Genomic DNA, 51660 nt, shown 5'->3' with positions numbered 1-51660 from the left:
GTGCCGGAGCTGGCCTACGTGCCGCATGGATGCGGCTGCCAAGCCTACATGGACGTACTTGCGGCGTCCCCGCACTCCGACACCGCCCCGCCACAACACGGAAATCGCACTTTGGCAGTTGCTGTTGCCGTTGCTTGAAAGTTTCGGCGGGTGCAGGGCGCAGCCCTGCCGATACCCAACCTACTTGGCAGCAGCGATCTGCTTTTCGATGTCGGCGGCGGTCACCGGGCCAAGGAACGTGTGCGCCAGCTTGCCCTGCGGATCCAGCAGGTGCGTCAACGGCAAGCCGCGTGGCGTGGCGAAGTCCGCCGGCGGATCGAACGGGTCCACGATCACGATCGGATAGGTCACCGGATGCTTGGTCAGGAACGACTGCATCTCCGGCACCTCGATGTCTTCATAGGCCAGGCCGACCACTTCGATGTTGCTGCGCATCGCATGCAGCGCCGACAGCTCGGGCATCTCCTTGCGGCACGGGGCACACCAGGTCGCCCAGAAGTTCACCACCACCCACTTGCCGCGATGCGCGGCCAGGTCGTAGTCGCTGCCGTCCACCGCCTTCATCTTCAGCGTCGGGAACTCGGCGGTGGTACGTTCGGCCGGGGTCTCCTCCACCGCTGCGGGGGTGGCCGGGGTCGGTGCCTGTGCCGGTGGCTGGCTGCTGGCGGGGGTGGGCTCCTGGGCCGGCTTGCAGGCCGACAGCGCCAGCAACAGTGCCAGCGGCAGCAGCAACGGGGTCTTGCGGGTCATGGCATGTCTCCGGAATCGGTGTAGATATCGCTGACCTTGCGCTTCAGGCGTTCACGCAAGGGCAGTCGCAGATCGTCCAGCGCCGCCAATGCGGCACGTCCCAGGCTGTCATCACGATACGGCAGGTGCTGCTCGGCCACCGGGATGCGCAGCTGGGTGCATTCGTAAAGATCGGCCAGGCTGACCTGGTCCAGATCGCGCGACAGCAGCCACTCGCCGCGCTCATCGCGGCGCAGCAGGTCGATGTCCTGCAGATTGCAGATCAGGTCCTGCAGCAGTGAATCGGTCAGCATCGGCTCCAGCCGCAGGATCTCGTCATCGGCCAGGCCCTTGCCCTTCGCCCGTGCATGCTGGAAGCGGCCGAGCAGGCGAAGCAGTCCATAGAACTCATACCCCTGCGGCAGGCGCAGTTCCACCGGCTGGTAGCGGAAGGCCGCCATCGACGAAGACAATGATGCGCCCAGCAGCACCGCCACCCAGCACAGGTAGATCCACAGCAGCAGGATCGGCACGAAGGCCACCGTGCCATACAGCTTCTGGTAGGACTGGAAGCTGCCCAGATAGGCCCCGATGCCCCACTTCACCAGCTCCAGGATCACCGCCGCCAGAATCGCGCCGGGTATCGCGTGCCGCCACTTCACGGTGTGGTGCGGCACCACCCGGAACATCAGCGTGATGCAGACGAACTCGATCAGGATCGGCGCCAGCCGCAGGGCCAGTTCGGCCAGCCAACGGCCCTCCTGGGTACCGAACAACGGCAACGCGAACACCCGCGCCGACACCGCCAGCGACGCAGCGGCGAGCATCGCGCCCAGGGTCAGCACGGTCCAGTAGACCAGGAAGCGGGTCAGCTTGGGCCGGGTGGAGCCAACCCGCCAGATCTGGTTGAAGGTCTCTTCCACGCTGTTGAGGGTGATCAGCAGCGATACCACCAGCGCGATGAAGCCGGCGGCGGTGAGCTGGCCGGCGCTGGCCGAGAACTGCCGCAGGTAGCCCTCGGCCGCGCGCGCGGCGTTGGGCACGAAGTTGGAGAAGACGTAGTCGCTGAGCTGGTCGCTCCAGCGGTCGAAAACGGGGAAGGCCGAGAGCACACCGAACACCACGATGGCCAGCGGCACCAGCGCGAACACCGTGGTATAGGCCAGCGCCGCCGCTGCCTGGAACAGGCGGTCGTCGAGGAAGCGATGCCACAGGAAGCGGCCGAAACTGATGGCCCGTGCGCGATCCCGCGCGCGCTCCATCCACAGGTTGAGCGTATCCAAAGGTTCCATCGGCGAAAGGGTACCCGATGCGGAATGCTGGCAGGATAGCCATACTGGTGGCCACACGACGAGGAGAAGCGGGCACGATGGGCGAGATTCTGGTGCTGTACTACAGCCGGGGCGGTTCGGTGGCACGGCTGGCGCGCCAGATCGCGCGGGGCGTCGGCGAAGTGCCTGGCATGAGCGCGCGCCTGCGCACGGTGCCGCCGGTGGCCGCAGTGACCCAGACCGCGCAGCCGCCGGTGCCCGACGATGGCGCCCCCTACGTGAGCGTGCAGGACCTGGCCGAATGCCAAGGCCTGCTGCTCGGCAGCCCGACCCGCTTCGGCAACATGGCCGCGCCGGTGAAGCATTTCCTCGACGGGCTCGGCGCCGAATGGGTCAACGGCACCTTGTCGGGCAAGCCGGCCGGGGTGTTCACCTCGACTGCTTCGATGCATGGCGGCCAGGAATCGACCCTGCTGTCGATGCAGGTACCACTGCTGCACCATGGCTGCGTGATCGTCGGCATCCCGTTCACCGAGCCGGCGCTGAGCCACACCACCAGTGGCGGCACGCCGTATGGCGCCAGCCACGTGGCCGGTGCCGCCGACGACCCGCAGCCGACCGACGATGAAGCCGTGCTTGCGCGCGCGCTTGGCCGCCGGGTGGCCGACATCGCGCAGCGGTTGGCCCGATGAGCACCGGGCAGCGCACGGTCCTGCTGCTGGCCCTGATGGGGCTGGCTGCGCTGTTCGCCGGCTGGTTCATCAATGACAAGCACTGGCTGGCCACCCAGCTGGTGTTTACCGCGCCACCGCTCGCGCTGGCCATTGCGCTGCGCCTGGGATGGCGCAGGACGGGTTTCTGGGCCTCGGTACTGGCCCTGGGCTGGTTCAGCCACGGCGTGATGAGCGCCTGGAGCCACCCGCAGACGCGCTGGCTGGCGCTGATCGAAATCACACTGGCCCTGCTGGTGATCTTCAGCGCCAGCCTGCCAGGGCTGCGCGCCCGCTTCGGCAAGTGACGCTGACGCTGCGCCCGCCGGGCCGTATCATCTGTGCTCCCGGCCCCGCGCCGCTGCACCTGTCCTGGTTTCGCGCATGCACATGATGGAAGAGCTCCTGGTCGTCACCACCGGTGGCACGATCGACAAGATCTACTTCGACGACAAGTCGGACTACCAGATCGGCGATCCGCAGATCGGCATGATCCTGCGCGAGCTGGGCGTGACGTTCCGCTTCAACGTGATTCCGATCCTGCGCAAGGATTCGCTGCACATCAACGATGAGGACCGCGAGCTGATCCGCGCCACCATCGCCGCGCAGCCGACCCGGCACGTGCTGGTGACCCACGGCACCGACTCGATGGTGCAGACCGGCAAGGTGCTGGCGACGATTCCGGACAAGACCATCGTGATGACCGGTGCACTGAGCCCGGCACGCTTCCGCGGCTCGGATGCGGAGTTCAACATCGGCTGTGCGATCGGTGCGGTGCAGTCGCTGCCGAGCGGCGTGTACATCGCGATGAACGGGCGGATCTTCGACCCGCAGCACGTGCGCAAGAACGTGGCCGCGAACCGCTTCGAATCGGTCTGAGGAACAGCGTGCCGACCAAGGTCGGCACCCACCATGGCGCGGCGGCACGTACCACCGCCGGCCCCATGCAAGAACGCCCCGGCCTGGGCCGGGGCGTGCCCATGGAGAGGGACTTGGGCTCAGTACTGGGCGTTGAGGGTCACGCCCGAGAAAGTGCTGTACGCCTTCACCCGCACATACCAGGTACCGGCGGCCGGACTGTTCACCGTGCAGGTCTCGCTGTTGCCGCTCAGGTACGGACGGCAGGTGTACACCGTGTCGGTCGGCGCGCTGCCCTGGCGGATGTAGAGGTCGGCGTCACCGGTGCCGCCGCTGATCGCCACGCGCAGCTGGCTGCTGCCGGCCGGGACATTGACGGTGTAGCTGAGCGATGAGCCACTGCTGGCCGACAGGCCGGTGACCGGCACATTGTTCTGCAGGACGTTGCCGCCCGGATTCGGAGTGCCGCCCCCGTTGATGGCCGCGGACACCGCAGCGTTGGCGTCGATGATCCCGGCACCGCAGCCACCCGAGCATGACCCCGGCAGCGGGCGTGCGGTGCTCTTGATGATGCTCTCGACCTGCGCCGGGCTAAGCGGGCTTGGCGCGACCGATTGCATCAGCGCAACCACGCCGGCCACATGCGGCGCCGCCATCGAGGTGCCGTTGTACGACGCGTAGCTGGCGCTGCCCGGCGTGGTGGTGCCGGTGTTGAGCGTTGACAGGATGCTCTGGCCCGGTGCCGAGATGTCGATGCCGGTGCCGTAGTTGGAGAAGCTGGCACGCGCACCGGCCGAGGTTGTGGCCGCCACGGCAATCACGTTCGGGCAGTTGGCCGGCACCGACGAGGACACGTTGGTGTTGCTGTTGCCGGCGGCGACCACCACGGTGGTGCCACGGCCGACAGCGCCATTGATCGCATTCTGGTAGGTGGTGGAGCAACTGCCGCCACCACCCAGCGAGAGGTTGATGACTTCAGCCGGGTTGGCATTGGCCGGCACGCCACTGACGGTGCCGCCGGAAGCCCATACGATCGCGTCGGCGATGTCGGAGGTGTAACCGCCGCACTTGCCGAGCACGCGCACCGGCACAACCTTGGCGTTGAACGCGGTACCGGCCACGCCGGTGCTGTTGTTGGTCACTGCCGCCACGGTGCCGGCGACGTGGGTACCGTGCCAGCTGGAGTTGGAGGCCGGGATGCCCGAGCCGCACTCGTTGGCGCCGTACCAGTCGCCTTCATCGTTCGGGTTGTTGTCGCGACCGCCACCATCGCGCGCCATCGCGGCGTCGCTGATGAAGTCGTAGCCGGGCAGGATGTTGGCGTTGAGATCGGGGTGGTTGGTGATGCCGGTGTCGATCACCGCCACGACCACGCCGGTGCCGGTCGACTTGTCCCAGGCCGGCTGCACGTTGATCGACGCATTGGAGGTACCGAAGCCCCACTGTTCGCTGAAGCGGGTGTCGTTCGGGGTCAGCGTCGCGCGCATGATCTGGTCGACTTCGACGTACTCCACGTTCGGATCGGCGGCCAGCTTGCGCATCAGCAGCTCGGATTCAGCCTGGTCGAGCGGGCGATCGGTCCTGACCAGGGTCGGGCCGACGGCCAGCTTGCGGACCTGCTGCAGGCCCAGTGCGCGGCCCTGGCTGCTGGCCAGGCCGGCGGCGGCATTCTTCAGTGAAGAGGCCAGTGCGGTGGTGTTGGCCACCGGCGCGCTGCCGTCGCGGTACTTCACGATGAAACGCTGGTGGGTCGGCGCGGACTGCAGGCCGCTGAGCTGGACATCGCCGGCCAGCGCAGGCGTGGCCAGCAGCAGCGATGACAGAACGGACGCACCAAGGACCACCCACACTCGACGCACACGCGGTTGCGTTACCTGGGACATCGTATTTCCCTTTCTTGTGGTGTGAATGCCGGAATCGGCAGAAGCACCGGCCCGAACCCTGGGCTGGCTTGCATTGGCGAGGTTCGAAGTCCGGCGAGCCAGCGGATCCCCCTAACGATCCGCCGTGCAGATGACGCTAATGGCCGAAACCGGACACCACAAGATTTTCAGCGTCTTTTCAGCTAGATGAAATGTTCGTTCTGAGACTTTTCGGGTCAAGGGTTTGTGAAGGTGAAGGAACTTTCTCGCGTCCTGCACAGACCTGACTGGGCCCTCACATGTCCCGGAATGACTTTGCCGACATCGGCGTCCGCCGATCCGGGGTCAGATGCCTTTTCACGCGGAAAGGGATCTGACCCCTTGGCCTGAAATGCAGAAAGCCCGTCGCGGGGACGGGCTTTCCAGAAGCGCAGCCGGGCGCGGGCCCGGCTCTACGATTCGATGTGGGCGATCAGCCCAGCTTGACCAGCCAGTTGTGGCGGTCCGGCAGGCGGCCGTACTGGATGTCGGTCAGTTCCTTGCGCAGCGACATGGTCACTTCGCCGGCCGGGGCGTTGATGTCGCCCACCGAGAAGCCCTCGCCCTTCAGCTGGCCGATCGGGGTGACCACCGCGGCGGTGCCACAGGCAAACACTTCGCTGATCGCACCGGAGGCGACGCCGTCCTTCCACTCGTCGATGCTGACCTTGCGTTCTTCGACCTTCATGCCGCGGTCGCGGGCCAGCTGCAGGATGCTCTCGCGGGTGATGCCCTCGAGGATGCTGCCCGACAGTTCCGGGGTGACCAGCGTGCCGTCCTTGTAGACCAGGAACACGTTCATGCCGCCCAGTTCTTCCAGGTACTTGCCTTCGACCGGGTCGAGGAACAGCACCTGCGAGCAGCCCTGTGCCTGCGCCTTCTGCTGCGGCAGCAGCGAGGCGGCGTAGTTGCCACCGCACTTGGCAGCACCGGTGCCGCCCTTGGCCGCACGCGCGTATTCGGTGGACAGCCAGATCGACACCGGGGCAACGCCCTTGGCGAAGTACGGGCCGGCCGGGCTGGCGATGACGTAGTAGCCGGCCTTGTGCGCACCGCGCACGCCGAGGAAGGCTTCATCGCCGATCATGAACGGGCGGAAGTACAGGCTCGACTCGTCGGCCGACGGCACCCAGTCGCTGTCGACGGCGATCAGCTGCTTCAGCGATTCGACAAAGATCTCCACCGGTAGTTCCGGCAGCGCCAGGCGCTGCGCCGAACGCTGCAGGCGACGGCCGTTGGCATCCGGGCGGAAGGTCCAGATCGAGCCGTCAGCATGGCGGTAGGCCTTGATGCCTTCGAAGATCTCCTGGCCGTAGTGCAGCACGGCCGCGGCCGGGTCCAGCTGCAGCGGACCGTAGGCACGCACGTTGGCGTTGTGCCAGCCGGTGTCCTTGTCCCAGCGTACTTCCACCATGTGGTCGGTGAAGTGCAGGCCGAAGCCCGGCTTCTCCAGGATCTTGGCGCGCTCTTCAGCGCTGCGCGGGTGGTCCGAACGGGTGACGGCGAAGCTGGGAATGGACTGGGACACCGGAGATTTCCTGTTCTGGTTGCGGGTATTGCCGGGCCCGCGTCACTGCGGGCCGTGGGTCAAAGCATGCCGGTCTCGAGCCGGGCCGCCTCGGACATCATGTGCTGGTTCCACGGCGGGTCGAACACCAGGTCGACGTCGGCCTCGGCCACCGTCGGGATCATTTCGAGTTTGCTGCGCACGTCGTCGACCAGGATCTCGCCCATGCCGCAACCCGGTGCGGTCAGGGTCATCTTCACATCGATCTCGCGCTTGCCTTCGTCCAGGTGCTTGATCTCGACCTCGTAGACCAGGCCCAGTTCGACGATGTTCACCGGAATTTCGGGGTCGAAGCAGGTGCGCAGCTGCTGCCATACCAGCTGTTCCACCTGTTCATCGGTGGCGTCGGCCGGCAGTTCCAGCGGTGCCGGCGCTTCCTTGCCGATGGCGTCGCCGTCCTTGCCGGCGATGCGGAACAGGTTGCCCTCGACGAACACCGAATAACTGCCGCCCAGCGCCTGGGTGATGTACCCATAGCTGCCGGCGGGCAGGGTCACGGTGTCGCCCTGCGGGACCATCACGGCCTCGCAATCGCGTTCGAAGTGGACAGGTTCGCTGCTACGGGAATACATGGGGACCGATATGGGGCCGTGGCCGGGGCCACGCAAGACGGCATTCTAGCCCAGCCGCCCTGTCGCCGCCGGTGCACTGCGGCAAACCACAGTATCCTGTGGGTGATCTTCAGGGAGCTTCGATGTCCTCCAATGCCGCGCGTGCCAGGACCGTGACCTGGCTCTGGCCCATCATGCTGTTGCTGGGCCTGCTTGTTGCTCCCCTCGCCTGGATGGTGCTGGCGCTGATGACCGGCCGGCAGGTCGGCTGGATGGCGGTCGTGACCGCCCTGGAACTGGTGTTCATGCTGCGCATGGGTACGCTGGGCCCGGGCCGGCTGCGCATTGCACTGGTCGTGCTGGGCACCCTGCTGGTGACCGCCGTCGCCAACTGGACCATCGCCAGCGCCTGGATGGGCGGCTCGATCGGGCTGGACCTGTGGGACGCGACCCTGCGGATGGGCCCGCACCTGGCCTGGACCCTGATCGCCCTCGCCAATGGCGCGGTGGAATGGCTGTGGCTGGCGCTGGGCGTGGCCGTGGGCGCCTGGCTGGCGCGCTGAGCACGCCGGTTGCCACGTCCGCCGGGGATATGCAGGTAGATCCACGCCATGCGTGGATGGGATGGTAGTGCCGGCCGCTGGCCGGCAGAAGCGTGCGGACCAAGGTCCGCACCCACGGATGCAGCCGGGCCTCAATGCCCGCCGTCGAGCGCCTTCAACTCGCTGACCAGCGAGGCTGCCGCTTCGGCACCATCGCCGTACAGCATGCGGGCGTTGTCGGCGTAGAACAGCGCATTCTCGATGCCCGCAAAACCAGTGCCCTTGCCGCGCTTGATCACCACCACGTTGCGCGCATTGACCACGTCCAGCACGGGCATGCCGTAGATCGGGCTGGCCGGGTCGGTCCGTGCCACCGGATTGACCACGTCGTTGGCACCAATCACCAGCACCACGTCGGTGTTGGCGAACTCCGGGTTGATGTCGTCCATGTCGGCGATCAGGTCGTAGGGCACACCCGCTTCGGCCAGCAGCACGTTCATGTGCCCGGGCATGCGCCCGGCCACCGGATGGATGGCGAACTTCACCTTCACCCCGCGCTGGCCCAGCCGCTGCGCCAGCTCCCAGATCTTGTGCTGGGCCTGCGCCACGGCCATGCCGTAACCAGGCACGATCACCACGCGTTCTGCGTAGGCCATCATCGCCGCGACATCCGACGCTTCAATCGGCTTCTGCGCACCGCTGATCGCCTGCGCTTCCCCGCCGGCGCCACCACCGAAGTTGGAGAACAACACATTGCGGATCGGCCGGTTCATCGCCTTGGCCATCAGCCGGGTCAGCAGGATGCCGGCGGCGCCGACCATCATGCCCGCGATGATCAATGCCTCGTTGCCCAGCACGTAGCCTTCGAACGACACCGCCAGGCCGGTGAACGCGTTGTACAGCGAGATCACCACCGGCATGTCGGCGCCACCGATAGGCAGCGTCATCAGCACGCCCAGCGCCAGCGCCAGTACGAAGAAGGTGACGATCGCCCAGGTGCTGAGCGTGCTGGCGGCGATGATCGCCAGCACCACCACGGCCAGCGCCACCAGCAGGTTCATCACCTGCTGGCCGGGCCAGGTCACGCGCTTGTCCAGGCGCCCATCCAGCTTGGCCCAGGCAATCACCGAACCGGACAGCGACACGGCACCGATCGCCGCGCCGACCACCGCCAGCAGCAGCACCGTGCCCGACGGCTGGCGCGCGGCCAGGTCGGCCAGCGCCTGCGCGCTCCAGTGGCGGGTATCGCGATGGGCCAGGAAGGCGTAGCGCAGCAGTTCCACCGCACCGATCGCCGCCGCCGAGCCACCGCCCATGCCGTTGTACAGCGCCACCATCTGCGGCATGTCGGTGATGGCGACCTTGCCGGCCGACCACCAGGCAAGGCCGGCGCCGAGCAGCAGCGCCACCAGGATCAGCGGCACGTTGTGCAGTTCGGGGAGCAAGAAGGTCGCCACCGTGGCCAGCAGCATGCCCAGCCCGGCCCAGCGGATGCCGCTGCGCGCGGTCAGCGGCGAGGCCATGCGCTGAAGGCCCAGAAGGAACAGCGTGGCGGCAGCGAGGTAACTGGCCTTGACCAGCCAATCGAGCAGTTCGACGGTGCTGATGTTCAAGCCTGCGGCTCCTTCGGTTCGTCCTGGCCCCCCTTGGGCGCGCTCGGCTTGAACATTTCCAGCATGCGCGCGGTGACCACGTAGCCACCGGCGGCGTTGCCGGCACCGAGCACCACGGCGAGGAAGCCCAGGGCTTTCTCCAGCGGCGTCTGCGCATGCCCCAGCACCACCATCGCGCCGATCAGCACGATGCCGTGGATGAAGTTGGAGCCCGACATCAGCGGGGTATGCAGGATCACCGGCACCCGCGAAATGATCACGTGGCCGGCGATGGCCGCCAGCATGAAGATGTACAGCGCCACGAACCCGTCACTCACTGGCAACGCTCCTGCTCTGTCTTCGTCGTCCCATCATAACCATGGGCTGAACCCCGCGTGCACCCGGCGTCAACCGAAGCGGCGCTCACGCGTTGTCGATGGTGACCCCAAGCGAGGAACCGTACCCTGTGCTGGTGAGCAGCCCCGTCCCCCCGAGCGCCGAGACCGATGCCCCGCCGGCATCGCTGGAGGCGTTCCTGGCCAGCGTCGGCCCGCGTGCGTTCCGCTTCGCCGAGGCCGGCCTGCGCCAGCGCGAAGACGCCATGGATGCGGTGCAGGACGCGCTGATGCGCATGCTGGACTACGCCGACAAGCCGGCGGCCGAATGGGCACCGCTGTTCTGGAGCATCCTGCGCCGGCGCGTGATCGACGTGCAGCGCCGGCGCCGCTTCCGCCTGCCGTTCTGGCGCGACAACCAGGACGCGGAAGGCGGCGGGATCGACTGGGCCGATCCTGGCCCCGACCCGGCACAGGCGCATGAACAGCGCCAGCAGTACCAGCAGCTGGTGGACGCGTTGCGCCGCCTGCCCGCCCGCCAGCGCGAGGCCTTCACCCTGCGCGTGCTGCAGGACCTGGACGGGGCCACCACTGCCCGCGCCATGGGCTGCAGCGAAGGCGCGGTAAAAACCCATCTGGCACGCGCCCGGCAGGCGCTGCAGGATTATCTGGAGATCCACCCGTGAAACGCTCCCTGCCTTCCGACGACACCCTGCGCAGCCTGCATGCGCAGTCGCTGCAGGCGCTGTCGCCTGCAACGTTGGCCCGGCTGCGCCACGCTCGCCACGGCGCCACGGCCGCCCACCGGGGGCGCTGGCGCTGGTGGCTGGCCAGTGCGTGCTCGCTGGTGGTGGCGCTGGGGATAGGCCTGCAGTTCACCGGCCATGGCACGCTGACGGGCCCTGCGCCGGCACCTGTGCTTGCCGCGGTGGAAGACAACAGCGCGCTCTACGACGAAAATCCCGATCTGTACCTGTGGCTGGGCGATACCGACCTGGCGATGGAGTGAATCATGCCCCGACTGCACACCCTGCCCCTGCTCATGACCCTGTTGCTGCTGCCGGCCGTCCCGGCGGTGGCGCAGAGCGCCGCGCCCGCCCCTGCCGCACGCCCTGCGCCGGCCGCACCGCTGCCGGCCTGGGAACAGTTGAGTGAAGCGCAGCGGGAGTCCCTGCTGGCGCCGCTACGCGACCGCTGGAACAGCGCCGATGCCGGCCAGCGCCAGCGCATGCTCTCGCACGGCCAGCGCTGGCAATCGATGAGCCCGGAAGAGCGTGACAAGGCCCGCCGCGGCCTGCGCCGCTTCGAGCACATGAGCCCGGAACAGCGTGAGCAGGCACGGGCCCTGTTCGGGCAGATGCGGGATCTGCCGCCCGCGCAGCGCGACGCCCTGCGCGAGCGCTGGTCGCAGATGACGCCGGAGCAACGCAAGGACTGGGTGCGAGAGAATCCGCCGCCGGCGAAGCCGCGGTAAGGCCAGATTCAATCCTCTGTAGCGCCGAGCCCACGCCCAGCTGCTTCATCGCGTCTGCGCAAGCCGAGCATGGGCTCGGCTCTACAGCATGCAGGTCAGGTCACGCTTGCCAGCGCGTCTTGGCCAGCAACTCGTCTTCCCAGTCGAAACCGAGCTGCCCTTCGCGCACGAACAGCGCGACGAAGTTGAGCAGGTTGCGCGCATACATCTCGCTGGCCTGGGTCGCGCCGCGGCTGGCCAGGCCCAGTGGGCCATCAATGGTCACGCCCTGGTGTTCGATGCACTGCCCCGGCTGGGTCAGAGCGCAGTTGCCACCGCTCTCGGCAGCCAGATCCACGATCACGCTGCCAGCAGCCATGCCCTCCACCATTGCCGCAGTCACGATCGTCGGCGCCGGTCGCCCCGGCACCGCTGCGGTGCAGATCACCACATCCACGCTGCGCAGGTGGTCGGCCAGCCGGCGCTGCTGCTCGGCGCGCTCCTCATCACTCAGTGCGCGCGCATAACCGCCCTCGCCGGCCGCACTCACGCCAAGATCGAGGAAGCGTGCACCCAGTGACTGGATCTGCTCGCGGGTTTCCGGGCGCACGTCGAAGCCTTCCACCTGTGCACCGAGGCGGCGCGCGGTGGCAATGGCCTGCAGGCCCGCCACGCCGGCACCGATCACCAGCACCTTGGCCGGGCGCACAGTGCCGGCGGCGGTGGTCAGCATCGGGAAGAAACGCGGTGCACGTTCTGCAGCGATCAGCGCCGCCTTGTAGCCGGCCATGCCGGCCTGCGAACTGAGTACATCCATCGCCTGCGCGCGGGTGGTGCGCGGCAGCTGCTGCAGCGGGAACAGCTGCAGGCGACCATCGGTCGCCAGCGCGGCCAGCGCCGGATCGCTGGACGGGGCCAGCAGGCCGACCACGCTGGCGCCGGGCTTGAGCTGTTCCAGCACCGCCGCAGGGGGGGCCTGCACGCACAGCAGGATGTCGATCTCGGCCCAGCGGCCCGCGTCGAAGACGCGTGCACCGGCATCGTCATAGGCGGCGTCGGTGAAACCAGCGGCCAAACCCGCGCCCGCCTCATACCAGACGGCAATGCCCATGGCCCCGAGCTTGCGCGCGGTTTCCGGCGTCAGCGCCACGCGCCGTTCGCCCGGCGCGGTCTCCTTGATCCCCAGCAACGCCACGGCCATGCAGGTCCCCGCTGATCGGTGAGTTTTCCCGATCCTAGCAGGCGGCCACGGCTCAGTGCAGCGTTGCGCTGCCCGGGTCCAGCCGATCGATCACACCCTGCATCGCGCTGTCGAAGGCGCCGTCATCCACGTGGGCACGCAGGCGGCCCAGCCGCACCATCACCGCCAGTTCTTCCGGCGAGGCCACGCAGAAGCGCACGCCACGACGGTTGACGAACAACAGGCGCGAGGAAATCGGGCTGACCCAGGACAGCTTGCCGGCCTGGACCTTGCCGTCCTTGTCGACGAAATCCAGCCAGTTGCCGATTTCCATGCGGCGGAAGCGGTCGGCATCGGCGTTGTCGAAATCGTCGGCGTCGATCTGCCCGCCGAGCTCGACCGCTGGCGATTCAGCCACCGGCGGTACCGGCAACGCGACCTGCGGCAGCTCCGGCAGCGCGCGCTGCAGCTCCGGCCGCGATTCGGCAATGCCCTGCAAGGTGTCATGCAGGGCATCAATGGCGCCGGTGGCGGCATCACCGTGCACGCCAACGCTGCCGAACACCTTGGCCAGCGCCGGCTGCCAGGCCTGCAGCCATGGCTTGCCGACGATCTGGCGGCGCGCCTCGGCCACTTCCTCCAGCAGGCCGTCGGCCAGGCTCAGTGCCTCGGCCACCGACGCGCCCTCCTCGCCCTCGCGCAGCAGGGCCAGGGTCAGATGGTGCTGCCACGGCTGGCGCAGGAACTCGGCGATGGCCGGCGGCAGGGAGGCATCGCCGATGCGACGGTCCAGTTCGGCACCTGCCCGGCTGCGGGCCATTTCCAGCTTTTCCTGGCCACGCTGCGTTTCGGCGGCGCGCCGCTCGGCGATTTCCACGCGGCGGCGGTGCTGCACGAGGAACTCGCGGAATTCCTCTTCCAGGGTCAGGAAGATCGCCAGGTTCTCGTTGAACTCGGCCACCAGCCGTTCGATGATCTCCTCTACCTTGGCCATCAGCATGCGCTCGGCCTGGCTCTCGCCGGTGTTGCCCTCGCAGGCCTCCGCCAGCGAGTTGAGCAGCTTGCGCGCCGGATGGGTCTTCTGCACGAACATCCGGCGGTCGAGCATCGCCACCTTGACGAAGGGCACCACCAGGCGGCCGATCAGCTCGCGCGAGCGGCCTTCCAGTTCGCGCTCGTCCAGCATCACGTCGAACAGCATGCCCACCAGGTCGATCGCATCCTCGTCCTGCGGGTCCAGCCGGGTCTGGCCCGGATCGACGCCCAGCCGGGTCGCGCTGGACAGTACTTCACTCTTCAACCGCTGCGCCAGGGATTCGCCGTCCTCGCCGATGGCCGCGCGCAGGGTGGCGCTGGGCGTGGCCTGCAGCAGTGACAGCACCGACATCATCTCGCGCTGGCTCAACGGGCGATGCTGGCCGACCGCGACCTGCGCGGCCGAGGTGGCATCCTCGCGAACGTGACGGGTTTGCTGCAGCAGCTCATGCAGGGCCTCCAGCAGCATGCCCTGCTGGCCGGCATACGCCTCGCCGTTGCCGGCATCGTCGCCCCCGAGATGCTGCTGCATGTGGCCACGGCGCTCGGACCAGCGCGCGGCGAAGCGCTGCGCCCAGGCCGGCGCGGCCTGCTCATCATCGCTGAACTCGGATTCCAAGCCCGCCGCGTGGCGCGGCTCGACCAGATCATCCGCCCCCGCCGCCATGCGCGGGTCGGGCGCGGCCGACAATGGACGCCGCGGGGCCCCCACCTGCGACATCACGCCAGCGGCGGCCAGCTGCTCGTCCAGCTTCTCGTAGATGCGGCCCACCGGCGCGCGCAGGTCGCGCTCGCACAGCTTGATCAGCACCAGGTGCACTTCCGGCGCCAGCTCGCAGCCGGCAAAGGCCTCGTGGATGGCCACGCCCAGGTGCTCGGGGCTGACCGGGTTGTGGTCGGCATCCAGCTCGGCGCCGCCGATCAGGCGGCCCAGGCGCCGGTCCAGCCGCGCCAGCACCGGCTTGAAGTCGCGCAGCAGCACGGTGGCGAAATTGCGCACCGCCAGCCGCGATTCCAGTACATGTTCGGCCAGCAGGCTCAGGCCATCTTCGGCAGGACCGGACAGGGTCGCCTCGGCCGACAGCGGCTCGCCGCTGGCGAGCGCGTCCCAAGCCCGCTGCAGATGGCCGGCGAAGGCACCGGCGATGTCCTCGCGGCGGCGGCGCAGTTCACGCATCGCATCCAGGAACAGCAGCTGCGACGAACCGGCATTGCCGGCGCGGTCGAACAGTGCGTCGTCGAAACGCGCCAGTGCGGCCCCGAAAACCTGGCACAGCGCGGGCAGGACCATGTCCCGGGCACGCTGCAACTGGACCGGGTCACGACCCGGCGATCCCATCGGTGTGGGCGCGCTCATCATTCGGGAAGGCTCCCCACCTTCTCTGGTACGACAGTCAGCATGGACATCGCGGCGGCCGGCACACCCCATGTACCGGTACGTCGATGGTAGGCCGGCCAGCCCGTCACGGACAGTGAAACAGTCCTCACTTCAAACCTCATGACCGGCGGCCCGGCAAGATGGATATCGTAAGCCGTGCAAGGCCCACGAGGCGAGAGCACGCGGCCGTCCCTTTCCCGCCAGTGGCATGATGTTCATCACAGTTTGGTATTCAGGGGCTGGACGCGACCCAGACGGCGTCTTCGACCACCCCGACTATAATCAAATGCCCGTGATGACCGGTTCAGACTCCATGCCCGACCCCACTGCCCTGCTTGCCCTGGATGCCCGCCGCTCGGTGCCCTCGCGGCAATTGGGCGAGCCCGGCCCGGACCCGGCAACCCTGCAGCGCATGCTGGCCTCGGCCGTACGCGTGCCCGACCACGGCAAGCGGGTACCGTTCCGCTTCCTGAAGATCGCCGGCGATGCACGTCACACTCTGGGCAACTTCCTGGCCGAGCGCAGCCGCCAGCGCGACCCGCATGCCGGCGAGGCGGTATTCGAGAAGGACCGCCAGCGTTTCAGTCATGCCCCGCTGGTGATCGTGGTGGTGGCCAGCCCGCGCCCGGACCCGAAGGTCCCCGAACAGGAGCAGCTGATGACCGCCGGCTGCGTCTGCTTCGCCCTGCTGCAGGCCGCACAGGCGCTGGGCTTCGGCGCGCAGTGGCTGACCGCCTGGATGGCCTTCGACCCCGCCGTGCACGCCTACCTGGGCCTGGCCGAGGGCGAGAGCGTCGCCGGTTTCATCCATATCGGTACGCCGAAGGCCGCCGTACCCGAGCGCGAGCGTCCGGACCCGGCCGCGCTGCTGCGCGACTGGACGCCGCCGGCATGAGCCTGCCGGCACCGCCGCCTTCGCTGTACCTGGTCGATGCCAGCATCTACGTGTTCCGCGCCTGGCACTCGCTGCCGGACCAGTTTCAGGACGCGCAGGGCTGGCCGACCAATGCCGTGCACGGTTTCGCCCGCTTCCTGCTGGACCTGCTCGAGCGCGAGCGCCCGCAGCACATCGCCATCGCCTTCGATGAAGCGCTCGACAGCGGCTTCCGCCACCGCCTGTACCCGGCCTACAAGGCCAACCGTGATCCGGCACCGGAAGCACTCAAGCGGCAGTTCGTGCACTGCAAGGCGTTATGCGCGGCGCTGGGCCTGGCGGTGCTGGCGCACCACGAATACGAGGCCGACGACCTGATCGGCAGCGCCCTGCACGTTCACCGCAGCAGCCATCGCGGCGTGATCATCTCCGCCGACAAGGACCTGTCGCAGCTGCTGGCCGACCATGACGAGCAGTGGGACTATGCGCGCAACCAGCGCTGGAACGTGGCCGGGGTGAAGGCGCGGCACGGCGTGCACGCGCACCAGATTGCCGACTACCTGGCGCTGTGCGGCGATGCGGTGGACAACATTCCCGGTATCAGTGGCGTGGGCAGCAAGTCCGCCGCCGTGCTGCTGGCCCATTTCGGCAGCATGGATGCACTGTACGAACGCCTGGACGAAGTGCCGTTCCTGCGCCTGCGCGGCGCGGCCCAGATGGCGGTGCGCCTGCGCGAGCAGCGCGAGCATGCCCGGCTCTGGCGCCAGCTGACCACCATCGCGCTGGACGCGCCGCTGGAAGGCAGCCAACCCGGCCTGCTGCGCCAGGCGGCCGACCCGGAACTGCTCGGTGGCCTGTGCCAGACCCTTCGATTCGGCCCGATGACCCGCCGCCGGCTGTTCGATGCCGCTGGCGTGGCCGACCCTCTTCCCACCCACAGCGAGCCCGCATGAGCCAGCGCAATACCGAAGCCCCGCGTGTCGTCTATGAAGGCAAGTACCAGCGCATGGTCGTGCGCGGTACCTGGGAATACAGCGAACGCACCCACGCCGGCGGCCTGGCGGCGATCATCATCGCCGTCACCCCGGAGGACAAGGTGCTGTTCGTCGAACAGTTCCGTGTACCGCTGCAGGCCCCCACCATCGAGATGCCGGCCGGCCTGGTCGGCGACATCCACGCCGGCGAATCGATTGAAGTCTCGGCCGTGCGCGAGCTCGAGGAAGAAACCGGCTGGACCGCCGATCACGCCGAAGTGCTGCTGATCGGCCCGACCTCTTCCGGCGCCAGCAGCGAGAAGATCGCCTTCGTGCGCGCCACCGGCCTGCGCCGGATCGGCGAAGGGGGTGGCGACGACAGCGAGGACATCATCGTCCACGAGATTCCGCGCAGTGAGGCAGCGGCCTGGCTGGTGCAGAAGATGGGCGAAGGCTACGAGCTGGACGCCAAGCTCTGGGCCGGGCTGTGGATGATCGAGCATCACCTGGACGGACGCCCGCGTGGCTGACGCCGACCTGCATGCGCTGCCGGCGCTGCTCGGCGCCGACGACCCGACGATCTACACCCTCCACCGGCCGCAGGGCGCGTCGCCGTACCTGCTGCTGGCCGACCACGCCGGCCAGCAGGTGCCGCGTGCGCTCGCAGGCCTGGGCTTGCCGCAGGCCGAACTGGACCGCCATATCGGCTGGGACATCGGCATTGCCGGCACCACTCGTGCACTGGCCGAACGGCTGGATGCCTGGGCGATCGAACAGACCTATTCGCGGCTGCTGATCGACTGCAACCGCCCACTGGCCTCGCCCACGCTGATTCCGGAGGTGAGCGACCACACCGTGGTGCCCGGCAATGCCGCGCTGTCGGCGGCGCAGCGGCAGCAGCGCATCGATGCGATCCACGCACCGTACCACGCCCGCATCGATGCGGAACTGGACGCGCGCCGCGCTGCCGGCCGCCCCACCCTGCTGGTGATGATGCACAGCTTCACCCCTGTGATGAACGGCGCGCAGCGACCGTGGCACGCCGGCGTGCTGTACCACCAGGACACGCGCTTTGCGCATGCCCTGCTGCAGGCACTGCGCGATGAAGGCGACCTGGTGGTGGGTGACAACGAACCGTATTCGGTCAGCAGTACCAGCGACTACGCGGTACCGGTGCATGGCGAAGGGCGCGGCCTGGTGCACGTGGAGCTGGAGATCCGCCAGGACCTGATTGCCGATGCCGCCGGGCAGCAGGCGTGGGCAGAGCGGCTGGCGCGGATCTTCAGCGCGTTGCAGCCGCAGTTGCTGGCGCTGGGTTGAATGCGCGTGGATCCATTCCGGATCGGTAGTGCCGGCCGCTGGCCGGAAACCTCAGGGTAGTTGGATCAATGTGTTTGCCGGCCAGCGGCCGGCACTGCCCAGGCGCGGCACATCCACCCACGGCAGCGCCTTCAATCATGCCTCGTTGGCCGGGCAGACGGTGGCGGCCGATTCGGCCGGCGCCGGGCGCAGGCCCAGCGCGATCACCACGCCGAACAGTGAAAACAAGGCGGCACCGTATTCGGCGCGCACCAGCCCGGCCAGTGCACTCGGCGAACCGGCTGCACCCGCATGGGCATTGGCCACCATCACCAGCACCGCCAGGCCCAGCGCACCACCGATCTGCTGCGCGGTCGCCGCCATGCCAGATGCAACACCCTGCTGTGCGGACGGCACGCCCTGCCCGGCCACGATCCACATCGAGGTCCAGGTCATGCCCTGGCCGATGCTCAGCACTACCACGCCGGGCAGCAGCGGCCAGAAGTTCGAGGCGTGCGGGAGTGTTGCTGCGGCCCAGGCGATGCCAACGGCACCGGCCAGCTGGCCGAGCACCAGCACCTTGCGTGCACTCCAGCGCTTCAGCGCCCACTCCGCCAGCTGGATGCCGACCGTGCACACCGCCGTCGCCGGCAGGAAAGCCAGGCCGGCCTGCAGCGGGCTCCAGCCGTAGCCGTCCTGGAAGTACAGCGCCATGAAGTAGTACTGCACTCCATAGCTGCTCATGAAGGCGAAGGTCAGGCCCAGTGCCGCGCGCAGTCCGGGCAGCCGCAGCAACGCGAACTGCATCAGCGGATCGCGGCTGCGCTGTTCGATCTGCACGAACGCCACCAGCAGCAGCACCGACAGCAGCAGGCAGCCCAGCGTGGCCGGCGCAGTCCAGCCCCACTCCGGCCCTTGCACGAGGGTAGTGACCAGCAGACTGCCGCCGGCAGTGACGGTGAGGCAACCGGCCAGATCGAAGGAACGGCCCTGCAGACGCGGGCCATCGGCCGGCAACCACGCGCCCGCAGCGACCGCGCAGGTGGTGGCCAGTGGCACGATCACTGCCAGCACTGCCGGCCAGCCGAACGCCTGGGTCAGCACGCCACCGAGCAGCGTGCCCAGCGCCAGGCCCACCGCGCTGGCCATGCTCCAGATCGCAAGTGCGCGGTTGCGCACCGGACCTTCCGCATACAACGTGTTGATCAGCGCCAGCGTGGCCGGGAACAGCAGTGCCGCGCCGATGCCCTGCGCCGCACGCGCGATGATCAGCAGGGTGGCGTTCGGCGCCAGCGCGCCGAGCAGCGACGCCAGTGCGAACAGCAGCATGCCCAGCCGGTAGAAGCGGCGACGGCCGATCAGGTCGGCGGCACGGCCCCCCAGCAGCAGGCTGCCGCCAAAGGCCACGGTGTAGGCACTGACCACCCATTGCAGCTGCTGTGCGTTGATCTGCAGCGCGCGACCCATGTCGTGCAGGGCGACGAAGATGATGGTGGCATCCAGGGCGATGATCAGCTGGGCGGTGGCCAGCAGGGCCAGCGCCCAGCGCGGGTACTTGAGGGGAGGCATCGACGGTCCGGTGCTGTGGGGGAGCGCAGTCTCATTGATGCAGAGCTATCAATAAACCCCTTTCCAGCCATATCTGTCATGATTTTCAGCATGAATGGAACCTCGATGGACCTCAATGCCGTGCGCATGCTGGTGCAGGTGGCTGAAGCACGCAGTTTCACCGTCGCCGCCGGGCAGCTGGGCCTGAGCCAGTCAGGCCTGTCGCGCGCGATCAGTCGGCTGGAGGCCACGCTGGGGGTGAAGCTGCTGCAGCGAAACACCCGCAACGTGGCACTGACCCCGGATGGTCGCCAGTTCGTCGATCAGGTCGCGCCCCTGCTGTGCGGTCTCGAAGACGCCGAACGCCAGTTGGCCGACCGTCCGTGCACGCCCTCGGGCACCCTGAAGATCAGTGCGCCCTCGATGTTCGGGCGCAAGGTGCTGGTACCGCTGCTGGGGCCGATGCTGCAGCAGCACCCGCAACTGCAGGTGGAAGCCGTGCTCAACGACCGCCTGGTCGATCTGGTCGAGGAAGGTTTCGATGCCGCGCTGCGCACCGGCGTCATCGCCGACCAGCGCATCGTCGCGCGGCCACTGCGGCCGCTGCGCTGGGTGACGGTGGCCAGCCCCGGCTACCTGGCCCGCTGTGGCGCACCGGACGATGTGGCGGCGTTGCAGGGCCACGCGTGCCTGGCGGTGCGCAACCTGCGCAGTGGCCGGCTGGTGGACTGGCAGTTCCTGCAGGACGGCCAGCTTCACGACTTCACGCCACCGACGCGGATGGTGTTCGACAGCGGCGATCCGCTGGTGGAAGCGGCGATCGCCGGCATCGGCATCGTGCAGGTGATGGATTTCGCGGTGGCCGACGCGCTGGCCGACGGCCGGTTGCAACGCGTGCTGCAGCCGTTCGAGGGCCGCAGCCGTGCGCTGTCGCTGATCTACCCGCCGTCGCGCCAGCACTCGCCGAAGCTGCAGGTGCTGGCCGACGCGTTGCTGGCCGGGGACTGGTAAATCCACGCCATGCGTGGATGAGGCCGGTAGCGCCGGGCGATGCCCGGCGCTGATGGTGAAGCATTGCCGGCCAGCGGCCGGCACTACCGATCAGGCGAAGCTATCGGTGGCGCGCACCAGCGCATCCACGTTCTCGGCCTCGAACGCCGAATGGCCCGAGGCCGGGGTGATTTCCAGCTTCGCCTTCGGCCACACCTTGGTCAGGTCCCAGGCGTTGGCCAGCGGGCAGACCACGTCGTAGCGGCCGTGCACGATCACGCCCGGGATGTCGGCGATGCGGTGCGCGTCGCGCAGCAGCTGGTCTTCCACCTCGAAGAAACCACCGTTGACGAAGTAGTGGTTCTCGATGCGGGCAAACGCCAGCGCGAAATGCGGGTCTTCGTGGCTGTTGATGAAGTCATCATCGACATGCAGGAAGCTGGTCGCGCCTTCCCACACCGCCCAGGCCTTGGCCGCTTCCAGGCGGGTGGTTTCGTCGTCGCTGGTCAGGCGGCGGTGGAAGGCCGAGATCAGGTCATGGCGCTCCACCGGCGGAATCGGCTTGAGGTAATGCTCCCACGCATCCGGGAACAGGCGGTTGGCGCCTTCCTGGTAGAACCACTCCAGTTCCCAGCGACGCAGCATGAAGATGCCGCGCAGGACCAGTTCGGTCACGCGCTGCGGATGGGTTTCGGCATAGGCCAGCGCCAGGGTCGAACCCCAGCTGCCACCGAACACCTGCCAGCGATCGACCTTCAGGTGTTCGCGCAGCTTCTCGATATCAGCAACAAGGTCCCAGGTGGTGTTGTCCACCAGGTCGGCGTGCGGGGTGGAACGGCCGGCACCGCGCTGGTCGAACAGGATGATCCGGTACTTGGACGGGTCGTGGAACTGGCGCATCTTGTCGCTGCAGCCGCCGCCCGGGCCACCGTGCAGCATCACCACCGGCTTGCCGTCCGGGTTGCCGCACTGTTCGAAGTACAGCGTGTGGCGGTCGTCGACCTTCAGGGTGCCGACGTCGTAGGGGGTGATGGCGGGGTACAGCGTACGCATGCTTGCAGCTCCAGGGTGATGCCCTGCCGGGGCAGGAGAACCTCCATTCTAGGCCGGACGCCGGCCCAGGGTGATGCGGTCGCGCTGCTCCAGGTCCTGTGCGGTCTGCACCTCGACAAATCCCGCCGCGTCGAACAGCGCACGGATCGCCGCGCCCTGGTCCCAACCGTGCTCGATCAACAGCCAGCCCTCGGGCCGCAGGTGGGCCTGGCCACCGTCGACGATACGGCGGATGTCATCCAGGCCATCCGGACCCGAGGCCAGTGCGGTGGCCGGCTCGAAGCGCAGGTCACCCTGCTCCAGATGCGGATCGTCGCTGGCGATGTACGGCGGGTTGCTGGCAATCAGATCAAAACGCGCGCCCTGCAGCGGCGCATACCAGTCGTGCCCGCCTTCGGCGAAGCGGACGTTGCGCAGATCATGGCGGGCGGCATTGCGCGCGGCCACGGCCAGCGCGCCCGGGCTGGCGTCGGTGGCCAGCACCTGCGCCTGCGGCCGTTCGCTGGCCAGTGCCAGTGCAATCGCACCACTGCCGGTGCCCAGGTCAGCCAGCTGCAGCGACTGGTCTGGCGGCAGGCGCTCCAGCGCCAGCTCGACCAGCAGCTCGGTTTCCGGACGCGGGATCAGCGTGGCCGGGTCGACCTCCAGGTCCAGCGTCCAGAATCCGCGACGGCCGGTCAGGTAGGCCACCGGCTCACCGGCCACGCGGCGGGCCAGCAACGCCTCGAAGGCGGCCTGGTCATTGGCGGCCAGCGGATCGGTGGCGTGCGCGAACAGCCAGCTGCGCGGGCGGTCCAGTACATGCAGCAGCAGCAGTTCCGCCTCGTGGCGGGCGTCGATGCTGCCCAAGCGAGCACTGGCGTCGGCTACGACCTGACGCAGGGTGGGTTGGGCTTGAAAGGACATGCTGCAATTGTAGAGCCGAGCCTGTGCTCGGCTGCTTCTGGAGCAGCCGAGCACAGGCTCGGCTCTACAAAACCAGAATCGGTTCAGGTTCCGCAGGGCGGGATAAGGACGGACTATCGGCCCCAAGCAGCGGTCTGCCGAGATTTCCCTTGTCACACAGGCAATTGCAGGATGGCGATGGCCAGGTTCAGTGCCTGCTAAGGGTTCTTCGATAGACTCCATCTATCGAATGGATGCAATCAATGGATTGTTCTTATCGCGAGCGAATGGGTAACCTAGCTCCTGTCGATTCACCCACTCCCCTTCACCAAGAGGAAAAATGATGTCCCTCATCAATACCCAGATCCAGCCGTTCGAAGCCAACGCCTACCACAACGGCGAGTTCATCAAGGTTTCCGACGCCAGCCTGAAGGGCCAGTGGTCCGTCCTGATCTTCATGCCGGCCGCCTTCACCTTCAACTGCCCGACCGAGATCGAAGACGCAGCTGACCATTACGCCGAGTTCAAGAAGGCCGGTGCCGAGGTTTACATCGTCACCACCGATACCCACTTCTCGCACAAGGTGTGGCATGAGACCTCGCCGGCCGTCGGCAAGGCCCAGTTCCCGCTGGTCGGCGACCCGACCCACCAGCTGACCAACGCCTTCGGCGTGCACATTCCGGAAGAAGGCCTGGCCCTGCGCGGCACCTTCATCATCAATCCGGAAGGCGTGATCAAGACCCTGGAGATCCACTCCAACGAGATCGCCCGTGACGTTTCCGAAACCCTGCGCAAGCTGAAGGCTGCCCAGTTCACCGCCGCCAACCCGAACCAGGTGTGCCCGGCCAAGTGGAAGGAAGGCGAGAAGACCCTGACCCCGTCGCTGGACCTGGTCGGCAAGATCTAAGCCCTACCGCCCTGCCGTGTCCCCACGCCACGGCGCGCCCTTCATCCCCGTGCCGGCCCCCCCGCCGGCGTGGGGGTGAACCCAAGACAGCCAACGCTCGCCCGCCTTGGCCAGCCAGCCCCTTCCACGGTCGCTGTCTTGGGTTCACCCCTACCCCCAGCTGGTCCGCTACCTTCTATAGCGGTGCCACGCCCCCTGTTTGCCTGAAGCCAGGAGATGACCCGATGTTGGACGCCAACCTGCAGTCGCAGCTGAAGACCTATCTGGAACGCGTGACCCGCCCGATCCAGATCACCGCGCACGCCGACGATGGCGCCAAGTCGCAGGAAATGCTGGACCTGCTGCAGACCCTGGAGAGCCTGTCGGACAAGATCTCGCTGCAGGTGCTGCGCGATGGGCAGGGCCGCGTGCCGTCCTTCGACCTGGGCACCCCGGGCCAGGACATCCACCTGACCTTCGCCGGCCTGCCGATGGGCCACGAGTTCACCTCGCTGGTGCTGGCGCTGCTCCAGGTGGGCGGTCATCCGTCCAAGGCCACCGCCGAGCTGATCGAGCAGGTGCAGAACCTGGAAGGTGAATACAAGTTCGAAACCTACTTCTCGCTGTCCTGCCAGAACTGCCCGGACGTGGTGCAGGCGCTGAACCTGGCCGCAGTGCTCAACCCGCGCATCCAGCACGTGGCCATCGATGGCGCCCTGTTCCAGGACGAAGTCGAGAAGCGTGAGATCATGTCGGTGCCGACCGTGTATCTCAACGGTGAAGTGTTCGACCAGGGCCGCATGACCCTGGAGCAGATCGTGGCCAAGCTGGACACCAATGCCGGCAAGCGCGATGCCGAGAAGATTGCCGCCAAGGACGCGTTCGACGTGCTGGTGGTGGGCGGTGGCCCGGCCGGTGCGGCAGCGGCGATCTACGCCGCGCGCAAGGGCATCCGCACCGGCATCGCCGCCGAGCGCTTTGGTGGACAGGTGCTGGACACCATGGCCATCGAGAACTTCATTTCGGTGAAGGAGACCGAGGGTCCGAAGCTGGCCACGGCGCTGGAACAGCACGTGCGCGAGTACGACGTGGACATCATGAACCTGCAGCGTGCCAGCGCGCTGGTGCCGGCCGGCGAAGACGGCCTGGTGCAGGTGCAGCTGGAGAACGGTGCGGTGCTCAAGTCCCGTTCGGTGATCCTGTCCACCGGCGCACGCTGGCGGCAGATGAACGTGCCGGGCGAAGACCAGTACCGCAACAAGGGCGTGGCTTACTGCCCGCACTGCGATGGCCCACTGTTCAAGGGCAAGCGCGTGGCGGTGATCGGCGGCGGCAATTCCGGCGTGGAAGCGGCCATCGATCTGGCCGGCATCGTGTCGCATGTAACCCTTCTGGAGTTCGATTCCAGCCTGCGTGCCGACGAAGTGCTGCAGAAGAAGCTGCGCAGCCTGGCCAACGTGACGGTGCTGACCAGCGCACAGACCACCGAAGTGCTGGGCGACGGCAGCAAGGTCACCGGCCTGGTGTACAAGGACCGCATCGGCGGCGATGCCCACCGCGTCGAGCTGGAAGGCATCTTCGTGCAGATCGGCCTGCTGCCCAACACCGAGTGGCTGAAGGATGTGGTGGCGCTGTCGCCGCGCGGCGAGATCGTCATCGATGAGCGCGGCCAGACCAACCTGCCGGGCGTGTTCGCCGCTGGCGATTGCACGACGGTGCCCTACAAGCAGATCATCATCGCCATGGGCGCCGGCTCGACCGCCGCACTGAGTGCGTTCGACCACCTGATCCGCTCGTCGGTGAGCAACAGCAGCGGTGCCGTTGCTGAAGCAGCCTGATCCACCGTTCCCAGATCACCGGGAACATTGTCTGCCTGTCGGGTAACCACGCCGTCAGCCGGTCCGTTACCCCTGGGGTGTAAGGATGAACCTACGTGATCTGAAGTACCTGGTAGCCCTGGCCGACCACAAGCATTTCGGCCGGGCTGCCGCCGCCTGCTTCGTCAGCCAGCCCACGCTGTCGACGCAGATCCGCAAGCTGGAAGAAGAGCTGGGCCTGCCGCTGGTGGAACGCGCACCGCGCAAGGTGATGCTGACCCCGGCCGGTCAGGAAGCGGCGGCACGGGCGCGGGTGATCGTGTCCGAAGTGGAACAGCTGAAGGAAGCGGCGCGACGCAGCCGCGATCCGGAAGCCGGCACGGTGCGCCTGGGCATCTTCCCGACCCTCGGCCCGTACCTGCTGCCGCATGTGATCCCGCGCATCCGCGAGCGCTTCCCGGAGCTGGAACTGCTGCTGGTCGAGGAAAAGAGCGACGTGCTGCTGGACCGCCTGCGCGAAGGCAAGCTGGATGCTGCGTTGCTGGCGCTGCCGGTGGTGGACGACCAGCTGCATGCCGAGTTCCTGTTCGAGGAGCCGTTCCTGCTGGCCGTCTCCGGGCGCCACCCGTTGGCCCGTCGCGAACATCTGGACGTGCAGGAACTGGCGACGCAGAAGCTGCTGCTGCTGGAAGACGGGCATTGCCTGCGCGACCAGGCGCTGGAAGTGTGCCGCCTGTTCGGCGCCAATGAGAAGTCCGAATTCCGCGCCACCAGCCTGGAAACCCTGCGGCAGATGGTCGCCGCCGACGTCGGCATCACCCTGCTGCCAAGTCTGTCGGTGCAGCCGCCGGTGCCGCGCTCGAACAACATCCGCCTGCTCGATTTCACCGGCGAGGGCCGTCCCAGCCGCCGCATCGCCATGATCTGGCGTCGCAGCTCGGCCATGAACGACTTCCTGATGGAGCTGGCCGACCAGTTCAAGCGCCTGCCGCAGGCGCTGTTCACCTTGGATGCGCTGAACGCCACGTCCGATGCGGCATCCCTGCCCGGCCCGGCGCTGAACGGCTGAACCCCTGCAGCATCGGCCCGGAATCGGCAGGAGTCGATTCCGGCCGCATTTGTCCCCACAATACAGACAGGCGGCGCCAGCAGGTGCCGCCTTTTGCATGGCTTTCAACCAAGGAGCTTCACCATGAGTACCGCCAGCGGCCTGCCGCCGTCGATCACCGTTTCTACTTTCGACATGGACCGCCTGGACGCCATGCTCGAATCCCCCGCGCTGAGCCAGACGCCTGCCGCGCTCGCGCTTGCTGAAGAACTCAACCGGGCCACCGTGATGGCACCGGACCAGATTCCCGAAGGCATCGTCATGATGCATTCGCGCGTGGAATGCGAAGATGAAGTGTCGGGCGAAAAGCACGTCCTGACCCTGGTCTTCCCCCGCGAAGCCAACGTCGATGAAGGCAAGGTCTCCGTGCTGGCCCCGGTCGGCAGTGCCCTGCTCGGCCTTTCGATCGGCCAGAGCATCGACTGGAACGCGCCCGGTGGCCGGAAGCTGCGCCTGCGCGTGACCGCGGTCCATAACGACCGCCCCTGATTACCGCTGCGCACCGCGCGCGATTCGATTCCCTTGCACCAGGAGCCGCAATGAGTACCCCGTCCAAACTGTCCCAGCTGCGTGAACTGTCCGTGGTCGTCGCCGATACCGGTGACTACGAGGCGATCAAGCGCCTGCAGCCGGTGGACTGCACCACCAACCCGACCCTGGTGAAGAAGGCGCTGGACCTGCCGGTCTACGCCGAGCTGATCGAACGCGAACTGGCCTGGGGCCGCCAGCAGGGTGGCGACCGCGAAGCCGTGGTGCACGCGGTGGCCGACCGCCTGACCATCGGCGTCGGCGCGCTGCTGAGCACGCTGGTGCCGGGCCGGGTATCCACCGAGGTGGATGCCGACCTGGCTCACGACACCGCGGCCACCGTGGCCAAGGCCCGCCAGTTCATCCAGATGTACGCCGACGCCGGCGTGCCGCGCGAGAAGATCCTGATCAAGATCGCCGCGACCTGGGAAGGCGTGGAAGCCGCGCGCATCCTGCAGGCCGAAGGCATCGACTGCAACCTGACGCTGATCTTCAACCCGACCCAGGCGCTGGCCTGCAGCGAAGCCGGCGCGTTCCTGATCTCGCCGTTCGTCGGCCGCATCCTCGACTGGTACGTGGCCAACGGCCAGACCCCGGCCACCATCGACGAAGACCCGGGCGTGAAGTTCGTGCGCGGCGTGTACGCCGAATTCAAGCGTCGCGGTTCGCCGACGGTGGTGATGGGCGCCTCGTTCCGTTCGACCGCGCAGATCGAAGCACTGGCCGGCTGCGACCGCCTGACGATCTCGCCGGACCTGCTGGAGAAGCTGGACGCCGACCACGGCGAGCTGCCGCGCAAGCTGGTGGCCGGTGCAGCGGACGGCGCGGCGGTGACCCCGATCGACGCGGCGAAGTTCGCGGCGGACCTGGCGGCCGATCCGATGGCCACCGAGAAGCTGGCGACCGGCATCGAGGCGTTTGCCAAGGATCTGGAAGCACTGCGCGATCGGATCCGCGCGGCACTGTGAGGATTCCGGCCAACGGCTGAGCCCCTCGTGGCGGGGGGCTTGGTCGCGAAGAGCGGGTCATGTGGTTGGCAGGGTGGGTAGGCCGTGCAGGGGACGCTGCAAGTACGTCCCTGTAAGCTCTGTCGCCCCATCCATGCGGCTCACGCCCCTGCACGGCCTACCCACCCTGCCTTCGACAGTTTCCTGCGGCCGCCCGCCACGGAAGAAAGAAAGAAGAGCAACAGCGGGTCGCGCGCTTCGCTTGCTCGGAGCCGAGCATGGCTCGGCTCTACAAGGGCAATGCAGAACCAAACAAAAAGGACGCGGCGAACGCCGCGTCCTTTTTGTTTTCCATCAGTTCGTCAGTAACCAATGCTCTCGCCCACCGTCACCGGGAAACTGTCGAAGGTGGGACGGGCGCAGATGGCGGGACCGTCCACGGCATGGATGCCGTGGCCGAGCCCCCAAGGACGGGTTTACGGCGTGTCCCGCCATCTGTACCCGTCCCGCCAAACTCACAGCAAACCAGAGCCGCTTTGGCTTTGGCTTTGGCTTCTGCCCGCCGCAGGCGGACCACCGCGCGTCAGCGCGGCGCCTCCACATCCAATCCGATCGGGCAGCTCACGCCGGTGCCGCCGATGCCGCAATAGCCGTTCGGATTCTTCGCCAGGTACTGCTGGTGGTAGTCCTCGGCGTAGTAGTACGCCGGTGCCGGGTACACGATCTCGGTGGTGATCGGGCCGTAGCCGGCCGCATCCAGCTGCGCCTGGTAGGCCTCGCGACTGGCCAGCGCGGCCTTGTACTGGCCCTCGTCGGTGGCATGGATCGCCGAACGGTACTGGGTGCCGGTGTCGTTTCCCTGGCGCATGCCCTGCGTCGGGTCATGGCTTTCCCAGAACAGCTGCAGCAGCCGTTCCAGGCTCACCACCGCCGGGTCGAACACCACCTGCACCACTTCGGTGTGGCCGGTCAGGCCCGAGCAGACCTCTTCATAGGTCGGGTTCGGGGTGATGCCGCCGGCATAGCCCACCGAGGTGCTGTACACGCCCGGTTCGGTCCAGAACTTGCGCTCGGCGCCCCAGAAACAGCCCAGCGCGAAGCGGATCTGCTGCAGGCCGGCGAAGCGGTCCTTCAGCGGATGGCTGTTCACGAAGTGCTGGTTGCTGTGCAGCGGCAACGGCTGCTCGCGTCCCGGCAGCGCCTCTTCCGGGCGCGGCAGGCGCTGCTTGAAGGCCCCGATGCCGAGGATGCCCTGGCCAATTCCCAACATGATGCGCTCCTACGCCGGAAGGCCGGCTATGTCGTCTGCATCTGAAATGGGGGCGTCCGGCGCGTGGCCCAAGTCCAGCGCGGCCACGATGTCCTCGGCCTGCGGGCGTGCCGCATCGGGGATGCCGACCCGCAACACGCCAAACAGCGGCAGCTCGCCCATCCCGCCCAGCAACTGCTCTCCGAACACAAACGCGGGGATACCGGCGTCTTCCAGGGCGTGCTTGACCAGATGGGCGTCGAACAGATTGTCGGCCTTGTACACGATGTGCATGCGGCGGCTCCGTGGGACAGGGTTCCAGCATACGCCCGCCCCGTCCCGGTAGCGCCGGGCAATGCCCGGCGGGTTGCCGCCGCGCTCGCCGGGCGTGGCCCGGCGCTACCGATCCGGACCGGGCAACCCCGCCCGGTACGCGCTAGACTGTTGGTCTTTCTGCCCTTTTTCGCCCCAGACTCATGTCCGAGCACACCCCCGCCAGCCCCGAGACCCCCGCCGACAGCCACGAAAAGCGCGATTTCATCCGCCAGATCGTGCGCGAGGACCTGGCCAGCGGAAAGCACCAGGCGATCAAGACCCGCTTCCCGCCGGAACCGAACGGCTACCTGCACATCGGCCATGCCAAGTCGATCTGCCTGAACTTCGGCATCGCCGGCGAATTCAGCGGCGTCTGCAACCTGCGCTTCGACGACACCAACCCGGCCAAGGAAGATCCGGAGTACGTGGCCGCGATCCAGGACGACGTGCGCTGGCTGGGCTTCGAGTGGAACGAGCTGCGCCATGCTTCGGACTACTTCCAGGCCTATTACCTGGCCGCCGAGAAGCTGATCGAACAGGGCAAGGCCTATGTCTGCGACCTGTCGGCCGAGGAAGTGCGCGCCTACCGCGGCACTCTCACCGAGCCGGGCCGCCCGTCGCCGTGGCGCGACCGCAGCGTCGAGGAGAACCTCGACCTGTTCCGCCGCATGCGCGCCGGTGAATTCCCGGATGGCGCACGCACCCTGCGCGCGAAGATCGACATGGCCAGCGGCAACATCAACCTGCGCGATCCGGCGCTGTACCGCATCAAGCACGTCGAGCACCAGAACACCGGCAGCGCGTGGCCGATCTACCCGATGTACGACTTCGCCCACGCGCTGGGTGATTCGATCGAGGGCATCACCCACTCGCTGTGCACGCTGGAGTTCGAAGACCACCGCCCGCTGTACGACTGGTGCGTGGACAACGTCGATTTCGCCCATGACGATGCGCTGACCCAGCCGCTGGTCGATGCCGGCCTGCCGCGCGAAGCGGCCAAGCCGCGCCAGATCGAATTCTCGCGCCTGAACATCAACTACACGGTGATGAGCAAGCGCAAGCTGATGGCGCTGGTCACCGAACAGCTGGTGGACGGCTGGGACGACCCGCGCATGCCGACCTTGCAGGGCCTGCGCCGCCGTGGTTATACCCCGTCTGCGATGCGCCTGTTTGCCGAGCGCGTAGGCATCAGCAAGCAGAATTCGCTGATCGACTTCAGCGTGCTGGAAGGCGCGTTGCGCGAAGACCTGGACAGCGCCGCCCCACGCCGCATGGCGGTGGTCGATCCGGTCAAGCTGGTGCTGACCAACCTGCCGGAAGGCCACGAAGAGCTGCTGACCTTCAGCAACCACCCGAAGGACGAGAGCTTCGGCAGCCGCGAAGTGCCGTTCGCCCGCGAAGTGTGGATCGATCGCGAGGACTTCGCCGAAGTGCCGCCGAAGGGCTGGAAGCGCCTGGTGCCGGGTGGCGAAGTGCGCCTGCGCGGCGCCGGCATCATCCGCTGCGACGAAGTGATCAAGGATGCCGATGGCACCATCACCGAGCTGCGCGGCTGGCTGGATCCGGAATCGCGCCCGGGCATGGAAGGCGCCAACCGCAAGGTCAAGGGCACCATCCACTGGGTCAGCGCCGTGCATGGCGTGCCGGCCGAGATCCGCCTGTACGACCGCCTGTTCTCGGTGCCGAACCCGGACGACGAATCGGAAGGCAAGACCTACCGCGACTACCTCAATCCGGAATCGCGCCGCACCGTCACCGGCTATGTCGAGCCGGCCGCGGCCAGCGCCGCGCCGGAGCAGTCGTTCCAGTTCGAACGTACCGGCTACTTCGTTGCCGACCGCCGCGATCACAGCGAGGCCAAGCCGGTGTTCAACCGCAGCGTGACCCTGCGCGACACCTGGTCGGCCTGAGGACCTGCGCGGGCGCCTGGATGGCGCCCGCACGACCGCGACGATGATCACCGCCCTTTCCGTCCTGCTCTGGTTCATCTCGCAGCATCCGCTGCTGACGTTCTTTGCAGCGATGGTGCTGGCCGGGCTGGTCTCGTGGTGGCGGCGTTTTCCGGGCTACGCCATCGTGGTGTTCCCGCTGGCGATGCTCAACATGTTCCTCGGCCATTTCCTCAACGCCACCTTCCTCAACATGGTGGGCGAGCGCGGTGAAGCGGTGATCGTCAAGGCCGAGCGGACCAGCTCCACGCTCAACGAACAGTACATCTGGCGCTACGAGGGGGTGCTGCGTACCGCCGAGGGCCGCGATGTGGACGTGGTGTTCCACACCAACACCGCCTCGCTGTGGCCGCTGGAAAACGCCATCCGCATCCCGGCGCGCGACCAGCCGTTCGTGGTCAAGTACACGCCGGGTTTCCCGCGCAACTTCGTCATCCTCACCAACGAATCCCCGCACGGGCTGGCCCAGGCCCGGGCCAGCGCGCGCGAGCGGGTGGAGGTGGCGGCACGCAAGCTGCACTTCAGCCCGGGCAATGCCGAGTTCCGCGCCGACTATCGCCGCGAGCTGGAAAGCTGGCTGCGCGACCACGGCAACGATCCGCAGCAGCAACCCGACGCGCAGCGATATCGCGCCGAGCTCGACGCGCTCGACCATTAGATTTTCCAGGCCCTGCCTGGATGTTCCACCCCATCCACCGACAGGCCTGACATGACCACGACCTCCGCTGCCCTCCTCCCGCTGCTGCAGCAGGTCCTTCAGGACGCCGGCACCGCCAGCCGCGTCGACGGCAACGCGCTGCTGCTGGACAGCGGCCTGCGCCTGACCCCGCATGCAATGGCCGCACACGCGCGCGACAACGGTGGTTGGCAGACCTCCACCGTCATTGAAAGCCAGCATCCGCAGTTGTTCGCCGATGGCCTGTTCGAGTACCAGCACGCAAATGGTGCCGATGAGCAGGCATCGCTGTTGTCCGGCTTCCAGGCCTGGGCCCGGGTGGACCTGGTGACCCTGCAGACCGCGATCGGCGCCCAAGACGCGCAGGGCCTGCCGATGATGGGCCTGACCTATCCGGCCGGTGCTGACGGCCAGGAACTCGAACGCACCGTGGTGCTCGGTCCACTGGCGCATTACCGCGAGCATGAGATGGACACCGGCCCCCGCAGCGAAGACGATCATGGCTCCTGCCCCTGCTGCCTGTTCACGCGCAGCATTGATGCATTCGATGCGCTGCTGAAGACGCGTTCTTTCCTGGCCATCCGCCTGTTCGCCTCGCGCGATGCCGATGGCCTGTGCGAGGCCGATTGCCGGGTCAACGGCCACGACTTCGCCGCCGCCCTGCCCCTGCTGCGCGCCTACGCGGCCAGCTGGCCGCAGGCAGGGCTGGAATTCCGCAAGCAGTACGTGGTGGTCCGCACCGGCTCGCCAGGCTGACCCACGCCCACACCCGATACAGGCCGGTGCGGCTACACTGCGCGCCGGTTCCCCAAGCAACCGCACTTTTTTCCATCCCACACGAGGCACCCCCGCGATGCTGTACGCGCAAGTCCACCTGACCCTTCCCGCCTGGATCCACGACCAGATCGACCTGGATCGTCGATATCCGGGCGACGAGGCCAAGGTCGCGCTGGCGATCGAGCTGTCGCGGCTGAACGTCGAGCACGCCAGCGGCGGCCCGTTCGGTGCGGTGGTGTTCGGCCCGGACGACAAGGTCATCGCCGCTGGCGTGAACCGGGTGATGCCGCACGCGACTTCGCTGGCGCACGCCGAGAACATGGCCTACATGCTGGCCCAGCAGCGCCTGCAGACCCCGCGCCTGAACGCGGTGCTGTCGCCGGTCACCCTGGCCACCAGTTCGCAGCCATGCTGCCAGTGCTATGGCGCTACCGTGTGGGCCGGCATCGACCGCCTGCTGATCGGTGCCAGTGCGGCCGACGTCGAGGAACTGACCCCGTTCGATGAAGGCCCGCTGCCGGCCGACTGGGTCGGCGAGCTCAACAAGCGTGGCATCGAAGTGGTGCAGGGCCTGGACCGCGACGCCGCGCGCAGCGTGCTGCGAACCTATGGGGAAAGCGATGGCGCCCGTTACTGAGACCGGCATCGGCCTGCTGTGCCTGTGCCGGCAGGGCTTTGAACCCGAGCTGGCCGGCGAGCTGCAGTTCCGCGCCGGTGAAGCCGGTTTCGCTGGCTATGCGCGCACCCAGCGCAATGACGGCTATGTGCTTTTCATGTGCGACGACGCTGCAGCACTGGCGCCACGCCTGCGCTGGCGAGAACTGATCTTCGCGCGGCAGAAGCTGGTCGTGCTGGCCGAGCTGCCGCAGCTGGACCCGAGCGATCGCATCACCCCGATGCTGGAGGTGCTGGCCGATGCGCCGCGCTTCGGCGACCTGTGGGTGGAGCACCCCGATTCGGACGCTGGCAAGCCACTGTCCGGGCTGGCCCGTGCCTTCGGCAATGCACTGCGCCCGGCGCTGCGCAAGGCCGGCAAGCTCACTGATAAGCCAAACACCCGCCTGCCGCGCCTGCATGTGGTGTTCGTCGACGGTACCCATGCCTTCGTCTGCGTGGCCGACCCGGCCGACAGCGCGCCGTGGGCACTGGGCATCCCGCGCCTGAAGCTGCTGCCCGAGGCGCCTTCGCGTTCGGCACTGAAGCTGGACGAAGCACTGCTGACCCTGCTGGCGCCGGAAGAACGCGAAGCACTGGCCAAGCCCGGCATGCGTGCGGCCGACCTGGGCGCCGCCCCCGGCGGCTGGACCTGGGTACTGACCCGCCAGCACATGCACGTGCTGAGCATCGACAACGGCCCGCTGCGCCAGCACGTGCTGGACACCGGTCTGGTCGAGCACCTGCGCGCCGATGGTTTCCACTGGCACCCCGAACAGCCGCTGGACTGGATGGTCTGCGACATGGTCGAGCAGCCGCGCCGCGTGGCCGAACGCATGGCCACCTGGTTCCGCGAAGGCTGGTGCAGGCACGCCATCTTCAATCTGAAGCTGCCGATGAAGAAGCGCTGGGACGAAACCCGCCTGTGCCTGGACCTGTTCCAGGACCAGGCCGGCAAGCCGCTGGTGGTACGCGCCAAGCAGCTCTATCACGACCGTGAGGAGATCACGGTATTGGCCTCGCCGCTGCGCTGAGGAACATGCCCGCCGGGCATGGGCCCGGCGCTACCGAGGAAGGGAACCATGCGATACCACTCGCTCGCCATGTTGATCACCCTGCTGGCCGCCGCACCAGCGGTGGCCCAGCAATTGCCGCACACTCCTGCGCAGAGCCAGCCGCTGGGCCCCACCGGCGGCGCGATCCGCCAGCAACCGCTGGATGCGGGCCGGGTCAGCGGCAGCGTCGAGATTCCGCAGCAGGCCGGCGAGGCACAGGTGACCGTGCGTTCGCTGGAACCGAGCAGCGTGGTCGGCCAGTACCGCATCCACTTCGCCGCGCTGGATGTGAACGGCGACGGTTTCATCAGCCGCGAGGAAGCGCAGGCCAACCCGGCGCTGGCCGACGAATTCAATTCGCTGGACCGCAGGCATCGCGGCAAGCTGGACCGCACCGACCTGGCCGGCTGGCTGGTGGATTGAAAAAGGGGACGGAGGGGATTAAGTCGTATGTGCACAAACGACTTAATCCCCTCCGTCCCCTTTTTGCTTCAGACGCCGGCGGCGCGCTTCCAGAACGCCTGCACCAGCGGCGGCCATCGGCCGACGCAGCCCAGCGCACGGCCCCGGGCCAGGGTCAGGTGCATTTCGTCGTTGGAGAACAGGCGGTTGATCGCATCGAAGCTGTAGGCGGCGATGTGGTTGTCGCTGCGCCGTTCGCGTGCCCAGCGCTGCAGGCGCTGCGGCGACAGCCGCGGCTGGCCGCGGCGCTCGGCCGACGGCGCCAGCCACTGCTGCAGGGCAGCGACATCGCGCAACCCCAGGTTCACGCCCTGCCCGGCCAGCGGGTGCACCACATGCGCGGCATCGCCCAGCGCCAGCACGCGGCCGGCCACATAGTGACGGGCCAGCTGGCGGCGCAGCGGGAACGCCGCACGCGGCGAGGCCAGACGCAGTTCGCCCAGGCGCGCCGCGAAGGCGCGGGTCAGTTCGCGGTTGAAGCTGTCCTCGTCCAACGCCAGCACGCGAGCCGCTTCATCCTCGGGCAGGGTCCAGACGATCGAGCTGCGGCGCTCGGCCACCGGCAGCAGCGCCAGCGGCCCGCCCGGCAGGAAACGCTGCCAGGCCGTGGCCTGGTTGGGAAGATCGCTGTCCACGTAGGCCACCACGCCACGCTGGTGGTAGTCATGCTTTTCAACCTCGATCCCGGCCATCTGGCGCAGGGTCGACTCGGCACCGTCGGCGGCCACCGCCAACGCCGCTTCCAGGCGGCGACCGTCATCCAGGCGCAGGCGCACGCCATCCTCGTCCTGCTCCAGCGCGTCCACCCGTGCCGGGCAGTGCAGCTGCACGCCCGCCGCCGGCAGCGCCGCCCACAGGCGGTCCTGCAGCAGGCCGTTCTCGACGATGTAGCCCAGTTCGCGACGGCCGAAGCGATCGGCATCGAACAGCAGATCTTCGCCACCGGCCGCATCCCACACCTGCATGCGCCGGTAGGGCCAGGCACGGGCCTGGGCGATCGCCGGCCACACGCCGAGGCGGTTCAACAGCTGCACGTTGTCGGCGGCAAAGGCGAACACGCGCAGGTCAGGCTGTGCGGCCTGCCACGGCGCCGGTTCACGGCCTTCCACCAACGCCACCGACAGGCCGGCATCGGCCAGCGCCAGCGCGCACGCGGCACCGACCACGCCACCACCGACGATGGCCACATCAAGACGCGTGCGGCGGCTCATGCGGTTTCTCCACGGCACAGCCGCGGTACTTCGCCACGGAAGCCCATCGCACCACCGACCAGCATCGACTGCACCGAGGCGCGTTGTGCGGCCACCAGACCGAGGCTGCGCAGCGGCCGCATCAGTGGCGCCGGGTTGCTGGTCAGCCGTGCCAGGCCGCCGGAGAACGCCACCGTCTGCCGGCGGTCTTCCTCGCGGCGTGCAACATAGGCCTGCAGCAATGCATCACTGCCGGCATCCTCATGCGCATTCTCCAGCAGTTCGGCCAGGGTCAGCGCATCGCGCAGGCCCAGGTTGAAGCCCTGCGCACCCAGCGGATGGATGGTCTGCGCGGCATTGCCCAGCAGCACCGTGCGTTCACCGGCCAATGCGCGCGCCAGCACCTGGATGAGCGGATAAGCGCTGCGTGGACCGGATTCGAGCAGGCGGCCGGCACGCCAGCCGATCGCGTCCTGCAGGCGCTGCAGCCAGGCCGCATCGTCCAGCGCCATCACCGCATCGGCCTGATCGCGGGCCACGCCATGCACGGTGCCGAAGTGGCGGTCACCGCGCGGCAGCAGGGCGGTCGGGCCGGTATCGGTGAAGCGCTCCCAGGCCGTGCCATCCGGCGCACGCTGGCTGCGCACGCGGGCGACGAACAGGGTCTGCTGGAAATCATGGCGGTCGACCTCGATGCCCAGCGCGCCACGCACGCCGCTGGTGGTGCCATCGGCCCCCACCACCAGACGTGCCAGCAGCACGCGTTCACCCGCCTCGTCAGCCACCCGCACCTGGCGGTAGCCGTCCACCACCTCGCCCAGTCCCAGGAACCGCATCGGCCGATAACGGCGCAGGCGCGGCAGCTCCTGAAGCCGCGCTTCCAGCGCCTGGCCGAAATCGCGCGCGACCACCACCTGGCCGAACCACGGCCGGTCGTAATCGGCCGCTTCGAGCTGCACACGGCCGAAATCGCCGGCACGACTGACATGGATGCGCCGGATCGGGCCCGGTGCCATCGCCAGCTTCTGCATCACCCCCAGCGCGGTCAGCGCATTGACGGTGGCAGCGGCGAAACTGAGATTGCGCTGGTCGAACACCGCAGGCAGCTCGCCGGCCGGGCTGGCCTCGAGCAGGCCCACGTCGCGGCCCAGCCGGTCCAAGGCGATGGCCAGGCTGGCACCCACCAGGCCACCACCGACAATCAGCACGTCATGTCGTTCACTCATGTGTTCATGATACGCGCTCGCCCCGACTGTACGCCGAACAAGCGGCGCCTGCGCCAACCGGCGCGGCGGGCTAGAATGAAACCTGAATCCGCTCCGGGCCCGCTGCCATGTCCGCCACCGCCAACCGCGCCTTCGTCCTGTCCGTCCTCGTGCTGTTGCTGGCGGCGACCCGGGTCAACCACTTCGCGGCCATTCCGGATGCCTCCTGGGCGGTGTTCTTCATCGGTGGCTTCTATCTGGCCACGTGGACACGCTGGGCGTTTCCGCTGCTGATGGTGTTCGCCGTGCTGGTGGACTGGATCGTGATCCGCAGCAGCGGCCTGGATTTCTGGCAGCACTACTGCGTGTCACCGGGTTACTGGCTGCTGCTGCCGGCGTACTTCTCGCTGTGGGCCGGCGGCATGCTGCTGGGCCGCAACTACCAGGGCGCGCGCTGGCCGGTGCTGGCCAAGGGTGCGCTGCTGCTGGTCGCGTCGGTGGCGATCTGCCACCTGCTGGCGCAGGGTGGCTTCTACTGGACCAGCCGTAACGTGGCCGAGCCGACGCTGGCCGGCTGGGCACAGAACTACGCGCAGTGGTTCGGGCCCTACCTGCGCACTACGGCGATCTATGTGGCGCTGGCCGCTGCCCTGCAGCTGGCCGTGGAGCAGGTGTTGAAGCTCCAGCAGGCCCGCCGCGACATCCGCCACTGAGCCGCGCGCCATGGGTCATCGCCTCTCGCGCATTTACACCCGCACCGGCGACGACGGCAGTACCGGCCTTGGCGACGGCCAACGCGTGGCCAAGGATGACGCCCGCGTGGCGTCCTTCGGTACCGTCGACGAGGCCAACGCCGCGCTCGGCCTGCTGCTGGCCGCGCCCCTGCCCGAGGATGTACGCGCGCTGGTGGTGCATCTGCAGCACCAGCTGTTCGATCTGGGCGCCGAGCTGTGCATTCCCGGCCACGCCGCGATCCATGCCGCCGACGTCTCGGCCCTGGAGCAGCAGCTGGACCATTACAACGCCAACCTCCCGATGCTGAAGGAATTCATCCTGCCGGCCGGCGGCGAAGCTGCCGCGCGCTGCCATCTGGCCCGCACCATCGTCCGCCGCGCCGAGCGCGAGACGGTCACCCTGGCCCGCCACGAGGCCGTCCGCAGCGAGGCGCTGCAATACCTCAACCGGCTGTCGGACCTGCTGTTCGTGCTGGCCCGGGTGCTGGCCCGCGCCGACGGCCATGGCGAAGCGCTGTGGCAGCCACAGCAGCGCCAGCGCTGAGTCGGCACGATGCTGGTCTATTCCCACCCGTCCTGCCTGCTGCATGACCCCGGTCCCGGCCATCCCGAATGCCCGCAACGGCTGCAGCAGGTGCTGGACGCACTGCACACCGCCTTCCCCGGCCAGCTGGACTGGCGCGAGGCGCCGCCGGCGAAGTTCGGCGAACTGACCCGGGTCCACGACAGCGCCCTGCTCGACTTCGTGCTGCAGCCGCAGACCGCACCGCTGCGCCAGCTGGACATGGACACCTGGACCTCGCCGGGCTCGGCCAGCGCCGCCGTGCACGCCGCCGGTGCCGGTGTGGCCGCAGTCGATGCGGTGATGCTGGGCGAGGACCCGCTGGCCTTCTGCGCGGTACGCCCACCGGGCCACCACGCCACCAGCAGCACCGCGATGGGCTTCTGCCTGCTGAACAACATCGCCATCGCCGCCGCCCATGCCCGCGACCGCCATGGCCTGGAACGGATCGCGGTGGTCGATTTCGACGTGCACCACGGCAATGGCACCCAGGACATCTTCCAGCATGACGCCCGGGTTTCGTACTACAGCACCCACCAGGCCGGGCTGTTCCCCAATTCCGGCCTGCGCCGCGACCGCGGTGCCGGCAACCTGATGAACATCCTGCTGCCGCCGGGAAGCGGCGGCTTCCGCTTCCGCAACGTCTGGGCCGACGAGATGCTGCCGGCCATCGACGACTTCCGCCCGCAGCTGCTGCTGATCTCGGCCGGCTTCGATGCCCACCTGCGTGATCCACAGGCGGATCTGATGCTGGAGACCGACGATTTCGCCTGGATCACCGGTGAGCTGCACGCGCTGGCACGCCGCCACGCGGCTGGCCGGGTGGTGTCGATGCTGGAGGGCGGCTATGACCTGCAGGCCCTGGCCGAGTGCAGCGTGGCCCATGTCCAGGCCCTGCTTGCGCCATCCGCCGGCACCTCCGCCGGATGAACCCGAACCGGCAGGCTCCGGCGTCCTTCATTGCCCCTATGCAAGGGATGGGGCAAGCTACCGTCCGTTTTCGCCCGAATCCGAACCGCGTGCGCCGAGCCCTCCGCCTGCTTCCCCTGCCTCTGAGCATCGCCATCAGCCTTCCGGCAATGGCTGATGATAAGCCGCTCAACTGGGGCCTGTGCCCGGCCACCGACGTCATTCCCGCGTTCACCGACGCCCCCACGCCGGTCCCGGGCCAGGACAAGGCTGCCGCTGCGGCCGCCCGCGAGAACCAGCCGACCGACATCGAAGGCGACCAGCTGCTGGGTACCACCACCGTGCCGCAGTACGAGGGCAACGTGGCGCTGCGCCGCGGCGACCAGTTCGTCGGTACCGACAAGCTCAGTTTCGACACCGAGACCGGCAACTACATCGCCGACGGCAATGTCCGCTACCAGGACGGGTCGATCCGGATGGTCGCCAAGCGCGCCGAAGGCAACCAGGAAAGCGACACCCACAAGATCACCGACATCAAGTACCAGCTGGTGTCGCGCCGCGGCAACGGCGATGCCGAGTCGGTCGACCTGCAGGGCGCGGTCGGCCAGATGCACCGCTCCACCTACACCACCTGCGACCCGTCACAGCCGGTGTGGAAGCTGTCGGCGCCGCAGATCGAAGTGGACAACGACGAAGGCTTCGGCACGGCCCGCAACGCCGTACTGCGCATCGGCAAGGTGCCGGTGCTGTGGGCGCCGTACTTCAAGTTCCCGATCGATGACCGCCGCAAGACCGGCCTGCTGTTCCCGCAGCTGGGCATGTCCGGCCGCAACGGTTTCGACTACGCGCAGCCGATCTACTTCAACCTGGCGCCGAACTACGACGACACGTTGACCCCGCGCTACATGAGCCGGCGCGGCCTGCTGCTCGACAACGAGTTCCGCTACCTCTACAACGGCGGCCGTGGCGAGGTGCTGACCAGCTACATGCCCAACGACAGGCTGCGCGACCGCGACCGCGGCCGGGTGATGTTCGACGGCTACCACAACGTGAACAGCCACTGGCAGGCCCGCGCCAACCTGGCCTGGGTGAGCGACGAGCGCTATGTCGAGGACTTCGCCAACCGCCTGGTGGGCGTGACCGCCTCCAACCTGCAGAGCACCATTGGCCTGTACGGCACCGGCCAGAACTGGACGGCCGGGATCATGGCCGACCGCTGGCAACTGACCGACTACACCCTCAACGAGAGCGCGCTGCCCTACAACCGCCAGCCGCGCCTGTATTTCAACTGGGACAAGCCGATCCTGCCGTGGCTGGAAACCGGCATTTACGCCGAGGCCGTGCGCTTCACCCACGACGACATCAACTTCAAGTACGGCGCCGATGCCGGTCCGGACCTGCAGTACACGCGCAATGGCGTCCAACAGAAATCCGGAATCGGTGTGAGCGGTGGTTCGCGCTTGGACGTGAAGCCGTACGTGTCGTTCCCCATCAGCGGCGCGGCCTGGTACATCACGCCGACCCTGGCGTATCGGTATACGGCCTACCAGCTCGATCGCGGCCTGGTCGACGGCGTGAATGGCATCCGTGGCCAGATTCTGCGCTCGCAGGGCATCGACCCGACCACCGCCACCCCGGAACAGCTGCGCGGCAACACCTCGCCCAGCCGCAGCCTGCCGATCGGCAGCATCGACGCCGGCCTGTTCTTCGACCGCGAGACCAGCATCCGCGGCAAGTCCTTCCTGCAGACGCTGGAGCCGCGCCTGTTCTACCTGCGCACGCCGTACCGCAACCAGGACGAACTGCCGATCTTCGACACCCGTGACTTCACCTTCAGCTGGGGCCAGCTGTTCCGCGATTCGCGCTACACCGGCGCCGACCGCCAGAACGATGCCAACCAGCTGACCCTGGCACTGAGTACCCGTTTCATCGACCAGACCACCGGCAAGGAGCGGTTCTCGGCCTCGATCGGCCAGATCCAGTACTTCGACGAGTCGCGAGTGACCGTCACGCCGGGCGGCGCGCCGGTAGAGAAGGGCAAGTCGGCGTGGATCGCCGACGGCAACTACATGATCAACGACCGCTGGACCCTGGGCGCCACCTACCAGTGGGACCCGAAGTACAAGCGCGAGGATCTGGCCAGCGTCCGCGCCCGCTACCTGATGCCCAACGATGGCGTGATCAACCTGAGCTACCGCTACCGCATCAACGCCGGCGCCCCGGCGACGGCCAACAAGCATGACCGCACCCTGCTGGAGCAGGCTGACCTGTCGTTCCTGTACCCGCTGAATGCGCGCTGGAGCCTGGTCGGTCGCTATTACTACTCGCTGCAGGACAAGGAGCCGCTGGAAATCATCGGCGGCGTGCAGTGGGACAGCTGCTGCCTGGCCGTGCGCGTGGTCGGCCGCCGCTACGTCCGCAATCGCGAGGGCGAGATGAACAATTCCATCCAGGTGGAGTTCGTCCTGAAGGGCCTGAGCTCCATCGGCCAGGACACGGACCGCACCCTGCGCCGTGCTATCCTCGGCTACAACCGCGACGACCTCTATCTCGTGCCGCCCAGCAACACCGGGGTGACCCGCGATGACTACGATCCGAATCAGATCCCATGACCAAGCGCTTCCCCGTTCTTCTCGCCTCCCTGCTGGCGGTGTCCAGCGTGTCCGCCCCCCTGCAGGTGCTCGCGCAGGAGGCGCAGCCGTTGGACCGCATCGCCGCCGTCGTCGACGAGGACGTGATCCTGCAGAGCGAGCTCCAGCGTGCGATCGCCAACATCAAGGCGCAGTACGCCGGCCGTGAAAACCAGCTGCCGCCGGAAGACGTGCTCAGCCGCCAGGTGCTCGAGCGACTGGTGCTGGTCAAGCTGCAGGTCGCCCGCGCCCAGGGCAGCGGCATCCGCGTCAGCGACCAGGAGCTGAACCAGGCGATGAATGCCATCGCCCAGCAGAACGGCTCGGACCTGGATGCACTGCGCCAGCGCCTGGCCCACGACGGCATCGATTTCAACGATTTCCGTGCTTCGGTGCGCGATGAAATCACTGTGCAGCGCCTGCGCCAGAGCTTCGCGCAGAGCCGCATCAGCGTCAGCGAGGGTGAAGTGGACGCCGCGCTGAAGCAGCAGGCCACGGTGGGCAACCAGTACCACCTGGCACACATCCTGATCGCCCTGCCCGACGGCTCCAACGCCGACCAGATCGCCACCGGCCAGAAGAAGGCCGAGGGCGTGAAGGCCCTGCTGGACAAGGGTGAGCTGGACTTCAACGCTGCCGCCGTGCGTTATTCGGACAGCCCGAACGCGCTGGAAGGCGGCGATCTGGGCTGGCGCAGCCTGGATGAAATCCCGCAGGCCTTTGCCCAGCTGATGGAAAAGATGAAGCCCGGCGAAGTGGTCGGCCCGATCCGCGGCCCCAGCGGCTTCCAGTTGCTGAAGCTGGTGGAAGTGCGTGATGCCAGCGCCGCCAGCGGTGGCGCGCACACGGTCACCGAATACCACGGCCGCCACATCCTGGTGCGCGTGGACGATCACCAGACCGACGCTGCCGCCAAGGCCAAGATCGATACCCTGCGCGCCCGCATCGCCGGCGGCGCGGATTTCGAAACCGTGGCCAAGGAATCCTCCGAGGACAACAACAGCAAGGGCCAGGGCGGCGATCTGGGCTGGTTCCCGGTCGACGCGTTCGGTCCGGCGTTTGGTCAGCAGGTGGCCGGCATCCAGGACGGCGGCGTCAGCCAGCCGTTCCGCACCGATGCCGGTTGGCACATCGTGCAGCGCGTGGCCACCCGCCAGACCGACGTGACCAACGACAACCAGCGCGCCCAGATCCGCGAGACCATCGGCCGCCGCAAGCTGGAAGACGAGTACAACCGCTTCCTGCAGGAACTGCGTGGCGAAGCCTATGTCAGCTTCCGCAGCGGGGACCGCGCGGAAAATACCGCCACGCCGCCGCAGTCCTGACCGATGCGCCCCGAGCTCGCTCTGGTACCGGGCGAGCCCGCCGGGATCGGCCCGGAGCTGTGTGTCCGCCTCGTCCAGCAGCCGCGTGAAGATTGCCGGCTGCTGGCCTTCGCCGACCCGGATACCCTGCGCGCGGCCGCCGTCGCGCTGAACCTGCCCCTGCAGCTGCTGCCCGAGGACGCCGAAGCCCGCGCCCCGGGCGACCTGCGTGTGCGCGCGGTGGCCAATGCCATGCCCAGCCACTTCGGCCAGGCCGACCCGGCCAATGCCGGGGCCGTCATCGGCGCCCTGCTCGCTGCCGGCCAGGCCTGCCTGTCCGGCGAACTGCACGGCGTGGTCACCGGCCCGGTGCACAAGGCAGTCATCAACGAAGGCGGCATCGCCTACAGTGGCACCACCGAACTGCTGGCCGACCAGGCCGGGGTGAAGGTGGTGATGATGCTGGCCAACCCCATCGTGCGCGTGGCCCTGGCCACCACCCACCTGCCGCTGCGCGAGGTGGCCGATGCGATCACCGCGCCCAGCCTGGAACACACCCTTCGCACCGTGCACGCCGCGCTGTGCCGCGAGTTCGGCCTGCCCGCGCCACGCATCGCCGTGCTCGGCCTGAACCCGCACGCCGGCGAAGACGGCCATCTGGGCCGCGAGGAACTGGACCTGGTCATCCCGCTGCTGCAGCGCCTGCGCGCGGAGGGCATGGACCTGGTCGGGCCGCTGCCGGCCGATACCGCGTTCCTGCCGGCCAAGCTGGCCGGTTTCGACACCGTGCTGGCGATGTACCACGACCAGGGGCTGCCGGTGCTGAAGTACTCCGGTTTCGAGCAGGCGGTGAACCTGACCCTGGGCCTGCCCTACCCGCGCGTGGCGGTCGACCATGGCACCGCGCTGGACCTGGCCGGCCGCGGCATTGCCGATCCTTCCAGCCTGCAGGCGGCAACGACGCTGTGTGCGCAGCTTGCGCGGCAACGTACACTGAGCGCATGAATTCCCCGCATTCCCCCTCCGGCCCGGTGTTCACCGCACCGGCCAAGAAGCAGCTTGGCCAGCATTTCCTGGCCGATCGCCACTACATCGACAAGATCGTGATGGCGGTCAACCCGAAAGAAGGCGATCGCCTGGTCGAGATCGGTCCCGGCCAGGGCGCGATCACCCTGCCGCTGCTGCGCGTGCATCCGAAACTGACGGTGATCGAGTTCGACCGCGACCTGATCGCGCCGCTGACCGCCGCCGCCGAGCCGCTGGGCGAGCTGACCATCGTCCACCGCGACGTGCTGCGCGTGGACTTCACCGAGCTGGCTGCCGGCCAGCCGATCCGCCTGGTCGGCAACCTGCCCTACAACATCTCCTCGCCGATCCTGTTCCATGCACTGGAACATGCCGCGGTGATCCGCGACATGCACTTCATGCTGCAGAAGGAAGTGGTCGACCGCATGGCCGCCGGCCCCGGCAGCAAGGTGTACGGCCGCCTCAGCGTGATGCTGCAGGCCTATTGCCAGGTGACCTCGCTGTTCGTGGTGCCGCCGGGCGCGTTCCGGCCGCCGCCGAAGGTCGATTCGGCCGTGGTACGGCTGGTGCCGCGTGACCCGGCCTCGATCAACATCAACGACCACGCCCGTTTCGCCGAGGTGGTCAAGGCCGCCTTCGGGCAGCGCCGCAAGACCCTGCGCAATGCGCTCAACAACGTCGTGACGGCCGAGCAGTTCGTCGCCGCCGGCGTGCGCCCCGATGCCCGCGCCGAACAGCTGGATGTGGCTGAATTCATCGCTTTGGCCAATGCCTCCTGATTACACTGCCGGTATGGAAGACGCTGACGTTTACGCCATTTCCGTCGAAGTCGCACCGCGCTTCCTCGACGACCAATCCGCGCCGGAAGACGGGCGCTATGCGTTCGCCTACACGATCCGCATCCACAACCAGGGCCGTGTTGCCGCGCGCCTGGTTGCACGCCACTGGCGCATCACCGATGCCAATGGCCGCGTCGAGCATGTCGATGGCGACGGGGTGATCGGCGAGCAGCCGCGCCTGCGTCCCGGTGAAGACTTCCATTACACGTCCGGTGTCATGCTGGGGACCGATCACGGGACCATGCAGGGCCACTACGACATGGTCGCCGACGACGGCACCGAATTCGCCGCGCCGGTCGCACCTTTCGTGCTGGCCATCCCGCGTACCCTGCACTGACACGGAGGCCGGACGATGAGTGTGTGGGCGATCGGCGACCTGCAGGGCTGCTACGACGTCACCCAGCGCCTGCTGGAGAAGATCCGCTTCGACCCGGCGCAGGACACCCTGTGGTTCTGCGGCGACCTGGTCAACCGCGGTGGCCAGTCGCTGGAAACGCTGCGGCTGGTGCATTCGCTGCGCGGGCACAGCGTGGTGGTGCTGGGCAACCATGACCTTTCGCTGCTGGCCGTCGGTGCACGCACCGAAGAGGAACAGCGCAAGGTCAATCCGGACCTGCTGCGCATCGTGCAGGCCGAGGACCGCGACGAACTGCTGGACTGGCTGCGCCTGCAGAAGCTGGTGCACGTGGATCGCGAGCTGGGCTGGATGATGGTGCACGCCGGCCTGGCACCGAAGTGGACCACGCAGATGGCCGAAAAGCATGCCGCCGAGGTCGAGGCGCAACTGCACGGTGCCGGCTACCGCAAGCTGTTCCGCAACATGTACGGCGACAAGCCGAGCTGGGCGCCGAACCTGTCCGGCTACGACCGTTCACGGGCGATCATCAATGTGCTCACCCGCATGCGCTACTGCACCCCGCGCGGGCGCATCGGCATCGAGGACAAGGGCACGCCGGGCACGCAGGAACAGGGACTGTACCCTTGGTTCGAAGTGCCAGGCCGGGTCGAGCGCGACCTGAAGATCGTCTGCGGCCACTGGTCGGCGCTGGGCCTGACCATCACCCAGGGCGTGCATGCCATCGACACCGGCGCAGTCTGGGGCGGCAAGCTGACCGCGATCCAGCTCGATACCGATGAACTGCGCGTGGTGCAGGTGCCGGGCCGCGATGTCCCCGCACCCGTGCCCAACGCACGCACGCCAGCGCGACCAGCACGCGAGCGCCCGGCTGCATCGGCGCAGGGCAGGGATCCGGGCGGGGCCAACGCCGCGGCCCCCAACCCGGGCAACCGTGGCCCGCGCCGCCGTCGTCGCCGTGGCGGCGGTGGGGGCGGCTCCGCAGGCCCTGGCAACAACGGGGCCCCGCCGCAGGCGTGACCTGATCGTTCCCGGCACCATGGACGGGTGCCGCTGCCCACTCCGGGCCCGGCCACCACCGGCGGTGGAAGCACCGCCCACGGTCCATCGCAGCCGTTGCGCGTCTTCGCCGCTGGGCGCAGCACGCGCGAAGAGGACCCGCGGTTCCAGCACGCCATCATCGGGCATTACCGGATGCCGTAGCGACAGCCCAGGCAGAGTCGACTGTCAGTCGACTATCGCGCGCAGCGCGGGTTTTTCGGGGGGCCGCCGAGAGCAGTCGACTAACAGTCGACTCTACCCCGTCGATATCCCCGTCGATATCCCCGTCGGTGTTTTCGTTGGTATTTGCGCGATCAGCGGCGCACGTAGTGCGCGAAGCGGAACGCGTAGACGTGGCGTTCGTCGGCCGGGTGCGGCTCGCTGCTGACTTCCCGCCAGTCCCGCATGTCGACTTCGGGGAAATGGGTATCGGCAGGCACTTCGGCATCGACCCAGGTCAGGTACAGGTCGCTGGCTTGGTCGAGCAGCTGATGGAAGATCTCGCCGCCGCCGATGATGCACAGCTCGCGGGCGCCCTCGCCTTCGGCAATCGCCTTGGCCTCGTCCAGCGACGCCACCGCGCGCATGCCCGCGAACGGCACCTGGCCGCTGCGGGTCAGCACCAGGTTGGTGCGCCCCGGCAGTACGCGGCCGATCGACTCGGCCGTCTTGCGCCCCATCAGGATCGGCTTGCCCAAGGTGAGCGCCTTGAAGTGCTTGAAATCATCCGGCAGGTGCCAGGGCATGGCATTGCCCTGGCCGATGCCACGGTTGCGGTCCAGCGCCACGATCATCGACAGCTTCATGGCACTCACACCGCCACCGGCGCCTTGATCGCCGGGTGCGGGTCATAGCCGTCAATGCGGATGTCATCGAACCGGAATCCGAACAGGTCGGTCACCTCCGGGTTCAACCACAGCTTGGGCAGCGCGCGCGGTTCGCGCGCCAGCTGCTCGCGGGCCTGCTCGAAGTGGTTCGAGTACAGGTGCGCGTCACCCAGCGTGTGCACGAAGTCGCCCACTCCCAGGCCGGTGGCCTGCGCCACCATGTGGGTCAGCAGCGCATAGCTGGCGATGTTGAACGGCACGCCGAGGAAGATGTCACCGCTGCGCTGGTACAGCTGGCAGCTGAGCTTGCCGTCCACCACGTAGAACTGGAACAGGTTGTGGCACGGCATCAGCGCCATCTGCGAAAGCTCGCCCACGTTCCAGGCGCTGACCACCAGCCGGCGCGAATCGGGGTTGCGCTTGATCTCGTCCACCAGCCACTGCATCTGGTCGATCTCGCGGCCATCGGCGGTGGCCCAGCTGCGCCACTGCTTGCCGTAGACCGGGCCGAGATCGCCGTTCTCGTCGGCCCACTCGTCCCAGATGCGTACCTGGTTGTCCTTCAGGTAGCCGATGTTGGTATCGCCCTTCAGGAACCACAGCAGCTCGTGGATGATCGAGCGCAGGTGCAGCTTCTTGGTGGTGACCAGCGGGAAGCCTTTGTTGAGGTCGAAGCGCATCTGCCAGCCGAACACGCTGCGGGTGCCTGTGCCGGTACGATCACCCTTCTCCGCGCCATGTTCCAGCACATGCGCAAGCAGATCCAGGTAGGCCTTCATGCCTTGCCCTCCGCAGCCATCACCGGTTGCGGCTGCAGCACGGGTGCGCGGCGCGACATCACCAGCAGCACCAGGCCGAAGGCGATCAGCGGCAGGCTGAGGATCTGGCCGCGGGTCAGCCAGTCGAAGGCCACGTAGACGCCGTTGTCGGGCATGCGTACGAATTCGACGGCGAAGCGGAACAGGCCGTACATCAGCGCGAACAGGCCGCCGACCAGGTAGCGGTGGCGCGGCCTGGCCGAGACCGTCCACAGCACCACGAACATCACCAGGCCTTCCAGCAGCGCTTCATACAGCTGCGAGGGATGGCGCGCGAACTGGTTCAGCGCGCCGGTGGCGAACTGCGCCTGCAAGGTGGCGTGGTCCAACTGGTTCAGCGGCGCCGGCAGGCCCGACGGGAACACCACGCCCCAGGTACCGTCGGTGTACTTGCCCCACAGCTCGGCGCCGATGAAGTTGCCGATGCGACCAAAACCCAGGCCCAGCGGCACCAGCGGCGCCATGAAATCCATGGTGTCGAAGAAGTGCAGGCGGTGCTTGCGCGACCACCACCAGCAGGCGCCCAGCACGCCCAGCAGGCCGCCGTGGAAGCTCATGCCGCCATCCCATACCTTGAACAGCAGCAGCGGGTTGTGCAGGAAATCGCCCAGCGCGTAGAACAGCATGTAGCCGATGCGCCCGCCCAGCACCACGCCGAGCATGGCGTAGAACAGCAGGTCGGAGAAGCCGTTGGCGTCGACGCCCGGCAGGCGACCGGCGGCGATGCGCGTGCGTCCCAGCAGCCAGGCAGCGGTGAAGCCCAGCAGGTACATGATGCCGTACCAATGCACCTTGATCGGCCCCAGCGAGAGGGCGATGGGGTCGATGTCGTGGAAATAGATCATGGAAGGTGCCTTGCGGTTGAACGCCTATTCTCGGGCCAGTGCCGCCCCGGCTCAACCAAGAAGCTGGGGCGAGTTCGGCAACGCGTCATCGTTCGACCGCGTCGAGGCCGGGAAGTGCCCTTCGATCAGGCTGGAAACCTCGTCGATGGCATCCTGCAGCGCTTCCACCGGATTGGAACCACGCAGGCCCTCGCGCAGATGGGTGCAGACCCGCTGCCACTGCGCCGGGCTGACCCGGCCATGCAGGCCGCGGTCGGCGACGATCTCGATGGCATGGTCGGCCAGCAGCAGGTAGATCAGCACGCCGTTGTTCTGGGCGGTATCCCAGGTGCGCAGGCGTGCGAAGGCATGCTCGGCGGCCTGCCTCGGGGTGACCTTGTGCCACAACGCGGACAGAGGCAGATCGGCCTCCACAGCGAACATCACCTGACCGCCGTGGCGCTGCTCACCGGCGGCGATGGCCTCGGTGATCGCCTGCAGCGTGGCTGGCGGGAACGCGCGACGTACCGACGGCGAACATACATGGCGGAACAGACGTTGGATCATCACCAGCCTCCCGAAGCACCACCGCCACCGGAACGGCCACCGCCGCCGCCCCAGCCGCCTCCGCCGCCGAATCCACCGCCTCCGCCAAAACCGCCCCCGCCGCCCCAGCTGCCACCGCCCCAGCCTCCGCCACCGGCGAAGCGCCCCGGATGCCCGGAGAGCATCGCCACGATCAGGCCGACCACGCCGGCCAGGCCACTGGCCAGCAGGGTGGAGGTGAACAGGAACGCCGCCACGGCTGCGCCAGCGCCGCCGAGCAGGCCACGCAGCGGGCGCGGCACGCGCGCGAACACGCCGCGCAGGATGCTGCCGGCGAACACGCCGATGAACAGCGCCAGGAACCAGGTGTCGCCGCCACCGCCGGGCTCGCGCCCGCGATGACCGCTGACCGGTGCGGGCAGCGTTTCGCCATCGATCAGCTTGACCAGCACGGCGGTGGCATCGGTGATGCCCCCGGCGTAGTCGCCGCTGCGGAAGCGTGGCACCAGGTACTCCTGGATGACCCGGTTGGCGATGGCATCGGGAATCGCGCCTTCCAGGCCGTAGCCCGGCTCGATGCGCACGCGCCGGTCGTCCTTGGCCACCACCAGCAGCACCCCGTCATCCACGCCCTTGCGGCCGATCTGCCACTGGTCGAAGACCCGCGTGGTGTACTGGGCGATGTCTTCCGGCTGGGTGGTGGGTACCACCAGCACCTGCAGCTGGCTGCCCTTGCGCTGCTGAAGGTCAAGCGCCTGCTGTACCAGCGCCTGCTTCTGCGCGGCATCCAGCGTGCCGGTGGTGTCGACCACCGGCGAATCCAGCGCCGGAACCGGCGCCAGCTGCTGGGCGTGCGATGCCAGCGGCAGCCATAGCAGCAGGGCCAGCAGCGCAGTGGCCAGGCGCATGGGTCAGTGGCCCGGCTGCGGTGCCGGCTGCTGCTGCGGCGCGCTGCCGAAATCGACCGCCGGCGCGTTGGAGATCTGCGCTTCGTTGTCCACGGTGAAGTTCGGCTTGGTCTTGTAGCCGAAGATCTTGGCGGTGATCACCTGCGGGAACGAGCGGATGTAGGTGTTGTAGTCCTGCACCTGCTGGATGTAGCGGCCACGGGCGACGGTGATGCGGTTTTCAGTGCCTTCCAGCTGGGCCTGCAGGTCGCGGAAGTTCTGGTCCGACTTCAGCACCGGGTAGTTCTCGGTGACCACCAGCAGCCGCGACAGCGCGCTACCCAGTTCGCCCTGGGCCTGCTGGAACTGCTTGAGCGAGGCTTCGTCATCGGCGTTGACGTTGATCTGGCCGACACGCGAGCGGGCGTTGGTGACTTCGGTCAGCACGCGCTCTTCCTGGCTGGCAAAGCCCTTCACCGTCTGCACCAGGTTGGGCACCAGGTCGGCGCGCCGCTTGTACTGGTTGAGCACTTCGGACCAGCTGGCCTTGACCGCCTCATCCTTCTGCTGGATGGCGTTGTAGCCGCAGCCGGACAGCAGGGAGGCCAGCAGCATCAGGGGCAGGACACGGGTGAACAGGCGCATGGCGGCGGTTCCGGGTGGGCTTGGCGCCGAGCATGCCATGGTTCGGGTGAAAGACCGGCCATCGGGCGCCGCCCCCTCCGCGGTGTGGTCCAGCCAGCTCGGGGTGGGCCGGGAGGGTGGGTCGGCTGGGGGCCGCTGCAAGTACGTCCATGTAAGCTCGGTCGCCGCAT

54 protein-coding genes are annotated in these 51660 nt (G+C 67.8%); 32 read left to right on the top strand and 22 right to left on the bottom strand.

Annotation, left to right across the window (positions count from 1 at the left end):
* Positions 1–180: 180 nt before the first annotated feature.
* Both ACTXG9_RS17835 and ACTXG9_RS17830 read right to left on the bottom strand, forming a co-directional pair.
* Positions 181–750, bottom strand: a complete 570-nt coding sequence (locus ACTXG9_RS17835) for a TlpA family protein disulfide reductase (RefSeq protein ID WP_099591109.1) — start codon at positions 748–750, stop codon at positions 181–183.
* Entirely contained in the window at positions 747–2021 is a 1275-nt protein-coding gene (locus tag ACTXG9_RS17830) for a YihY family inner membrane protein (RefSeq protein WP_019661157.1), read from the bottom strand. Before ACTXG9_RS17830 ends, ACTXG9_RS17835 begins: the two co-directional genes overlap by 4 nt.
* 77 nt (positions 2022–2098) lie before the next feature.
* On the opposite strand from ACTXG9_RS17830, the gene wrbA reads away from it, so the two are divergent.
* The 3 genes from wrbA to ACTXG9_RS17815 all read left to right on the top strand — a co-directional run bounded on the left by wrbA (position 2099) and on the right by ACTXG9_RS17815 (position 3589).
* On the top strand, positions 2099–2692 hold the full coding sequence (wrbA, locus tag ACTXG9_RS17825) for an NAD(P)H:quinone oxidoreductase (RefSeq protein WP_021203211.1): 594 nt from the start codon (positions 2099–2101) through the stop codon (positions 2690–2692).
* On the top strand, positions 2689–3018 hold the full coding sequence (locus ACTXG9_RS17820) for a DUF2069 domain-containing protein (protein WP_180832802.1): 330 nt from the start codon (positions 2689–2691) through the stop codon (positions 3016–3018). Before wrbA ends, ACTXG9_RS17820 begins: the two co-directional genes overlap by 4 nt.
* A gap of 85 nt (positions 3019–3103) precedes the next feature.
* Complete coding sequence (locus ACTXG9_RS17815; RefSeq protein ID WP_010481766.1) at positions 3104–3589, top strand: asparaginase domain-containing protein; 486 nt, start codon at positions 3104–3106, stop codon at positions 3587–3589.
* A gap of 119 nt (positions 3590–3708) precedes the next feature.
* On the opposite strand, the gene ACTXG9_RS17810 is transcribed toward ACTXG9_RS17815, so the two are convergent.
* From ACTXG9_RS17810 to sufT, 3 genes are all read right to left on the bottom strand, one after another.
* On the bottom strand, positions 3709–5451 hold the full coding sequence (locus ACTXG9_RS17810) for a S8 family peptidase (RefSeq protein WP_019661154.1): 1743 nt from the start codon (positions 5449–5451) through the stop codon (positions 3709–3711).
* 451 nt (positions 5452–5902) lie between these two features.
* Complete coding sequence (locus tag ACTXG9_RS17805) at positions 5903–6997, bottom strand: branched-chain amino acid aminotransferase (protein ID WP_058980362.1); 1095 nt, start codon at positions 6995–6997, stop codon at positions 5903–5905.
* Positions 6998–7056: 59 nt separating this feature from the next.
* Entirely contained in the window at positions 7057–7608 is a 552-nt protein-coding gene (gene sufT / locus ACTXG9_RS17800; protein ID WP_005415385.1) for a putative Fe-S cluster assembly protein SufT, read from the bottom strand.
* 122 nt (positions 7609–7730) lie between these two features.
* Here sufT and ACTXG9_RS17795 point away from each other — a divergent pair, with 122 nt between their 5' ends.
* Positions 7731–8150: a hypothetical protein gene (locus tag ACTXG9_RS17795; RefSeq protein WP_019661152.1), complete on the top strand. Its 420-nt coding sequence runs from the start codon at positions 7731–7733 to the stop codon at positions 8148–8150.
* Between the two features lie 131 nt (positions 8151–8281).
* Here the strand turns inward: ACTXG9_RS17795 and ACTXG9_RS17790 are convergent, their stop codons facing one another.
* Together ACTXG9_RS17790 and ACTXG9_RS17785 are read right to left on the bottom strand one after the other, a co-directional pair.
* Entirely contained in the window at positions 8282–9742 is a 1461-nt protein-coding gene (locus tag ACTXG9_RS17790; RefSeq protein WP_111099047.1) for an NAD(P)(+) transhydrogenase (Re/Si-specific) subunit beta, read from the bottom strand.
* Positions 9739–10059 (bottom strand): NAD(P) transhydrogenase subunit alpha, encoded by a 321-nt coding sequence (locus ACTXG9_RS17785; RefSeq protein WP_019661150.1) that lies wholly within the window; start codon positions 10057–10059, stop codon positions 9739–9741. The genes ACTXG9_RS17790 and ACTXG9_RS17785 overlap by 4 nt, the downstream gene beginning before the upstream one ends.
* A 98-nt stretch (positions 10060–10157) precedes the next feature.
* On the opposite strand from ACTXG9_RS17785, the gene ACTXG9_RS17780 reads away from it, so the two are divergent.
* From ACTXG9_RS17780 to ACTXG9_RS17770, 3 genes are read left to right on the top strand one after another with little or no spacing between them, the layout of a single operon-like run.
* Positions 10158–10742, top strand: coding sequence for an RNA polymerase sigma factor (locus ACTXG9_RS17780; protein WP_019661149.1), 585 nt, complete (start codon positions 10158–10160; stop codon positions 10740–10742).
* On the top strand, positions 10739–11065 hold the full coding sequence (locus ACTXG9_RS17775; RefSeq protein ID WP_019661148.1) for a hypothetical protein: 327 nt from the start codon (positions 10739–10741) through the stop codon (positions 11063–11065). Before ACTXG9_RS17780 ends, ACTXG9_RS17775 begins: the two co-directional genes overlap by 4 nt.
* 3 nt (positions 11066–11068) lie before the next feature.
* A complete protein-coding gene (locus ACTXG9_RS17770; protein WP_021203207.1) occupies positions 11069–11530 on the top strand; it encodes a DUF3106 domain-containing protein in 462 nt (153 codons plus the stop codon).
* 100 nt (positions 11531–11630) lie between these two features.
* On the opposite strand, the gene ACTXG9_RS17765 is transcribed toward ACTXG9_RS17770, so the two are convergent.
* Entirely contained in the window at positions 11631–12710 is a 1080-nt protein-coding gene (locus ACTXG9_RS17765; protein WP_021203206.1) for an NAD(P) transhydrogenase subunit alpha, read from the bottom strand.
* Positions 12711–12762: 52 nt separating this feature from the next.
* Positions 12763–15084, bottom strand: a complete 2322-nt coding sequence (locus tag ACTXG9_RS17760) for a DUF1631 domain-containing protein (RefSeq protein ID WP_021203205.1) — start codon at positions 15082–15084, stop codon at positions 12763–12765.
* 331 nt (positions 15085–15415) lie between these two features.
* On the opposite strand from ACTXG9_RS17760, the gene ACTXG9_RS17755 reads away from it, so the two are divergent.
* Genes ACTXG9_RS17755 through ACTXG9_RS17740 form a run of 4 tightly spaced genes read left to right on the top strand, consistent with a single transcriptional unit; the run spans position 15416 to position 18270 of the window.
* A complete protein-coding gene (locus ACTXG9_RS17755; protein ID WP_026347148.1) occupies positions 15416–15997 on the top strand; it encodes a nitroreductase family protein in 582 nt (193 codons plus the stop codon).
* Positions 15994–16929 (top strand): 5'-3' exonuclease, encoded by a 936-nt coding sequence (locus tag ACTXG9_RS17750; RefSeq protein ID WP_019661143.1) that lies wholly within the window; start codon positions 15994–15996, stop codon positions 16927–16929. The genes ACTXG9_RS17755 and ACTXG9_RS17750 overlap by 4 nt, the downstream gene beginning before the upstream one ends.
* Positions 16926–17480 (top strand): NUDIX hydrolase, encoded by a 555-nt coding sequence (locus tag ACTXG9_RS17745; protein WP_019661142.1) that lies wholly within the window; start codon positions 16926–16928, stop codon positions 17478–17480. The genes ACTXG9_RS17750 and ACTXG9_RS17745 overlap by 4 nt, the downstream gene beginning before the upstream one ends.
* Positions 17473–18270 carry an N-formylglutamate amidohydrolase gene (locus tag ACTXG9_RS17740; RefSeq protein ID WP_111099046.1) on the top strand — a complete coding sequence of 266 codons (798 nt, stop codon included), beginning with the start codon at positions 17473–17475 and terminating at the stop codon, positions 18268–18270. Before ACTXG9_RS17745 ends, ACTXG9_RS17740 begins: the two co-directional genes overlap by 8 nt.
* A 135-nt stretch (positions 18271–18405) precedes the next feature.
* Here the strand turns inward: ACTXG9_RS17740 and ACTXG9_RS17735 are convergent, their stop codons facing one another.
* Entirely contained in the window at positions 18406–19818 is a 1413-nt protein-coding gene (locus ACTXG9_RS17735) for an MFS transporter (RefSeq protein ID WP_019661140.1), read from the bottom strand.
* A gap of 105 nt (positions 19819–19923) precedes the next feature.
* Between ACTXG9_RS17735 and ACTXG9_RS17730 the strand changes: the two genes are divergently transcribed.
* Positions 19924–20808: a LysR family transcriptional regulator gene (locus ACTXG9_RS17730; protein WP_111099045.1), complete on the top strand. Its 885-nt coding sequence runs from the start codon at positions 19924–19926 to the stop codon at positions 20806–20808.
* A gap of 90 nt (positions 20809–20898) precedes the next feature.
* Here the strand turns inward: ACTXG9_RS17730 and pip are convergent, their stop codons facing one another.
* A complete protein-coding gene (gene pip / locus ACTXG9_RS17725) occupies positions 20899–21840 on the bottom strand; it encodes a prolyl aminopeptidase (protein ID WP_021203202.1) in 942 nt (313 codons plus the stop codon).
* A gap of 48 nt (positions 21841–21888) precedes the next feature.
* Complete coding sequence (prmC, locus tag ACTXG9_RS17720) at positions 21889–22746, bottom strand: peptide chain release factor N(5)-glutamine methyltransferase (RefSeq protein ID WP_021203201.1); 858 nt, start codon at positions 22744–22746, stop codon at positions 21889–21891.
* 322 nt (positions 22747–23068) lie between these two features.
* Between prmC and ahpC the strand changes: the two genes are divergently transcribed.
* The 5 genes from ahpC (at position 23069) to ACTXG9_RS17695 (ending at position 28032) form a co-directional block, all read left to right on the top strand.
* A complete protein-coding gene (ahpC, locus tag ACTXG9_RS17715) occupies positions 23069–23632 on the top strand; it encodes an alkyl hydroperoxide reductase subunit C (RefSeq protein ID WP_005408159.1) in 564 nt (187 codons plus the stop codon).
* A gap of 224 nt (positions 23633–23856) precedes the next feature.
* On the top strand, positions 23857–25449 hold the full coding sequence (gene ahpF, locus ACTXG9_RS17710; RefSeq protein WP_111099044.1) for an alkyl hydroperoxide reductase subunit F: 1593 nt from the start codon (positions 23857–23859) through the stop codon (positions 25447–25449).
* A gap of 85 nt (positions 25450–25534) precedes the next feature.
* Positions 25535–26497 (top strand): LysR substrate-binding domain-containing protein, encoded by a 963-nt coding sequence (locus ACTXG9_RS17705; RefSeq protein WP_021203199.1) that lies wholly within the window; start codon positions 25535–25537, stop codon positions 26495–26497.
* A gap of 123 nt (positions 26498–26620) precedes the next feature.
* Positions 26621–27025: a nucleoside diphosphate kinase regulator gene (gene rnk / locus ACTXG9_RS17700; RefSeq protein ID WP_019661134.1), complete on the top strand. Its 405-nt coding sequence runs from the start codon at positions 26621–26623 to the stop codon at positions 27023–27025.
* A 50-nt stretch (positions 27026–27075) separates the two neighbouring features.
* The gene (locus tag ACTXG9_RS17695) at positions 27076–28032 is read left to right on the top strand and encodes a transaldolase (protein WP_111099043.1); all 957 of its coding nucleotides are present in this window, start codon (positions 27076–27078) and stop codon (positions 28030–28032) included.
* Positions 28033–28594: 562 nt separating this feature from the next.
* On the opposite strand, the gene msrA is transcribed toward ACTXG9_RS17695, so the two are convergent.
* Positions 28595–29260 (bottom strand): peptide-methionine (S)-S-oxide reductase MsrA, encoded by a 666-nt coding sequence (msrA, locus tag ACTXG9_RS17690; protein WP_031270096.1) that lies wholly within the window; start codon positions 29258–29260, stop codon positions 28595–28597.
* A 30-nt stretch (positions 29261–29290) separates the two neighbouring features.
* Positions 29291–29554, bottom strand: coding sequence for a putative signal transducing protein (locus ACTXG9_RS17685; RefSeq protein ID WP_005408153.1), 264 nt, complete (start codon positions 29552–29554; stop codon positions 29291–29293).
* Positions 29555–29736: 182 nt separating this feature from the next.
* Between ACTXG9_RS17685 and ACTXG9_RS17680 the strand changes: the two genes are divergently transcribed.
* The 6 genes from ACTXG9_RS17680 to ACTXG9_RS17655 all read left to right on the top strand — a co-directional run bounded on the left by ACTXG9_RS17680 (position 29737) and on the right by ACTXG9_RS17655 (position 35109).
* Complete coding sequence (locus ACTXG9_RS17680) at positions 29737–31485, top strand: glutamine--tRNA ligase/YqeY domain fusion protein (RefSeq protein ID WP_021203196.1); 1749 nt, start codon at positions 29737–29739, stop codon at positions 31483–31485.
* Between the two features lie 43 nt (positions 31486–31528).
* A complete protein-coding gene (locus ACTXG9_RS17675) occupies positions 31529–32182 on the top strand; it encodes a membrane protein (RefSeq protein WP_021203195.1) in 654 nt (217 codons plus the stop codon).
* 51 nt (positions 32183–32233) lie between these two features.
* Entirely contained in the window at positions 32234–32956 is a 723-nt protein-coding gene (locus ACTXG9_RS17670) for a DUF6348 family protein (RefSeq protein ID WP_021203194.1), read from the top strand.
* Positions 32957–33053: 97 nt separating this feature from the next.
* Positions 33054–33614, top strand: coding sequence for a nucleoside deaminase (locus ACTXG9_RS17665; protein WP_019661129.1), 561 nt, complete (start codon positions 33054–33056; stop codon positions 33612–33614).
* Positions 33598–34665: a 23S rRNA (cytidine(2498)-2'-O)-methyltransferase RlmM gene (rlmM, locus tag ACTXG9_RS17660; RefSeq protein WP_111099042.1), complete on the top strand. Its 1068-nt coding sequence runs from the start codon at positions 33598–33600 to the stop codon at positions 34663–34665. Before ACTXG9_RS17665 ends, rlmM begins: the two co-directional genes overlap by 17 nt.
* A 48-nt stretch (positions 34666–34713) precedes the next feature.
* Complete coding sequence (locus ACTXG9_RS17655) at positions 34714–35109, top strand: EF-hand domain-containing protein (RefSeq protein ID WP_111099041.1); 396 nt, start codon at positions 34714–34716, stop codon at positions 35107–35109.
* A 68-nt stretch (positions 35110–35177) separates the two neighbouring features.
* Here the strand turns inward: ACTXG9_RS17655 and ACTXG9_RS17650 are convergent, their stop codons facing one another.
* Both ACTXG9_RS17650 and ubiH read right to left on the bottom strand, forming a co-directional pair.
* Positions 35178–36359, bottom strand: a complete 1182-nt coding sequence (locus tag ACTXG9_RS17650) for a UbiH/UbiF family hydroxylase (protein ID WP_111102386.1) — start codon at positions 36357–36359, stop codon at positions 35178–35180.
* The gene (gene ubiH, locus ACTXG9_RS17645; RefSeq protein ID WP_019661125.1) at positions 36356–37564 is read right to left on the bottom strand and encodes a 2-octaprenyl-6-methoxyphenyl hydroxylase; all 1209 of its coding nucleotides are present in this window, start codon (positions 37562–37564) and stop codon (positions 36356–36358) included. Before ubiH ends, ACTXG9_RS17650 begins: the two co-directional genes overlap by 4 nt.
* 107 nt (positions 37565–37671) lie before the next feature.
* Between ubiH and ACTXG9_RS17640 the strand changes: the two genes are divergently transcribed.
* The 9 genes from ACTXG9_RS17640 to ACTXG9_RS17600 all read left to right on the top strand — a co-directional run bounded on the left by ACTXG9_RS17640 (position 37672) and on the right by ACTXG9_RS17600 (position 46922).
* Positions 37672–38256, top strand: a complete 585-nt coding sequence (locus tag ACTXG9_RS17640) for a hypothetical protein (RefSeq protein WP_019661124.1) — start codon at positions 37672–37674, stop codon at positions 38254–38256.
* A 10-nt stretch (positions 38257–38266) separates the two neighbouring features.
* Positions 38267–38821, top strand: a complete 555-nt coding sequence (locus ACTXG9_RS17635; protein WP_019661123.1) for a cob(I)yrinic acid a,c-diamide adenosyltransferase — start codon at positions 38267–38269, stop codon at positions 38819–38821.
* A gap of 9 nt (positions 38822–38830) precedes the next feature.
* Positions 38831–39769 (top strand): histone deacetylase family protein, encoded by a 939-nt coding sequence (locus tag ACTXG9_RS17630; RefSeq protein ID WP_021203189.1) that lies wholly within the window; start codon positions 38831–38833, stop codon positions 39767–39769.
* An 89-nt stretch (positions 39770–39858) separates the two neighbouring features.
* Positions 39859–42360, top strand: a complete 2502-nt coding sequence (gene lptD / locus ACTXG9_RS17625; RefSeq protein WP_111099055.1) for an LPS-assembly protein LptD — start codon at positions 39859–39861, stop codon at positions 42358–42360.
* Complete coding sequence (locus ACTXG9_RS17620; RefSeq protein WP_019338102.1) at positions 42357–43703, top strand: peptidylprolyl isomerase; 1347 nt, start codon at positions 42357–42359, stop codon at positions 43701–43703. The genes lptD and ACTXG9_RS17620 overlap by 4 nt, the downstream gene beginning before the upstream one ends.
* 3 nt (positions 43704–43706) lie before the next feature.
* Positions 43707–44687, top strand: coding sequence for a 4-hydroxythreonine-4-phosphate dehydrogenase PdxA (gene pdxA, locus ACTXG9_RS17615; RefSeq protein WP_019661120.1), 981 nt, complete (start codon positions 43707–43709; stop codon positions 44685–44687).
* Positions 44684–45487, top strand: a complete 804-nt coding sequence (rsmA, locus tag ACTXG9_RS17610; protein WP_021203187.1) for a 16S rRNA (adenine(1518)-N(6)/adenine(1519)-N(6))-dimethyltransferase RsmA — start codon at positions 44684–44686, stop codon at positions 45485–45487. Before pdxA ends, rsmA begins: the two co-directional genes overlap by 4 nt.
* Positions 45488–45500: 13 nt before the next feature.
* Complete coding sequence (apaG, locus tag ACTXG9_RS17605) at positions 45501–45884, top strand: Co2+/Mg2+ efflux protein ApaG (protein ID WP_005412297.1); 384 nt, start codon at positions 45501–45503, stop codon at positions 45882–45884.
* A 15-nt stretch (positions 45885–45899) separates the two neighbouring features.
* On the top strand, positions 45900–46922 hold the full coding sequence (locus tag ACTXG9_RS17600) for a symmetrical bis(5'-nucleosyl)-tetraphosphatase (RefSeq protein WP_021203186.1): 1023 nt from the start codon (positions 45900–45902) through the stop codon (positions 46920–46922).
* A gap of 335 nt (positions 46923–47257) precedes the next feature.
* Here ACTXG9_RS17600 and ACTXG9_RS17595 read toward each other — a convergent pair whose 3' ends face one another.
* The 6 genes from ACTXG9_RS17595 to ACTXG9_RS17570 are packed head-to-tail and all read right to left on the bottom strand — an operon-like array spanning position 47258 to position 51490.
* Positions 47258–47749 (bottom strand): dihydrofolate reductase, encoded by a 492-nt coding sequence (locus tag ACTXG9_RS17595; protein ID WP_111099038.1) that lies wholly within the window; start codon positions 47747–47749, stop codon positions 47258–47260.
* Positions 47750–47754: 5 nt separating this feature from the next.
* Complete coding sequence (locus ACTXG9_RS17590) at positions 47755–48549, bottom strand: thymidylate synthase (RefSeq protein WP_111099037.1); 795 nt, start codon at positions 48547–48549, stop codon at positions 47755–47757.
* On the bottom strand, positions 48546–49433 hold the full coding sequence (lgt, locus tag ACTXG9_RS17585; RefSeq protein WP_134732206.1) for a prolipoprotein diacylglyceryl transferase: 888 nt from the start codon (positions 49431–49433) through the stop codon (positions 48546–48548). Before lgt ends, ACTXG9_RS17590 begins: the two co-directional genes overlap by 4 nt.
* 51 nt (positions 49434–49484) lie before the next feature.
* On the bottom strand, positions 49485–49979 hold the full coding sequence (locus ACTXG9_RS17580; protein ID WP_134732208.1) for a TPM domain-containing protein: 495 nt from the start codon (positions 49977–49979) through the stop codon (positions 49485–49487).
* On the bottom strand, positions 49979–50866 hold the full coding sequence (locus ACTXG9_RS17575; protein WP_021203181.1) for a TPM domain-containing protein: 888 nt from the start codon (positions 50864–50866) through the stop codon (positions 49979–49981). Before ACTXG9_RS17575 ends, ACTXG9_RS17580 begins: the two co-directional genes overlap by 1 nt.
* A gap of 3 nt (positions 50867–50869) precedes the next feature.
* Positions 50870–51490, bottom strand: coding sequence for a LemA family protein (locus ACTXG9_RS17570; RefSeq protein WP_012510094.1), 621 nt, complete (start codon positions 51488–51490; stop codon positions 50870–50872).
* Positions 51491–51660: the final 170 nt, after the last annotated feature.

This window comes from Stenotrophomonas maltophilia group sp. LNF247 (assembly GCF_054083135.1).
This window is presented reverse-complemented; position numbering and strand designations above follow the sequence as displayed.

Excerpts from the sequence above, each read along its gene's own strand:
- ACTXG9_RS17835 (WP_099591109.1), bottom strand. The coding sequence starts at position 750 with ATGACCCGCAAGACCCCGTTGCTGCTGCCGCTGGCACTGTTGCTGGCG.
- ACTXG9_RS17830 (WP_019661157.1), bottom strand. The coding sequence starts at position 2,021 with ATGGAACCTTTGGATACGCTCAACCTGTGGATGGAGCGCGCGCGGGAT.
- wrbA (WP_021203211.1), top strand. The coding sequence starts at position 2,099 with ATGGGCGAGATTCTGGTGCTGTACTACAGCCGGGGCGGTTCGGTGGCA.
- ACTXG9_RS17820 (WP_180832802.1), top strand. The coding sequence starts at position 2,689 with ATGAGCACCGGGCAGCGCACGGTCCTGCTGCTGGCCCTGATGGGGCTG.
- ACTXG9_RS17815 (WP_010481766.1), top strand. The coding sequence starts at position 3,104 with ATGGAAGAGCTCCTGGTCGTCACCACCGGTGGCACGATCGACAAGATC.
- ACTXG9_RS17810 (WP_019661154.1), bottom strand. The coding sequence starts at position 5,451 with ATGTCCCAGGTAACGCAACCGCGTGTGCGTCGAGTGTGGGTGGTCCTT.
- sufT (WP_005415385.1), bottom strand. The coding sequence starts at position 7,608 with ATGTATTCCCGTAGCAGCGAACCTGTCCACTTCGAACGCGATTGCGAG.
- ACTXG9_RS17795 (WP_019661152.1), top strand. The coding sequence starts at position 7,731 with ATGTCCTCCAATGCCGCGCGTGCCAGGACCGTGACCTGGCTCTGGCCC.
- ACTXG9_RS17780 (WP_019661149.1), top strand. The coding sequence starts at position 10,158 with ATGGTGACCCCAAGCGAGGAACCGTACCCTGTGCTGGTGAGCAGCCCC.
- ACTXG9_RS17770 (WP_021203207.1), top strand. The coding sequence starts at position 11,069 with ATGCCCCGACTGCACACCCTGCCCCTGCTCATGACCCTGTTGCTGCTG.
- ACTXG9_RS17765 (WP_021203206.1), bottom strand. The coding sequence starts at position 12,710 with ATGGCCGTGGCGTTGCTGGGGATCAAGGAGACCGCGCCGGGCGAACGG.
- ACTXG9_RS17760 (WP_021203205.1), bottom strand. The coding sequence starts at position 15,084 with ATGATGAGCGCGCCCACACCGATGGGATCGCCGGGTCGTGACCCGGTC.
- ACTXG9_RS17755 (WP_026347148.1), top strand. The coding sequence starts at position 15,416 with ATGCCCGACCCCACTGCCCTGCTTGCCCTGGATGCCCGCCGCTCGGTG.
- ACTXG9_RS17750 (WP_019661143.1), top strand. The coding sequence starts at position 15,994 with ATGAGCCTGCCGGCACCGCCGCCTTCGCTGTACCTGGTCGATGCCAGC.
- ACTXG9_RS17745 (WP_019661142.1), top strand. The coding sequence starts at position 16,926 with ATGAGCCAGCGCAATACCGAAGCCCCGCGTGTCGTCTATGAAGGCAAG.
- ACTXG9_RS17735 (WP_019661140.1), bottom strand. The coding sequence starts at position 19,818 with ATGCCTCCCCTCAAGTACCCGCGCTGGGCGCTGGCCCTGCTGGCCACC.
- ACTXG9_RS17730 (WP_111099045.1), top strand. The coding sequence starts at position 19,924 with ATGGACCTCAATGCCGTGCGCATGCTGGTGCAGGTGGCTGAAGCACGC.
- pip (WP_021203202.1), bottom strand. The coding sequence starts at position 21,840 with ATGCGTACGCTGTACCCCGCCATCACCCCCTACGACGTCGGCACCCTG.
- prmC (WP_021203201.1), bottom strand. The coding sequence starts at position 22,746 with ATGTCCTTTCAAGCCCAACCCACCCTGCGTCAGGTCGTAGCCGACGCC.
- ahpC (WP_005408159.1), top strand. The coding sequence starts at position 23,069 with ATGTCCCTCATCAATACCCAGATCCAGCCGTTCGAAGCCAACGCCTAC.
- ahpF (WP_111099044.1), top strand. The coding sequence starts at position 23,857 with ATGTTGGACGCCAACCTGCAGTCGCAGCTGAAGACCTATCTGGAACGC.
- ACTXG9_RS17705 (WP_021203199.1), top strand. The coding sequence starts at position 25,535 with ATGAACCTACGTGATCTGAAGTACCTGGTAGCCCTGGCCGACCACAAG.
- rnk (WP_019661134.1), top strand. The coding sequence starts at position 26,621 with ATGAGTACCGCCAGCGGCCTGCCGCCGTCGATCACCGTTTCTACTTTC.
- ACTXG9_RS17695 (WP_111099043.1), top strand. The coding sequence starts at position 27,076 with ATGAGTACCCCGTCCAAACTGTCCCAGCTGCGTGAACTGTCCGTGGTC.
- ACTXG9_RS17685 (WP_005408153.1), bottom strand. The coding sequence starts at position 29,554 with ATGCACATCGTGTACAAGGCCGACAATCTGTTCGACGCCCATCTGGTC.
- ACTXG9_RS17680 (WP_021203196.1), top strand. The coding sequence starts at position 29,737 with ATGTCCGAGCACACCCCCGCCAGCCCCGAGACCCCCGCCGACAGCCAC.
- ACTXG9_RS17675 (WP_021203195.1), top strand. The coding sequence starts at position 31,529 with ATGATCACCGCCCTTTCCGTCCTGCTCTGGTTCATCTCGCAGCATCCG.
- ACTXG9_RS17670 (WP_021203194.1), top strand. The coding sequence starts at position 32,234 with ATGACCACGACCTCCGCTGCCCTCCTCCCGCTGCTGCAGCAGGTCCTT.
- ACTXG9_RS17665 (WP_019661129.1), top strand. The coding sequence starts at position 33,054 with ATGCTGTACGCGCAAGTCCACCTGACCCTTCCCGCCTGGATCCACGAC.
- rlmM (WP_111099042.1), top strand. The coding sequence starts at position 33,598 with ATGGCGCCCGTTACTGAGACCGGCATCGGCCTGCTGTGCCTGTGCCGG.
- ACTXG9_RS17655 (WP_111099041.1), top strand. The coding sequence starts at position 34,714 with ATGCGATACCACTCGCTCGCCATGTTGATCACCCTGCTGGCCGCCGCA.
- ACTXG9_RS17650 (WP_111102386.1), bottom strand. The coding sequence starts at position 36,359 with ATGAGCCGCCGCACGCGTCTTGATGTGGCCATCGTCGGTGGTGGCGTG.
- ubiH (WP_019661125.1), bottom strand. The coding sequence starts at position 37,564 with ATGAGTGAACGACATGACGTGCTGATTGTCGGTGGTGGCCTGGTGGGT.
- ACTXG9_RS17640 (WP_019661124.1), top strand. The coding sequence starts at position 37,672 with ATGTCCGCCACCGCCAACCGCGCCTTCGTCCTGTCCGTCCTCGTGCTG.
- ACTXG9_RS17635 (WP_019661123.1), top strand. The coding sequence starts at position 38,267 with ATGGGTCATCGCCTCTCGCGCATTTACACCCGCACCGGCGACGACGGC.
- ACTXG9_RS17630 (WP_021203189.1), top strand. The coding sequence starts at position 38,831 with ATGCTGGTCTATTCCCACCCGTCCTGCCTGCTGCATGACCCCGGTCCC.
- ACTXG9_RS17620 (WP_019338102.1), top strand. The coding sequence starts at position 42,357 with ATGACCAAGCGCTTCCCCGTTCTTCTCGCCTCCCTGCTGGCGGTGTCC.
- pdxA (WP_019661120.1), top strand. The coding sequence starts at position 43,707 with ATGCGCCCCGAGCTCGCTCTGGTACCGGGCGAGCCCGCCGGGATCGGC.
- rsmA (WP_021203187.1), top strand. The coding sequence starts at position 44,684 with ATGAATTCCCCGCATTCCCCCTCCGGCCCGGTGTTCACCGCACCGGCC.
- apaG (WP_005412297.1), top strand. The coding sequence starts at position 45,501 with ATGGAAGACGCTGACGTTTACGCCATTTCCGTCGAAGTCGCACCGCGC.
- ACTXG9_RS17600 (WP_021203186.1), top strand. The coding sequence starts at position 45,900 with ATGAGTGTGTGGGCGATCGGCGACCTGCAGGGCTGCTACGACGTCACC.
- ACTXG9_RS17595 (WP_111099038.1), bottom strand. The coding sequence starts at position 47,749 with ATGAAGCTGTCGATGATCGTGGCGCTGGACCGCAACCGTGGCATCGGC.
- ACTXG9_RS17590 (WP_111099037.1), bottom strand. The coding sequence starts at position 48,549 with ATGAAGGCCTACCTGGATCTGCTTGCGCATGTGCTGGAACATGGCGCG.
- lgt (WP_134732206.1), bottom strand. The coding sequence starts at position 49,433 with ATGATCTATTTCCACGACATCGACCCCATCGCCCTCTCGCTGGGGCCG.
- ACTXG9_RS17580 (WP_134732208.1), bottom strand. The coding sequence starts at position 49,979 with ATGATCCAACGTCTGTTCCGCCATGTATGTTCGCCGTCGGTACGTCGC.
- ACTXG9_RS17575 (WP_021203181.1), bottom strand. The coding sequence starts at position 50,866 with ATGCGCCTGGCCACTGCGCTGCTGGCCCTGCTGCTATGGCTGCCGCTG.
- ACTXG9_RS17570 (WP_012510094.1), bottom strand. The coding sequence starts at position 51,490 with ATGCGCCTGTTCACCCGTGTCCTGCCCCTGATGCTGCTGGCCTCCCTG.